Below are 56313 nucleotides of genomic sequence, written 5' to 3' on the forward strand. Positions count from 1 at the left end.
TCAAAACCCTGATCGGGCTGGCCCAGCGTGCGCGGAATATCGGCAGCCGTCATGGCGATGCGCAGCACGGTTTCGGCACTGGCGACGCGCGGCCACGCAGCCGCGCTACTGAGCGCCAGCAACGCGATCAGCGCCGCGCGGGTCTTGTTTTTGTTGATCAGCATTGCCTCAATCCTTTTCCGGCTTCGATGACTAATTTTGATGCAATCGTATGCAATGCCTATGCCAATGGGGAAACTTATTCTGCAAATTGCCCCTGCGACGACAAGTCCTTGTGATGACACGTCGGCGAAAGCACCTCGCTGCCTATTCTGGCATCAAGATTGCAGGTTTGGCTCCAATTCTCCCTTGAAGTCTTCCTTGGAGCTTTGGCCATGCGTATCCGACTATCGACCTGTTTCGCCGTGCTTGCGCTGGCGTTGTCCGCGATTCCGGCGGGCGCCGAAACGGTGCTGCGCTACGGCATTTCGATGGCGGACATCCCGCTGACCACCGGCCAGCCCGATCGCGGCGCCGGCGCCTATCAGTTCACGGCCTACACCATCTACGATCCGCTCGTGGCGTGGGAGATGGACGTCGCCGATCGACCCGGCAAACTGGTGCCGGGGCTCGCCACCGAATGGAAGATCGACGATACCGACAAGACCAAATGGCGCTTCACCTTGCGCAAGGGCGTGAAGTTTCACGACGGCAGCGAGTTCACCGCCGACGCCGTGATCTGGAATCTGGACAAGGTGCTCAACGACAAGGCGCCACAATTCGACAAGCGCCAGAGCGCCCAGGTCAAGACCCGCCTGCCCTCGGTCGCGAGCTACGCCAAGATCGACGACTCCACGGTGGAGATCACCACCAAGACGGTCGATTCCTTCTTTCCCTATCAGATGCTGTGGTTCCTGGTGTCGAGCCCGACGCAATACGAGAAGCTCGGCAAGGACTGGGACAAGTTCGCGAGCCAGCCTTCGGGGACCGGCCCGTTCAAATTGACCAAACTGGTGCCGCGCGAGCTCGCCGAGCTCACGAAGAATCCGGATTATTGGAACAAGAAGCGTATTCCCAAGGTCGACAAGATGGTGCTGCTGCCGATGCCGGAGGCGAACGCGCGCACCGCGGCGCTGCTTTCCGGGCAGGTTGATTGGGTCGAGGCGCCGGCGCCGGACGCTTTGCCTGAACTGAAGCAGCGCGGCTTCAAGCTCTACGCCAACGAGCAGCCGCATGTCTGGCCCTGGCAGTTCTCGCGCGTCGAGGGCTCGCCCTGGAACGACATCCGCGTCCGCAAGGCCGCGAACCTCTGCGTCGATCGCGAAGGCCTCAAGGACGGCCTGCTCGCGGGGCTGATGGTGCCCGCGACCGGCACCTTTGAGCCCGGCCATCCTTGGCGCGGCAAGCCGACCTTCGAGATCAAATACGACAAGGTGGCTGCGCAGAAGCTGATGCAGGAGGCCGGATTCGGCCCGAACAAGAAGCTGACGGTGAAGACCCAGACTTCGGCGTCCGGCTCGGGCCAGATGCAGCCGCTGCCGATGAACGAATATCTCCAGCAGGCGCTCGCCGAATGTTATTTCGACGTGCAGCTCGACGTCATCGAGTGGAATACGCTGTTCACCAATTGGCGCCGCGGCGCCAAGGATCCCAGCGCCAACGGCTCGAACGCGACCAACGTCACCTACGCGGCGATGGATCCGTTCTTCGCGCTGGTGCGCTTCCTGCAATCGGGCATGGCTCCGCCGGTCTCGAACAATTGGGGTTTCATCAACAATCCCAATTTCGACGAGCTGGTGAAGAAGGCGCGGCAAACCTTCGATCCCGCCGCGCGTGACGCGGCGCTCGCCGAACTGCACGCGGCCTCCGTCGATGACGCAGCCTTCCTCTACGTCGCCCACGACGTTGGCCCCCGTGCCATCAGCCCGAAGGTGACAGGCATCGTGCAGCCAAAGAGCTGGTTCATCGACTTCTCGCTGGTGTCGATGCAGTAATTCTCTCAGCTTGCTCAGTGCACCCTCTCCCCTTGTGGGAGAGGGTGGCTTCGCAAAGCGAAGCCGGGTGAGGGGTCTCTCTCCGCGAGTGACCATCTCTCATTAGGAATAGCTGTACTCGCGGAAACAACCCCTCATCCGGCGCTCCGCGCCACCTTCTCCCGCAAGGGGAGAAGGAAGAAAGAACTGCAGTGCTCGCCTATATCGCCAGACGCATCGTCTACGTCGTCCCGATCGTCATCAGCGTCGCGCTGGTGTGTTTTCTGCTCGTGCACATCACGCCGGGCGATCCGCTGGTGGCCGTGCTGCCGGCTGACGCCTCGCAGGAGCTCGCCGCGCAGCTCCGCACCGCCTATGGTTTCGACCGCCCGCTGCCGGTGCAGTTCGGGCTTTGGCTGCTCCGCGCACTTCATGGCGATCTCGGCAATTCCATCGCCACGGGCCGCCCGGTGCTGGCCGAGGTCATGCGCGCGGTCAGCAACACGGTCACGCTGGCGATTGCGGCGGCGATCATCGGCTTCACCATGGGCATCCTGCTCGGCCTGATCGCCGGCTATTTCCGCGAGACCTGGATCGACAAGCTGGCGACATCCTTTGCCATCGCCGGCGTTTCGGTGCCGCATTACTGGCTTGGCATGGTGCTCGTCATCATCTTCTCGGTTCAGCTGAACTGGCTGCCCGCCGTCGGCGCCGGACCCGGCGGCTCGGCCGCCTGGGCCTGGGACTGGGCGCATTTGCAATATCTCGTGCTGCCGGCGATCACGACCTCCGTGATCCCGATGGGCATCGTCACCCGCACGGTGCGCGCGCTGACCGGCGACATCCTCAGCCAGGACTTCGTCGAGGCGCTGCGTGCCAAAGGCCTGCATGAGCGCGGGGTGTTCCGCCACGTCATCAAGAACGCCGCGCCCACCGCGCTCGCCGTGATGGGACTTCAGCTCGGTTACATGCTCGGCGGCTCGATTCTGATCGAGACCGTGTTTTCCTGGCCGGGCTCCGGCTTCCTGCTCAACTCGGCGATCTTCCAGCGCGACCTACCGCTGCTCCAGGGCACGATCCTGATCCTGGCGCTGTTCTTCGTCTTCCTCAATCTGCTGGTCGACATCGCGCAAGCCGCGATCGACCCGCGCATCAAGCGGGGCTAGCGATGACCGAGCTTCCGCTCTCCGTCACCTCCGACGCCGCGCTTCAGTCCGCGCCCGCGACCAAGGCGCGCGGCTATTGGGCGACCGTCGGCCGTCGGATCCGGCGCGACAAGGTCAGCATGGTCTGCGCGCTGGTGCTGCTGCTGATCTTCCTGTCGGCGATCGTTGCGCCATGGCTCGGTCTGGAAGATCCGTACAAGGGCTCGATGATCCGGCGCCTTCGGCACATCGGCACAACAGGCTACCCGCTCGGCACCGACGAGCTCGGTCGCGACATGCTGGCGCGGCTGATCTATGGCGGGCGGCTGTCGCTTCTCATCGGCATTTTGCCGGTGATCCTCGCCTTCTGTATCGGCACCTCGCTCGGCCTCGTCGCCGGCTATGTCGGCGGCAAGCTCAATACCGCGATCATGCGCACGGTCGACGTGTTTTACGCGTTTCCGTCTGTGCTGCTGGCGATCGCAATCTCCGGCGCGCTGGGCGCGGGCATCCTCAATTCCATCGTGTCGTTGACCGTCGTGTTCGTCCCGCAAATCACCCGTGTCGCCGAAAGCGTCACCACCGGCGTGCGCAACATGGACTTCGTCGACGCCGCGCGCGCCTCCGGTGCCGGTCCCTTCACCATCATGCGCGTGCACATTCTCGGCAACGTGCTCGGTTCGATCTTCGTCTATGCCACCAGCCTGATCTCGGTTTCGATGATCCTCGCGGCAGGCCTGTCCTTCCTTGGACTCGGCACTAAGCCGCCGGAGCCGGAATGGGGCCTGATGCTGAACACCTTGCGGACCGCGATCTACGTCAACCCCTGGGTCGCTGCGCTCCCCGGTGCAATGATCTTCGCGGTCTCGATCTGCTTCAACCTGCTCTCGGACGGCCTGCGTAGCGCCATGGACATCAGGAACTAGCCATGAGCGAAACCAACCTCTCTGTCGCAATGCTGGAGCCGATCGAAGACCTCGGCGGCGTCGCCCAGCCGCTGCTCCAGGTCAACGGCCTGACCAAGCATTTTCCGGTGCGAGGCGGCCTGTTCGCCGCAAAGCGCACCGTGCGTGCCGTCGATAATGTCTCCTTCTCTGTCGCCAAGGGCGAGACCGTCGGCATCGTCGGCGAGTCCGGTTGCGGCAAGTCGACCACCGCGCGGCTGCTCATGCATCTGATGCCGCGCGACACCGGCGATATCATTTATGACGGCATGAGCGTCGGGCAGTCGCTCTCCCTGCGAGAGCTGCGTCGCGGCATGCAGATGGTGTTCCAGGATTCCTACGCCTCGCTCAATCCGCGCCTGACCATCGAAGAGTCGATCGCCTTCGGCCCGAAGGTGCACGGTATGGCCGACGGCGCCGCGCGCGCGCTGGCGCGCGAGCTGCTCGGCAAGGTGGGCCTGGTTCCCGCCAACTTCGCCAACCGCTACCCCCACGAGGTCTCCGGCGGCCAGCGCCAGCGCGTCAACATCGCACGCGCGCTGGCGCTCTCGCCGCGGCTGGTAATCCTCGACGAAGCGGTCTCCGCGCTCGACAAATCCATCGAGGCGCAGGTGCTCAATTTGCTTGCCGATCTCAAGAGCGAGTTCGGCCTGACCTATCTCTTCATCAGTCACGACCTCAACGTCGTGCGCTACATCAGCGATCGCGTGCTGGTGATGTATCTCGGCGAAGTGGTCGAACTCGGCCCGGTCGACCAAGTCTGGGACCAGCCGGCGCATCCCTATACGCGCGCACTTCTTGCCGCGATGCCGTCCTCGGATCCGGACCGTCGCACCGAGACGCCGCCGATCACGGGCGATCCGCCCAATCCGATCGATCCGCCCTCGGGCTGCCGCTTCCACACCCGTTGCCCGTTTGCGGAGCCGCTCTGCGCAAATGCGACACCAAAACTCACCGCGCTCGATAGAATGGGCCACGAGGCCGCGTGCTACATGGCGATCCCGGGTTCAGGCCATAGCCGCGCGCCGAAGGAGGAAACTGTATGACGAGACCGACGACAAAAGAGATCAAGGCGACGGCACAGGTCGCCGGTGTTCCCGTTGACGACGAGATCGCGACGCGCATCTCCAACTCCATCGGACCGGCCTTCGAGGGCTTTGCGGCCATTGCCGGCACGTTGCCGTTCGATCTCGAGCCCGCGCTCTATCCGATCGCGCAGGCTGCCAAGGTCTCGAAATGAGCATCGAGCCCGCATTGATGACGCTCACCGAGGTCGCGCGCGCGATCGCGATGAAGCAGGTGTCCTCGCATGAGGTGACGCGGGCGCTGCTGCATCGCATCGCGCAATGGCAGCCGCACCTCAACGCCTTCATGTCGATCGAGGCAGAGGCGGCGCTGAAGGCCGCCGATGCCACCGACGCCGAACTGGCCAAGGGGGAAGTCCGCGGGCCGTTGCATGGCGTGCCGCTCGCGCACAAGGATATGTATTACGACGCAGGCCACGTCGCGACCTGCGGCTCGCTGATCCGCCGCGATTTCGTTCCGACCGTGACCTCCACCGCCTTGCAGCGGCTGAAGGACGCCGGCCAGGTTCGGCTCGGCACGTTGCATCTCGCCGAATTTGCCTATGGCCCGACCGGCCATAACGCCCATTACGGCCCTGTTCGGAATCCCTGGAACGTGGCGCACATCACCGGCGGCTCGTCCTCGGGTTCGGGCTCGGCGGTCGCGGCGCGACTGACCTATGCCGCGCTCGGCTCCGACACCGGCGGCTCGATCCGCATGCCCGCGCATTTCTGCGGCGTCACGGGATTGAAGACCACCGTCGGCCGGGTCAGCCGCGCCGGTGCGATGCCGCTGTCGCAGTCGCTCGACACGGTCGGCCCGCTCGCCCGCACCGCCGAGGATTGCGCGCTGTTGCTGGCGCTGATGGCCGGCCCTGATCCCGAGGATTCGACTGCGAGCCACGAGCCGCTGTCTGACTATGTCGGCGCGACCAGGGGCTCGCTGAAGGGCCTCAAGGTCGGCGTCCCCTCGTCCTTCTATGTCGACGATCTCGACGGCGAGGTCGCGCGCGTGCTGGACGAAACCATCGCGGTGCTCAAGCGTGAGGGCGCCGACATCGTCACGGTCGAGCTGCCCGATCAGCGGCAATTGTCCGCGGCAAGCCAGCTCGTGCTTGCGGCCGAAGCCGCCGCCTTCCACAAGCGCTGGATGATCGAGCGGCCGCAGGATTACGGCCCGCAGGTGTTGATGCGGCTCCAGAACGGCCTTGCGGTCCCCGCCATCACCTACCTCGAGGCGATGCGCTGGCGCGGGCCGGCACTGGCCGCGCACAACGCTGCGACATCAGGTGTCGACGCGATCATCGCGCCGGCGTCTCCGGTGCCGGCGCCGACGATCGAGGAGAGCGACGTCGGCGGCGGGCCGAACGCGCCGGCGCTGTTGCAGCGGCTGACGCTGTTCACCCGTCCGGTGAATTACCTTGGCCTGCCGTCGCTCACGGTGCCCTCGGGCTTCACCAAAAATGGTCTTCCGATCGGCATGCAGCTGATCGGCCGCTCGTTCGATGAGGCGACGCTGCTCACCATCGGCGCCGCGTTCCAGCGCGCCACCGACTACCACGACAGGCTGCCGAAACTTCCGTCATGACAAAGCTCGTCGAGATCTCAGGCCTGAACATCCGCTTCACCGGCGAGCGCACGGTCTATGCCGTGAACGATCTCAGCCTCTCGCTCGGCGACGGCGAGGTGCTGGGCCTGCTCGGAGAGTCCGGCTCGGGCAAGAGCGTGACCTTGCGTGCACTGATGCGGCTGTTGCCGAAGAAGCGCACGCAGATCACGGGCAAGGTCAACGTCATGGGCCGCGACGTGCTCGCGATGAACGAGGAGCAGCTGTCGTCGTTCCGCGGCCAGACCGTGTCGATGATCTTTCAGGAGCCGGCGCTCGCGCTCGATCCGGTCTACACCATCGGCGCGCAGATCGCCGAAAGCGTGGTGCGTCACGAAGGCAAGTCCTATGCGGAGGGCAGGGCGCGCGCACTCGAAATGCTCGATGTCGTGCGCATTCCTTCCGCAAAACGCCGGCTCGATGCCTATCCGCACGAGATGTCCGGCGGCATGCGTCAGCGCGCGATGATCGCGCTGGCGCTCGCCTGCCGGCCGAAGATCCTGCTCGCGGACGAGCCGACCACGGCGCTCGATGCCACCGTGCAAATCCAGATCCTGCTGCTGCTGCGCGAGCTGCAGCGCGAGTTCGGCATGTCCGTCATCTTCGTCACCCACGACATCGGCGTCGCCATCGAGATCTGCGACCGGGTCGCTGTGATGTATGCCGGCCAGATCGTGGAGCAGGGCACGCTTCGCGACATCGTCCGCTCACCGGTGCATCCCTACGCCAAAGGCCTGCTCGCCTCGACCGTCCACGGGGCCAAGCGGGGACAGCGGCTCGAGACCATCCCCGGCACCCCGCCGTCGCTTGGCGAGAGGCCGCACAACTGCTCCTTTGCGCCCCGCTGCGCCGCTGCCCAGCCGCGCTGCCTGGAGCAATTGCCTGGGAATGTCGACGTCGGGCCGGGCCGGGCAGCACGGTGCGTGCTGGCAGAGCCGGTCACCGCGCTGTCATGATCTTTGGACCGCCAGCGGGGAACGGGGGAACAGCATTCAGACCTCGTTCATCCCGGTTCCGCTTCCATGGAACCGTTCACGGAGAGGGACCTCACTTATGTACATTTCCAATGAAGGCCTGCTTGTTATCCTGTTCGTCGGCCTCGTGGCTGGCTGGTTGGCCGGCAAGGTGGTGCGCGGAACCGGGTTCGGCATCATCGGCGACATCGTGGTCGGCATCGCCGGCGCGCTGGTGGCAAGCTTCCTGTTTCCGAAGCTCGGCATTCACATCGGCACCGGACTGATATCGGAGATCGTCTATTCCGCGATCGGCGCGGTCATCCTGCTGCTAGTGGTGCGGCTGGTCCGCGGCGGCGGCCGATTCTAATGGCGCCCGAGTTCAATTGATCGAACTTTTGACCTCTCCCCGCCTGGGGAGAGGTGACATGTCTGCAAGAAAAAGCCGCAAGATCGTGAGATTCCGGACTTGCGTGCAAGGTCGGTCGAGGGTGATGTGGGCTATAGGGGTCCCGGGTGTTCGACTGCGTTGGGCGATGAGCGCAAACGCGATGTTAATCCGGGTCAATTACTCCTGAATTTGCCTTTGAAATCAGGGGCTTTGGCCCCTACCCGAAAGAGATCAGACTGATGGCAGCCGTTCCCGGCGTCCGCCGCTCAGAGCTCGGTGATGCGCTGCGCGCCTGTCGCACGGCGTTTGTCGGCGTCGGCTTGATGAGCTGCATGATCAACCTGCTCTATCTGACCGGGTCGATCTTCATGCTGGAGGTCTACGACCGGGTGCTGCCGAGCCGCAGCATTCCGACCCTGGTCGGCCTGATCGTCCTCGCCAGTTTCCTCTACATGGCGCAGGGCGTGCTGGACATGATCCGCAACCGGATCCTGGGCCGGGTCGGCACCGCGCTGGACGAAGCCCTGAACAAGCGGGTGTTCGACACCATCGTCCGCCTGCCGCTGCTGGTCGGCAGCCGCAACGAGGGGCTTCAGCCGCTGCGCGATCTCGACAATGTCCGCTCCTTTCTTGGCGGCATGGGCCCGAGCGCGTTCTTCGATCTGCCCTGGCTGCCGCTCTATCTCGCCATCTGCTTCGCCTTCCACGTCATGATCGGCGTCACCGCGCTGGTCGGCGCCGTCATCCTGGTCGGATTGACGCTGGTCACCGAGTTCATGTCCCGCCAGCCGGCGAAAGACGCGATGGGGCTTGCCGCCCAGCGCAACGATCTCGCCCAGGCCAGCCGCCGCAATGCCGAAGTCATGGTGTCGATGGGCATGGCCGGCCGGATGAACGCGCGCTGGAGCGAGGCCAACGAAAAATATCTCGACGGCAACCAGCGTGCGAGCGATGTCGCCGGCGGTCTCGGCGCGGTCGCAAAAGTGCTGCGCATGATGCTGCAATCGGCCGTGCTCGCGGTCGGCGCCTATCTCGTCATCCACCAGGAAGCGACCGCCGGCATCATCATCGCCGGCTCGATCCTGTCGGCCCGTGCGCTCGCGCCGGTCGATCTTGCCATCGCGCACTGGAAATCCTTTGTCGCGGCACGCCAGAGCTGGCACCGCTTGACCCGCCTTCTGGAGCAGATGCCGGCGCAGACGATGCCGACCCAGTTGCAGGCGCCCACCAGCCGCCTCTCGGTCGAAGGCATCGCCATGGTGCCGCCGGGCGACCAGCGCCTCATCGTGCAGGACGTCACCTTTGCGCTCGAAGCCGGCAACGGCCTCGGCGTGATCGGACCGAGCGGCTCCGGCAAGTCGTCGCTGATCCGCGCGCTGGTCGGCGTCTGGCAACCGGTTCGCGGCAAGGTGCGGCTCGACGGCGCGGCGCTCGACCAATGGGCGTCCGACATGCTCGGCCGCCATATCGGCTACCTGCCGCAGGACGTCGAATTGTTCGGCGGCACCATCGCGCAGAACATCAGCCGGTTCGATCCCGAGGCCACCTCCGACGGCATCATCGCCGCCGCCAAGGAGGCCGGCGTGCACGAGATGATCATCAAGATGCGCGAGGGCTACAACACCCAGGTCGGCGAGCAGGGCACGGCGCTCTCCGCGGGCCAGGCGCAGCGCGTGGCGCTGGCGCGCGCTCTCTATGGCAACCCGTTCCTGATCGTGCTCGACGAGCCCAATTCCAATCTCGACACCGAAGGCGACGAAGCGCTGACCCGCGCCATCCGTGCGGCACGCGAGCGCGGCGCCATCGTCATCGTGGTGGCGCACCGTCCGATCGGCGTGGAAGCGGTCGACCAGATCCTGGTGCTGCGCGACGGCCGCATGCAGGCCTTCGGGCCGAAGGAGCAGGTGCTCGCCCAGGTGCTCCAGCCGCGCGTGACACCGCCGGCGCCGATCAAGATCGTCAGCGAAGGCGGAGCCAAGGCATGAGCACGATGGCGCTCGGCGGCGCGAAGCCCGCCGCGAAGCGGACCGTACGGCAGTCGATCCGGTTCCACCTGATGCTCGGGCTTGGGATCGTGCTGGTCCTCCTGGTCGGCCTCGGCGGCTGGGCTTCGACGGTGCAGATTTCCGGCGCGCTGATCGCGCCGGGTCAGATCGTGGTCGAATCCAACGTCAAGAAGGTCCAGCATCCGACCGGCGGCGTCGTCGGCGAGCTGCGCGCGCGCGATGGCGACGTGGTCAAGGCCGGCGACATCGTGGTGCGGCTCGACGACACCGTCACCAAGGCCAACCTCGCCATCGTCACCAAGAATCTCGATGCGGCGCAGGCGCGTGCGGCGCGGCTCCAGGCCGAGCAGCGCGGGATCGACAGGATCGACTACCCGCAAGCGCTGCTCGATCGCAGCAACGATCCCGACGTCAAGGCGCTGCTCTCCGCCGAAACCAAGCTGTTCGACGTCCGCGTCAACGGACGCGCCGGCCAGAAGGCGCAGCTGCGCGAGCGCATCCAGCAGCTCAACGAGGAGATCGAGGGCCTCTCCGCGCAGGAGCGGGCCAAGGACAGGGAAATCTCACTGGTGCAGCAGGAGCTCGTGGGTGTCCGCGATCTCTATGACAAGCATCTGGTGCAGATCTCCCGCCTGACCACGCTCGAACGCGATAGCGCCCGTCTCAACGGCGAGCGTGCGCAATACATCGCCTCGCGCGCGCAGGCCAAGGGCAAGATCACTGAGACCGAGCTGCAGATCATCCAGGTCGACAAGGACATGGTCAGCGAGGTCTCCAAGGATCTGCGCGAGACCAACGACAAGATCGGCGAAATGATCGAGCGCAAGGTCGCCGCCGAGGACCAGCTTCGCCGCGTCGACATCCGCGCGCCGCAGGACGGCATGGTGCTGCAATCGACGGTGCATACCGTTGGTGGCGTCATCACCGCCGGCGACGCCCTCATGCTGATCGTGCCGCAGGCCGACGATCTCCAGGTCGAAGCCAAGGTCAATCCGGTCGATATCGATAAGCTCCAGATCGGCCAGAAGACGCTGCTGCGCCTGTCCGCCTTCAACCAGCGCACCACGCCGGAGCTCAACGGCGTCGTCAGCCGCGTCTCGCCCGACGTCACCACCGACCAGCGCACCGGCCAGAGCTACTACACCATCCGCGTTTCGCTGTCCGCAGAAGAGGTCGCCAAGCTCGGTGACTCCAGGCTGATCCCCGGCATGCCGGCGGAAGCCTTCGTCCAGACCGGCGACCGCACCATGCTGTCCTATCTGATGAAGCCGCTGCACGACCAGTTCATGCGGGCGTTCCGCGAGAAGTGACGCGGGGAAGCGTCGCCTCCTTTCGTCATCGGTAGCGTAGCGAAGCAATCCAGGTTGCCTCCGCGGCGAGATTTCTGGATTGCTTCGCTACGCTCGCAATGACGGGGGGGCTTCTTTCTTGCTTTAGTTTTCTTGCTATAGTTCGATTCAGCCCCAGCAACCCGGCATCGAACAATGCAATCCGTCCAATCCCCACCCTCCGTCGCCACCGAATCCTTTTCCGACGCCGGCCTCGCCGTCGCCCGCCTCGAAGAGATCTACGAGCGCAACACGAAGTTCCTGCGTGATCGGTTCGAAGCTTACGTCAACGGCGAGGCAATCACGACGCGGGTGCGGGCCTTCTATCCCTTCGTCCGTGTCACCACCGCGACGCATGCGCGGCTGGATTCGCGTCTCGCCTACGGCTTCGTCGCCCGGCCCGGTGTGCACGAGACCAGCGTCACGCGTCCGGATCTGTTCCGGACTTATCTGACCGAGCAGATCGGGCTGTTGATCCAGAACCACGGCGTCCCGGTCGAAATCGGCGAGTCCAGCGAACCGATCCCCGTTCACTTCGCCTATCGCCGCGACATCAACATCGAAGCCGCCATCACCACCAGCGAGAACTCGCCCGTGACGCGATCGCTGCGCGATGCCTTCGACGTACCTGATCTGGCCACCATGGACGATGCCATCGCCGACGGCACTTTCGAGCTCCAGCCCGGCGCGCCCGAGCCGCTGTCCTTGTTTCGGGCGGCCCGCGTCGACTACTCGCTGCGCCGGCTCTACCACTACACGGGCACAGATCCAGAGCATTTCCAGAACTTCGTGATCTTCACCAACTACCAGTTCTACGTCGACGCCTTCGCGCAGCTCTGCCAGCAGCGGCTTCAGGCTGGCGAGGCCGGCCTCGATGCCTTCGTCGCTCCCGGCAACGTGATCACGCGCAGCGGCGGCGCGTCGACGGGCGTTGCGCCCGCGCGCGCGCCGCAGATGCCGGCCTTCCATTTGGTCACCCCCGGTTATCGCGGCATCACGCTGATCAACATCGGCACCGGTCCGTCCAACGCGCGTAATGTCACCGACCATGTTGCCGTGCTGCGGCCCCATGCCTGGCTGATGCTCGGCCATTGCGCGGGCCTGCGCAACACGCAGCGGCTCGGCGACTATGTGCTCGCCCACGGCTATGTGCGCGAGGACCATGTGCTTGATCGTGAGTTGCCGCTGTGGGTGCCGATCCCGGCGCTCGCGGAGATGCAGGTCGCGCTCGAGGAGGCGGTCGAGGACGTCACCGGGCTCGAGGGGTTCGAGCTCAAGCGCCTGATGCGTACCGGCACCGTCGCGAGCGTTGACAACCGCAATTGGGAGATCAGCGGTCCCGATGTCATTCGCCGCTTGTCGCAATCGCGCGCGGTTGCGCTCGACATGGAATCGGCCGCGATTGCCGCCAACGGCTACCGCTTTCGCGTCCCCTACGGCACGCTGCTGTGCGTCTCCGACAAGCCTCTGCACGGCGAGATCAAGCTCGCAGGCATGGCCAGCGAATTCTACCGCCGCCGCGTCGGCCAGCATCTCGAGATCGGCTTGAAGGCGCTGGAACGGCTTAAACAGCAGGAATCCGAGCGGTTGCATTCGCGAAAGCTCCGCAGTTTCGCTGAAGTCGCATTTCAGTAGGCCATGGATTGCCTTTGCTGCTGACAAGCAGCGGGATTTTCGGCATTTTCGGCGCGGGGTCGACCGGGACGACTTGATGCCACTCATGCGCGACAGGATCATTGGCCATGATCTCGAACGGCTCGCCTTTCGCTTCACCATGCTGAACGACGGCGAGGTCGTACACTGCCAGATCAGCGACGCCGCGATGGACGAGCTTGCGGGCATGCAGGGCACCGAAAGCAGCGCGCGGCAGGCCCAGTTCCTGTCGCTGCGCGAGACCATCGAGCGCCTCGCCTCAGACCTCTACGACGAGGCGCCGCGGGTCAGGGGTCATGTGGTGCGGATCTTTACGCGACATTTGCAGCGGTAGTGCCGCTCCGGGCTCTGCCGTCATGCTCCGGGGCAGTTCATCGGTTGGTCAAGATCTGGTCTTGCCGGGCTTACCTTCCCGCAACGTGCCCGGCGGGCTGAGGACCGCGTCTCTTGCATCAGCTGTCAAACATGATCACGCTGCGCAGCGTCTTGCCGGCCTTCATGTTGGCAAAGCCTTCGTTGATCTCGGAGAGCTTCAGCTTGGCCGAGATCCAGTCCTCCAGGTGCAGCCGGCCGCGCAGGTAGAAATCCACCAGCCGCGGCATGTCGACGCGAAAATGGTTCGAGCCCATCGATGAGCCCTGGATCCTGCGCTCGCGCAGGAAGTCGAAGCCATGCAGCTCGATCTTCTGGCCGAACGGAATCATGCCGACGATGGTGGCCGTGCCGCCGGAGGCAAGCATGCCGAAGGCCTGCTCCGCGGTCTCCTTGCGGCCGAGCACCTCGAACGAATGATGCACGCCGCCATTGGTGAGATCGCGCACCTGCTTCACGACGTCGCCGTCTGCCGGATTGATGATGTCGGTGGCGCCCAGCTTGGTCGCGAGCTCGAGCTTGGCCGGATTGGTGTCGATGGCAATGATGCGGCCGGCGCCGGCGATCTGCGCGCCGTTGATCGCAGCCATGCCGACACCGCCGCACCCGATTACGGCTACGGTCTCGCCGGCCGTCACCTTCGCCGTGTTCACGACCGCGCCGTAGCCGGTAATGACGCCGCAGCCGATCAGCGCCGCAAGATCGAGCGGCATCTCCTTGCGGATTTTGACGATCGCGTTCTCGTGCACCAGCATCTGCTCGGCGAAGGACGACAGGTTGAGAAACTGATGCAGCTTCTCCGAGCGTGCCCATTGCATTCGATTGGATGCCCCCGGCAGCAATTTCACCGTAGTGTCGGTGCAGAGCACCGTGCGGCCCGTGGTGCAATTGTCACAGGTGCCGCAGAACACCGAAAGACAGGTGACGACATGATCACCGGGCTTCACATAAGTCACGTCGGAGCCGACCTGCTCGACGACACCGGCCGACTCGTGCCCGAGCACCGCAGGCAGCGGATGCGGATACAGGCCTTCCATGAAGTGCAAATCGGAGTGGCAGAGACCAGCGACCGACGTCCGGATCAGGACCTCGCGCGGGCCGGGCTTCGGCAGGCTGACATCCTCGATGACCAGGGGTTTGTTGACTTCATGGAGGACGGCGGCCTTCATCGAGCACTCCCTATCGCTTTTTTGCTTTGAACGCGGGTGGCAGCCTACGCTGCCAGGACCAGTTCGCCAACCTCGCTCATGCTACCGGCGCGATCGCCGAGGAGAAGCGCCGCGATCTTCTGCTGCACGGGATTTTCCGTCAACCGGAACGGATCGCTCGGCGACACCCGGTGATCGATCACCAGCCGCGACAACAACAGCCTTCGCGCATCGCCACGCATGTCGTGAATACGATGTGCCTCCCAGGCGAGCGCGACGGCACTGGCGACATGATAGAGCAGGCTTGTGGCGCGGCGCGCATCGGCCTCGTTGTCGGCCGCGCTGGCGACCTCGCGCGCGAAGCCGACCGCGCGATCGGTGAGAGTGTGCAGCCGGTCGCGCCAGGCCTGCGGCACCGAGGGGCTGTCATCGAGGCGGGCGTGCAGATCGGCTGCGAGCGCGGATTCGGCGCCGTGGCGGCCGACCGCGCGCCTCAGCGCATCGATCGCGACGATGTTGCCGGTGCCTTCCCAAACCGAACCGAGATGCGCGTCCCGCAGCAGCCGAGCGGTCGCGAATTCCTCGATATAGCCGATGCCGCCGCGCATCTCGAGCGCATCGCCACAAACCTTTCGCGCGTCCCGGGTGGCGCGGAATTTCAAGGTCGGCGTCAGGATGCGCAGCAGTGCGGCTGCATCCTGGCTGCCGGCCTCGGCACGGTCGAGCGCGTCCGCGGTGAGAAAGCTCATCGACAACGCTTGCTCGACCGGCAGCATGATCTTCAGTATCTGGCGCCGGCCCAGCGGCAGGTCGATGATGCGGTTGCCGAACACCACACGGTTTTTTGCCACCGTCATCGCGTCATGGTAGGCCCGCCGCATCAGCGCGGTGGATTTGACGCCATTTGACAGCCGCGACGAGTTCACCATCTCGGCCATCTGCACGAAGCCGCGGTCGAGCTTGCCGACCGCGTAGGCGATCGCGCCTTCGAGCTTGATCTCACCCGAGGCCATCGAGCGCGTGCCGAGCTTGTCCTTCAGACGCACGATCCGGTAGTGGTTCTGCGAACCGTCGTCGAGGAAGCGCGGCATCAGGAACAGGCCGACACCGCGCGTGCCGAGGCCGGCGCCTTCGGGGCGCGCCAGCAGCATCACGATTTTTGCGTCGGCGTTCGAGCAGAACCATTTTTCCCCGGTAAGGCGCCAATGGTCGCCTTCCTGCACGGCCGTCGTGGTCAGCGTGCCGACGTCGGAGCCGCCTTCCTTTTCGGTCATGAACTGGCCGCCTTGCGTCAGCTTGCTCATATCGGTCTGGGTCAGGCCATCGAGATATTTCGCCTTCAGCGCCTCGGTGCCGAAATTCGCCAACAGCTTGGCGCAGCCGTCGGTGACGTTGATCGGGCAGCCCATGCCGAATTCGGTCTGGTTGAACAGGAAGGTGAAGGCGTGCTTGGCGACGACGGGATACTTGTCCGGCCAGCCCATGATGCCCTTGCGGATCGAGAGCGCGTGGATGCCGAACTCGCCGAACGCTGCCTTCTCCAGCTCGCGATAGGCCGGGTGGTATTCGATCCACTGCAAATCGCGGCCGAACTTGTCGCGCTGGTGCAGCACCGGCGTGTGCCGGTCGGCGAGCCGCGCGCAATCGTCGAGATGTCCGCCGGCGAGTTCACCAAGGCGATCGAGATGCGGCTCGACGTGGCGGAATAGCGTCTCCGGCAGATGGATGCGCAGGAGATCGGTGAGGGCTTGGTCGGCGCGGTAGAAATTCATGCCGGTAGTGTCGGGAGCCAGCAGTCCGGATGGTGCGGCCGCGACCTGTTTTGCCTGCGCAGGGGCCGGCTTGTGCATGATCGTCCTCTTCGTTTCCGCCTTGCGGTCATTTTGCGCTGATTTGGCGCTTGCCGCTTGAGATGATGTCGATCATGCTCCAGTCGCGAAAGCGGATAAAGCCGCAAATTGTCAGGGAGGCATGATCGCCGCGTCGGAGCAATTCGCTCTGCGGAATTGTGATCCTCCCCGGGTGGTTGTCCGCGCGGACCGTGCATAGATCAGCGGCTTCCCGTCTTCGAGAGATCACGTCATGGAACACCCGAAATACAAGATCGCCCTCATCGTCGGCGCCGGCGAAGGCCTGAGCGCCTCGCTGGCGCGGCTGTTGTCCGCCCAGGGCATCCGCGTCGCACTGGCCGCGCGAAAAATCGAGAAGCTCGGCGCACTCTGCAGCGAGACCGGCGCCAAGGCCTATGCCTGCAACGCCACCGACCCTGATGAGGTCGAACGCCTGTTCGGCCTGGTCGAACGCGAGATCGGTACGCCCGATTTGGTCGTCTACAACGCGAGCGGCCGGGCGCGCGGGCCGTTCGTCGATCTCGTTCCGGCCGACGTGGCGCACGCCATTGCGGTCAGCGCCTATGGCGGCTTCCTGGTGGCGCAGCAGGCGGCCAGGCGCATGCTGCCGAACCAGCACGGCGCGATCCTGTTCACCGGCGCTTCGGCAAGCGTCAAGGGCTATGCGCAGTCCGCGCCATTCGCGATGGGCAAGTTCGCACTGCGCGGGCTGGCGCAGAGCATGGCGCGCGAATTGTCGCCGCAAGGCATCCATGTCGCACATTTCGTGATCGATGGCGGCATCAGAAGCGCAGCGCGCACGGAAGCGCCGGAGAAGCCGGATTCGATGCTTGATCCCGATGCCATCGCGGAGAGCTACTGGAACGTGTTGCAGCAGCCGCGCAGCGCCTGGAGCTGGGAGCTGGAGCTGCGGCCCTGGGTCGAGAAGTTTTGAGGCAAGCTGCCGTAGGGTGGGCAAAGGCGCATAGCGCCGTGCCCACCATCAACCACGAAACAGCAAATGGTGGGCACGCTTCGCTTTGCCCACCCTACAAGGGCGGGAATCATGAGCACGGAAATCACCATCGATACCGGCACCAACGAACTCCTCTGCGCGATCCGCGATCGCGTCGCATTGATCACGCTGAACCGGCCGGAGGCGCGCAACTCGCTGTCGGACGCGCTGACCCCGGCGCTACGCACCATGATCCGCTCCTGCGGCGAGAACCCCGATGTCGGCGCGCTGCTGATCACCGGCGCGGGCGAAGCGTTCTGCGCGGGCGGCAACGTCAAGGGCATGGGCGCGCATCGCGACCCGAAGAAGCTGGAAATGTCCTTTGACGACAAGGTCGCCGATCTCCAGGAGCGGCAGCGCCTGCTCACCGGCGCGCTGGTGTCGGTGCGCAAGCCGACCATCGCCGCGCTGCCGGGGCCGGCGGTCGGCGCGGGGCTCGCCATCGCCATGGCCTGCGACATCCGCATTGCCGCGCAATCGGCCTTCGTGGCTACCGGCTATGCGCGCATTGCGCTCAGCGGCGATTATGGCATCGCGTGGCTGTTGACGCGCCTCGTCGGCACCGCGCGGGCACGCGAGCTGCTGTTCACCGGCGATCGGGTCGATGCTGCCAGATGCGAGGCCATCGGCCTCGTCAACCGCGTGGTGCCCGACGACAAATTGCAGGCAGAGGCCTTTGCGCTGGCAAAATCCCTCGCTGAAGGTCCGCGCCTCGCGCTGCGCTACATGAAGGACAATCTCGACGAGGCCCTGCTGTTCGACTTCGAGACCGCGCGCGACCACGAAGCCGAACGTCTGGTCCGCCTGACCGCGACCGCCGATCACAAGGAGGCGGTGCAGGCCTTCATCGAGAAGCGCAAGGCGGTGTTCACGGGGAAGTAGGGAGCCGTAGCCCGGATGGAGCGAAGCGCAATCCGGGTTTCGGGCTTCAGCTGAAGCGTCCCGGATTTCGCTTCGCTCCATCCGGGCTACGAAGAATAAAAAAAAGCCCGGCGCTGTTTGACCAGAGCCGGGCTCGAGTGGTGTCAGACCGAGGCTGAGGGGCTATCGGCCTGACGGGAAAGGGCAACGAGACGCCAACTCGCGCAGGGAATGTCCTTCGGTGCGACGGAAATCTCCTTGTCGAAGCGCACCAGCTTCCAGTCGTCAGGATGATTGACGAAGGCGAAGTCCGATTTGCGCGCGAGCGAGATCATGGCCGCGTTGGAGCGCAGCGTGTCGCCGAACATGTGGTCGGCGCCAAGCGCGGCCGCGCGGCATTCGAGATTCTTCATCAGCGCGGTGGCGATGCCGTGGCCCTGCCAGCGGTCGGCAACCGACAGACCGAATTCAAGCGTCGCGGTTTCGGCATGCAGTGCGTAGCGCGCTTCGGCGACGATGGTCTCGAAGCCGTCGACCATCATGGTCGCCACCACGGTAAAACGCTCGCGCTCGCCGACCTGGAGGAATTCGTGCAGCAGGCCCTGCGGCAGTTCGCTGATCGCGCCGAAGAAGCGGTTGTAACGGGACCGCGTCGAGAGCGAGCGAAAATAGTGCTGGAGCTCCTCGGTGTCGCGCGGTTCGACGAAGCGAACGCGCAGCGCCTCGCCGTATCGCGTGCGCAGCGTGTCAGAATATTGCTTCAGATCTTCCAGGCGAAGGATGCTCATGACACGCGCACTCAAGGGGACCAAAGGCAAAAGGGACCGCCGGCGCCCCACAGTCAGGCGGCGCCGGCCTGGCGGCCAATCAGGCCCGCCAGAAGGGTTTGTCGGCCTCATAGGCCACATCGCTCCAGGACAGCCCGACGTCCTGAAGGTCACGCGCGGACCAGTTGGTGAGCTCACGCCTTGTCCGGTAGCGCTCGTGCCAGACGTGAAGGGTCTCGCCGATCTGGTGGATCAGCCCGGGCGCATGATGATTTGTCATCGAATTCTGGGTCAAAGTAGACATTGTCAGCTCCTAGAGCTAAGTTGACCGCTAATATCTGCTTGCTGGTGCACTGCGACAAACGACAATTTGTACTCCTTCGCATGAAATAACGTCATGTATCCTGCTGCCAGATGACTGCCAGATTGCCCTCCCTCAACGGATTGCGGGCCTTTGAGGCCGCCGCGCGCCATCTCAGCTTCACACTGGCTGCGTCCGAGCTGAACGTGACCCAGACCGCGATCAGCCATCAGATCCGCAGGCTCGAGGAGGAGCTCGGCATCCGCCTGTTCGTCCGGCAGAACCGCGCACTGGCGCTGACGCCGGAGGCGCGCGACTATTTGCCGGGCGTCCGTGCCGCCTTCAACGACCTTCGGCTGGCCACCGACCGGCTGCTGCGCAAGGACGACGACAAGGTGCTGACGGTCTCGACGCTGGCATCGCTGGCCGCAAAATGGCTGTTGCCGCGGCTGACCGATTTCCAGGAGCACCATCCCGGCATCGACGTCCGTATCACCACCTCGACCAGCCTCGTCGACTTCCAGCGCGACAATGTCGATGCCGCGATCCGCTACGGCCGCGGCCAGTGGCCGGGTCTGCGCGCCGACTGGCTGATGGCGGACGAGCTGTTTCCGGTGTGCAGCCCGTCTCTCTTGCGCGGTGACAAGCCGTTGCGCTGTCCCGAGGACCTCAAGAGCCACATGCTGCTGCACACCTCCAACGCCAACAGCGACGACTGGCGGCTGTGGTTGACGGCGGCGGGTCTGCCGGCCGACATCGCCAGGCAGCCCGGCATCACCTTCGACATGATCTTCATGACGATCCAGGCCGCCATCGACGGCATCGGCGTGGCGATGGGGCGGACCTCCTACGTTCAGGACGACATTGCCAAGGGCCGGCTCGTCGTTCCCTTCAAGATCGCGCTGCCGGCCGATGCCGGCTTTTACCTGGTCGCGCCGGAGGGCCGCCGCGAAGCGCCGAAGCTCGCCGCATTCCGTGAGTGGATGATCGCCGCAACGCGGAATAAAGCCTGAAAAATCATCAGCTTCCGCGGCAAAATCGATTGACTCGCACCCCCCCGCGCGGGAAGGGGTAAGACAGATTGTCGCAGCAATAATCCGTCGCCTGCCGTGAAGTGAGTTCCGGTCCGGCCGCGTCTTCAGGGGAGTAACGCCATGGCTGGACCAGCAGCATCGACCAATCCGCCCGAGATCAAGTCGCGCATCGGCGCGATCCTGCGCGCAACGAGCGGCAATTTCCTCGAGCAGTTCGACTTCTTCCTGTTCGGCTTCTACGCCGCCGCCATCGGCAAGGCATTCTTCCCGTCCAGCAACGAGACCGCCTCGCTGCTCAACACCTTCGGCGTGTTCTGGCTCGGCGCATTGATGCGTCCCGTCGGCGCGATTGTGCTCGGCGCCTATATCGACCGCATCGGCCGCCGCAAGGGCCTGATCGTCACGCTCGGCATCATGGCCGTCGGCACCGTCGTCATCGCGTTCTGCCCGAGCTACGCGACCATCGGCATCGCCGCGCCTGTCATCGTGCTGATCGGCCGTCTGCTGCAGGGCTTCTCCGCCGGCGTCGAGCTCGGTGGCGTGTCGGTTTATCTGTCGGAGATTTCGACGCCCGGCAATCGCGGCTTCTACACCTCGTTCCAGTCGTCGAGCCAGCAGGTCGCGATCTTCGTCGCCTCGATCCTGGGCTACCTTCTATCCGAGGTAATGCCGGCCGACACGGTGGCCGCATGGGGCTGGCGCATTCCGTTCTTCGTCGGCTGCCTGATCATTCCCCTGATCTTCTTCCTGCGGCGGACGCTCGAGGAGACGCCGGCCTTCCTCGCCATGAAGAAGCATCCGACGGCGAACGAAGTGTTCGCCTCCGCACTCGCCAATTGGCGCATCGTCCTTCTCGGCATGATGATCGCGGTCCTGACCACGACGACGTTCTACTTCGTCACGGTGTACACGCCGACCTTCGGCAAGACCGTGCTCAAGCTGTCGAGCCAGGATGCGCTGTTGGTGACGCTGCTGGTCGCCGTGACCAACTTCTTCTGGAATCCGGTCGGCGGCGCCTTGTCGGACCGCATCGGCCGCAAGCCGGTGCTGATCACCATCGCCTGCCTGTCGCTGGTCACGGCCTATCCGGCGCTGCACTGGCTGGTGGCAGCGCCGAGTTTCGGCAAGCTGCTCGCCGTCGAGATGATGTTCTCGTTCTATTTCGGCGTCTACAGCGGCACCATGCTCGGCGCGCTGGTCGAGATCGTGCCGGCGCATGTCCGCACCACCTGCTTCTCGCTCGCCTTCGCGCTCGCGGCCGCCCTGTTCGGCACCTTCACGCCGTTCGCCTCGACCCTGCTGATCGAGCACACCGGCGACAAGGCCTCGCCCGGCTTCTGGCTGATGTTTGCGGCGCTGCTTGGCGTCATCGCGGCCTCGGTCGTGTATCGGGGCGGCGGCAAGGCGGTGCCGACATATGATGCGGTGGTCGAGCCGGTGGCGGGACACTAGGACGGTGTCATTTCTCCTGGTACTCCCGTGGCACGATGGACTCCGGGCTCGCCCTTCGGGCGCCCCGGAATGACCGCGGGAGCTTACAACTCCACCACCACGTAGTCGCTCTCCACGCTGACCGGAATCGTCTCGGCGACATACGGCCCCTTCACCACGCTCGCACCCGGCTCGACATGAGCCGGGTAGGCCTTCACGCGGAAGCGGCGGGGGTCGCAGTAGGACTGGCCGGTACGGATGTCGAACTCCCAGCCATGCCAGGGGCAGCGAATGATCTCGCCGAGCTTGGTATATTCGATCTCGCCCGGATCCTTCGATTGCGCGAGCCCGATCAAGGGTCCCTCGCACAGCGCCGCGCCCTGATGCGGGCAGCGGTTCATCAGGCCGAAATATTCACCCTTGATGTTGAAGATTGCGATCGGCCGTCCGTCGATCTCCAGAAATTTTCGCGTGCCGGGCGGAAGCTCATCGACCGCGGCAATCACATGCCGCGCCATCAAGCGATCCCGTACAGCTTCTTCGCATTGCCGAGATAGAACGCCTCGCGGTTGTCGTCACTGACGCCCGCGGGCAACACGCGCGACGGCTCGTCGTAATCCCAGTGCGGATAGTCGGTGGCGAACAGGAGCCGGTCCCAGCCGATCCACTTGATGACGTCGAACAGGTCCTCGCGCCGCTCCGGATCCTCCATCGGCTGCGTCGTCCACCACACCTGCTCGCGGATATATTCCGACGGCGGCCGTTTGACATGCGGCACCTCGCTCCGCAGCCGCTGCCAGACTTTGTCGAGCCGCCACGCCAGCGACGGCGCCCAGCCGAAGCCGGCCTCGATCATCACCATCTTCAATTTCGGGAAGCGCTCGAACACGCCCTCCAGTACCAGGCTCGCAAGCGCCGATTGCTGGCACTGCGAGTGGCCGACCATCTCCTCGATGTAATAGGAAGGCCAGCCCGACGGCGTGATCGGGTTGCCGCCGAAGCCGAAGGCGTGGACGCCGACGGGAAGGCCGGCCTCTTCCGCGGCCTGATAGATCGGCCAGTAGCGGCGCTGGCCGAGCGGCTCGACATTGCGGCTGAGCAGCAGCACCTGGACGAAATTCTTGTCGCCGGCGCGCTCGCGGATTTCCGCGGCGGCCGACAGGCCGTCCTCATTGCCGACGACGATGGACGCCTTCAGCCGCTTGTCCTTGCTGGTCCATTTGTCGATCTGCCAGTCGTTGATCGCCGAGCACAAGGCGGCCGAGAGCTCGTGGTTGCGGATGCCCTGCCCGGTGTTGAGCGGATTGAGCACGCCGAGCTGCACGTTGTGGGGATCGAGCAGCTGCTTCTGCATGAAGGACAGCGAGGAGCCCTGCGGCCCGCCTTCCGGCGGATAGGCGTCGCGGCGCGAGGCGTTGGGTTGGGCCTTCGGATAGGGCGGACCTTCCATCATGCCCTGATAGGCATGGACGCCGTAGACTTCGAGATGATGCTGCCAGCGTTTGGCGAGGTAAGGATAGAGTTCGGCGCGGGTCGCGCGTGCCGGATGGATGTCGCAGTCCGCGATTGCGGTTTTGACGGTCAGTGGGGAAGCGGCTTCGGAGCTTTCGCGGAACTGAATATTCATCGCCTTGCCTCCTTTGGCAGCGGCTAAGTCAGGCGGGGATAGGTCGCATGCGGATTATCGATCATGATCTTGCGCACGAGATCGGGGGTGAGACCTGCGGGCAGCGCCTCCTGGCCGTCGAACTGCCAGTGCGGATAGTCGGTGGAGAATACGACCAATTCGTCCGACTGCATATGATCAAACAGGCGAATTAATGTCGTCTCGTCCGGCGGCGCATCGAATGGCTGTAACGAGAAGCGGATGTTGCTGCGCACAATGTCCAGCGGCGCGCGATCGACCCATGGCGTCTCCATCCGCACCCCACGCCAGAACTTGTGCAGGCGCCACAGAAATGGGGAGATCCAGGACACGCCAGATTCCAGCATCACCATCTTCAGTCGCGGATATTTGGCGAACACGCCCTCGACGATCAGGCTGGTGAGCTGGGTCTGGAACGCCTGGGCCTGACCGGCATAATCCTCGATGTGGTAGGAACCCCAGCCCACGGCGGTCGGCGGATTGTGATAGGCGGAACCGGCATGAATGCCGATCGGTAATTCCAGCCGTTCTGCCGCCTCATAGATCGGCCAGAGCGCGCGCTTTCCGAGCGGCGTATCGCCCATCACCAGCATCAGCACCTGCACGAAGCGGCGATCCGCCGCACAGCGCTCGATCTCGGCGACGGCCTTCTCGACGCTTTGGGTGGGGATCACGATCGAGCCGCGCAGCCGCGGGTCGCGATCGAGCCATTCCTTCACGAGCCAGTCGTTCAGTGCGCGGCAGAAGGCGGCCTGCAGATCCTCGGAAAACACCATCTGCACGCCATAGAGCGGATTGCAGATGGCATGCGAGAGCTGAAAGGGATCGAGCACATGGCGCTGCATGTCCGCAAGGCTCTCGCCCGGCTTGCCGCTTTCGGGGCGCCAGTCGGGCCGCGCCGTGATCGGCGAGTTCTGCGGGTAGGATTGCGAGATGAGATCGACCATGCCGCGCGTCGTCACCTGATCGCGCCAATAGTCGTTCAGGTACGGCAGCAGGCTGGTCAGATGCGGCACGGCCGGATGCACATCGCAATCCACCCCGCCGGCGATCAGGGACGCCATGACGTGTCCTTCACGTTTCCTCGTCGCGTCTTCTCGCGGGCGGCGCTTGGCCGCTCCGCCTCTTGACTGCCATTCAAGCAGGCCTGCCCGTTGGCTGCAACTCGGCCAAGGCCGCTGTCATATGCTAGAAAGGCCGAGCTCGGTTGCGAAGGCATAAGGGGTCAAGGAATGAAAGAGCTCGTCGGCGTTGCGGAACAGGTCGCAGCGAAACTGATAGCGCGCAAACAGACAATTGCCGTGGCGGAATCCTCGACCGGCGGCCTGATCTCGGCCAGCCTGCTCGCGGTGCCCGGCGCGTCCGCCTATTTCCTCGGCGGCGCCGTGGTCTACACCCGCGATGCCAGGCGCGTGCTGATGGATATTTCGGACGAAGGAATGAAGGGCTTTCGTTCCTCGTCGGAGCCCTACGCGCAGCTGCTGGCCGAGCGGATGCGCAGCCGCTTAAACTGCGACTGGGGCCTGTCCGAGACCGGCGCGTCCGGTCCCACCGGCAATCGCTACGGCGATGCGGCGGGCCACAGCTGCATGGCGGTCGCCGGGCCCGCGATCGAGGTGATGACGCTGGAGACGGGCAGCAACGACCGCTTGGCCAATATGCAGATGTTTGCGGCGACAGCGCTGAAATTGCTGCTGAAGAATCTGGAGCAGTGACCTGGCGCGCCGTCGCAACGACGAACGCATCAATCGTCGAACATCTTCGGCGGCACGAACCCGCCGAACTCGAGTTCGATCAGCTCGGCGAGCTTGAGCGGCGTCCGGTCCTCGAGGAAGGGCCCGATGATCCGCACGCCGACCGGCAGCCCGTCCTTCGACAGGCCGAGTGGAACAGCCGTTGCCGGCAGGCCCGTCAGCGTGGCAATGCCGGGCCACGCAAGCTGGTCCGGATAGGCGTGGTCCTTGCCGTCGATATTGATCCGGCGCTTTTCCTGCTCCGGCGAATGATCATGCGGATAGGCCGGCGTGGGCATGATCGGACAGATCACCGCATCGAATGTCCTGAACAGGTGTCGCCATTGCGCGCGTAGGCCGGCGCGGGCGCCTTCGTCGAATACCCAGGCCTGATGCGTGCTGGTGATACCACGCAGCCGTTCGGCAGCGAGGCTCTTGTCGTCGGGCGAGAGCTGCGCTGCACCGGCACGCGCGCCCGCGAGATCGTCCGGCGGAAGGAAGGCGCCGAGGAAGCTCATCAGCATGCGCATGTAGAGGCGAGAGGCATCGGTGAAGTCGGGAAACAGAGGGCTTTCCCGCGTGATGCTTGCACCTGCGCCCGCCAATTGTTTCGCCAGCTTCTCGATCGTGCTGCGAATATCGGCATTCGCAGGCAGCAGCGGATGGCTGTCGATCACCAGCACGCGGAAATCCTTCAGCGCGCGGTGTCGCGCCTCCGGCAGCGCGAGCTTGTATCCGATGCCCAGGTCCAACGGATCGGGGCCTGCCATCACGTCCAGGAGCAGGGGCAGGTCGACTGCGCTCCGCGCCATCGGACCGATCACCGCCATGTCGCGCTCCATCGGGATGGCCGGAAAGGGCGGCGGCGTGTGGCCGCGCGTTGGACAGAGATTGTAGGTCGGCTTGTGCGCATAGACCCCGCTGTGGAAGGCGGGCACGCGCAGCGAGCCGCCGATGTCGGACCCGAGCGAGAGTGGTCCGTAGCCTGCCGCCAGCGCCGCAGACGAGCCGCCCGACGAGCCACCCGGCGTGCGGCCGAGATCGAATGGATTGTTCGTCGTGCCGTAGATCTCGTTGTAGCTCTGCCAATCAGCTAACCCCACGGGCACGTTGGTTTTGCCGAGGATAACGCCACCGGCCTCCTTCACCCGGGCGATCGACAGCGCGTCGTCCGCCGGCTTGAAATCTTTCTGCGGCGTCCAGCCCCAGCTCGTGGGCAGGCCGGCGATGTTGAAGGATTCCTTGATCGTCATCGGCAGGCCGAGCAGCGGCTTGCGCTCGCCGCGCGCCAATGCGGCGTCCGCCTCGCGTGCGGCGTCCAGCGCGCGATCAAAATCCCGCACGCAGATCGCATTGACCTTGCCGTCGTGCCGTTCGATGCGATCGATCGCATCGCGGGTGAGCTCGACCGCGGAAACCTTCTTGGCGGTCAACGCGGCCGACAGTTCGACCGCGCTCTTGAAGCTCCATTCGGATTTGGCCATGGCGCATCTCCTGTTCTTCTTGTCGAACGATGATGCGCAGTTTGGCCCAGCACCGCAACCGCCGTTTGATCGCGATTGACATGTGAGCAAGACGGAACGCGGTGAGCCAAGCACCCACTCGCAGTCATCGCCCGGCTTGACCGGGCGATCCAGTATTCCACCGGCGCCGATCGGACGCGGAGAGGTCGCGGCGTACTGGATGCCCCGGTCAAGCCGGGGCATGACAACGTCCTACGCGGCGCCGATCAAGATCCCCACCGCCAGCACGATCGCGCCGCCGAGCACGATCTGGAACACGGCCTGGAGGAACGGCGTGTCCATGTAGCGCGCGCGGATGAAGGCGATCGCCCACAATTCGAAGAACACGACAATTCCGGCAATTCCGGTCGCGATCCAGAATGCGTTGGCCCAGCTATCGGGCACGAGATAGGGCAGGGTGTGCCCAAGGCCGCCGAGCGTCGTCATCAAGCCGCAGGTGAGACCGCGCAGCCAGGGCGAACCACGTCCGGTTAGCGAGCCGTCGTCGGACAGCGCTTCCGCAAAACCCATGCTGATGCCGGCACCGATCGAGGCGGCGAGGCCGACCAGAAATGTTTGCCAATTCTGATGCGTGGCGAAGGCAGCCGCAAACAGCGGCGCCAGCGTCGAAACCGAGCCGTCCATCAGGCCGGCGAGACCTGGCTGCACATATTGCAGCACGAACATGCGCCGGTTGGTGCGGTCTTCCTCGGCGCGCACGTCTGAACTCAGGATCTGGTCCGTTAGCTTCGCCGCCACCTCTTCGTGGCCTTTCTCGGCTTCGGCCAGATCGCCGAGCAGGCGGCGCACGCCGACATCTTGCGCCTGTTCAGCGGCCTTCACGTAAAAGCGCTCGGCCTGCAATTCCATTGTCTCGACTTCCCTGCGGATGGTGTCGAGCGGCAGGTTTTTGGTGAGCCAGACCGGACGGCGGCGCAGGAAGCCTTTGACATCCTCGCGGCGGATCGGGGGCAAATGCGGACCGAAGCGCTGCTCGTACATTTCCAGCAGCATGTGGCGATGGCCGCGCTCTTCCTCGGCCATCTGCTCGAAGATCTTGGCGGAGTCCGGATAGCGCTCCTTCAGGTCTTCGGCGAAGCTCATGTAGATGCGGCTGTCCTCCTCCTCGGAGGAGATCGCGACCGCAAGCACCTCGCGTTCGGTCAGATCGGCAAAATTCTTCACGGCGGCCCTGTCTGATTAGTTTAGAACAATTCTAAACTATATAGGGCGCTTGGGTTCCCGGGTCAAACCACGCCGCGGCTCTTTGCTAGGAAATCGAGTAGCAGTCGGCTTACCTCGGCCGGCTGCTCCTGCTGCACCCAGTGACCGGCGCCGTCGACGAGGTGGCAGCCGAGCAGCTTCGTGCAGGCCCGCGCCTGCATGGCCTCGAACACGCCGGGACGCTGGTAGGTGCCCCAATCCTGCTTGCCCGAGATGAAGCAGGAGGGGACGTCGATGGTGCGGCCGGCTAGCAACTGGAGCTGGTTGTTGAACGCACCCGATGTGCCGCAGCGATACCATTGCAGGCCGCCCTGGAATCCAGTGCGGCCATATTCGGCGCTGTAGTAGCCGAGCTCGCGGTCGGGCAGCCATTGATTGGCGGCGATCGCGGACGGCGATGGCATCTCCTTTGCGACCGTCTCGGCCATGGTCTCGTTCAGGTCCATCACATAATAGGTCGGCAGCTTCGCAAGCTCATTCGCCGACCAGGACTTCAGCGGATATGGCTTGTTGTCGGTCCAGTCCGCGCTCTTATGGTGATAGTAGGCCCGCAGGAAATCATGCACGCCCTGCGCCGCGCGGTGCATGTCGGCATTGGCCGGGCGTGTCGCATAGTACCACTGATAATGCTTGCGTGGACGCGGCAAGGCGGCGAGCTCGCGATGCACGGGGTCTTCGGACGGTGGCTTTGCCGGCGCGTCGATCGTGTTGAACGGCAGCGGCGGCGCTCCGCCGAACGGCGCGCTCATCATCGTCACCGAACGGAACACGTCGGGCCGCATCAGCGCGCACCAGGCCGCGACTGGGCTGCCGAAATCATGTCCGACCACATCGACTTGCCTGTACCCGAACGCCGACACCAGCCCGAGCGCATCCCGCACCAGGTTGAAGAGCGAAAACGGCGCGAGGTCGCCGTCATACTCCGCACTCCATCCCGTCGTCCGGCCATAGCCGCGCTGGTCCGGGGCGATCACGTGATAGCCGGCCGCGCTGAGCGCCGGCATCACCTTGCGCCAGGAGAAGGCGAGCTCGGGAAAGCCGTGCAGCAGCAGGATGCAGGGCCGCCCCTTGGTCTCGAAGCCTGCCTCCAGCACATGCAGGCGCAAGCCGTTGATATCGTCGACATAGCGTGAGCGGATGCCGGCGGGGAGAGGGATCTCGGGGAGGTTGGTCATTGCTTTCTCCACACGGGTGGAATCGTAGGGTGGGCAAAGGCGCGCTTCGCGCGCCGTGCCCACCATCATTCTATAACGCGTTTGGCATGGTGGGCACGCTTCGCCTTGCCCACCCTACGGGATCTCGGCTAGATCACACCGCCGCGCAGACGAAGCCGCTGCCCTTGCGCCGGATCTTTCCTACCGACGGCGAGGGGAAATGCGCGGTGCAGCACAGCGTGTCGGTGTCGCAATAGCGTTCCAGGAAGCTGCGGCGCGTCGTTGCCGCCTTGGCCTGATCGAGGTCGAATTTCACCGACATCTCCGGATAGAGCGTCTGGATCGGCGAGTGCATGAGGTCGCCGGAGAACACGGCGTCGTCCTTGCCGTGTCCCATCGTGATGGCGATATGGCCCGGCGTGTGGCCCGGCGTCGGCAGAATACGAACGTGATCGCCGATCTGGTGATCGTTGCCGACAAGCTCGTGGCGTTTGGCCTCGACCACCGGCAGCACGCTGTCCACGAACGGCGGCACCTCCGCCTTCGCATTCTGCTCGGTCCAATGATCGAATTCCTGCTTGGCGAAGACGTAGCGCGCTTTCGGGAAGGTCGGCACCCAGCGGCCGTTCTCCAGCCGCGTGTTCCAGCCGACGTGATCGACATGCAGATGCGTGCACATCACGAAGTCGATGTCGTCAGGCGAGAATCCGGCAGCGTTGAGTCCGCGCAGATAGGTGTCGTCGGTCTTCATGTTCCATTTCGGACGCTGCGGCCGCGGCTTGTCGTTGCCGATGCAGCTGTCGACCAGAATGGTGTGGTGCGGCGTCTTGATCACATAGGACTGGAAGCACAGCATCAACGTGTCGCTGTCATCCAGGGCTTTCGCCTGCCTCATCCACGCCCGGTTCTCAGCCAGCAGCTCCGGTGTCAGCCCCGGCAACATCTCCAGCGCCGGCACGAACGAGGTTTCCTGCTCGACGACGCGATGGATGGTGAGGTCGCCAACCGCGTATTTCAGGCTCATGCTCGCTTCCTTGCACTCAGCGTGCGTCACGCACGGATGGAATGACGATGTTGGAGAGGACGTCGATCGCGGCCAGCCCTTCCTTCGGCTGGCCGTATTGGGCAGCGGTGGTCATCATGACGAGATCAAGCTCGGGCACGATGAAAATGCGTTGTCCGCCCCAGCCGAAGGCGCCAACCCATTTGATTTCCCTCCCGCCGGCCAGCGAGCGGCCCATCCACCATTGATAGCCGTAGAACAGCGTGCCGCCGAAATAGCCGATCGCCTGGAAGCGCGGTGCGATCGATTGTGCAATCCAATCGGCCGAGACGATTTGTTGGCCGTTCCACTGGCCGCGATCGAGCACGAGCTGGCCGAGCTTGGCGGCATCTCGCGGACGCAAGCGCAGGCCGGCGGCCGCCGCGATCTTGCCGTTCTTCGGGTAGGCCTTCCACGCGAAATCGGCGATCCCGAGCCGCTGGAACAGCGCCTCGCGCGCAAACGTCTCCAGCGGCTTGCCCGAGACGCGTTCAAGGATATTGCCGAGCAGTTCAGTCCCGCCGCCATTATAGGTCCAGAGCACATCCGGCGGCGCGGCGACCGGCCTTCCGAGCACATAATCAATCGGATCGGCTTCAAAGGTGAGATGCGGCTCGTCGTTGTTCGGATCGGTCCATGCCCGCGCCTCGTCCCATTTCATTCCCGAGGACATCGTCAGCAGATGGCGCAGCGTGATGGCCTCCCAGCCCGCCTGCTTCACCGCCTGATGGTCGGGGAAGAATTTGAGCACAGGTTCGTCGACGCCTTCGATCAGCTTGCGATCGATCGCGATACCGATGAGCAGCGAAACGACACTCTTCGATGCCGAACGCATGTCGTGCTTCGTCGTCGCGGTGAATTCGTGCTGGCCTTCCGGCTGTCCCCAGGGTTGATCGTAGCCGGCGAAGTATTGCTCGAAGACGAGCTTGCCGTGGCGCGCGACGACAACCGAATGAACCGAAGTCGCGCGTTGTTCGAGTCGTGCGGCGATCCCGCAAAGTTTTGCGCCGTCCATGCCGACGCTGTCGGGCGACGCAGTCGTCCAGCCGTCGTCGGTTGACGATGGCGGCTCGCAGGCGAGGTTTCGCTGTCCAGGCACCATGCCGTCGGCTTGCACGGAAGTGGTTGAGACGGTCAACGCGAGCATGAGGCTCGCGCCGAGAATGCTGAGGCGGGGGAAGCGATCGCGCATCATCCTTCTCCCGCAGTCGCGATACTACGCCGCCGGCGGCACCGAGATCTTCACGGAGGGCCGCTCCAGCATCTTCTGGTGGAACGCGTCGAGCTTCGGATAGGCCTTGCGCCAGCCGCAATCGGCAAAGCGGAAGTCGGCATAGCCGAGCACGCAGACGAGGCCGATCTGCGAGATGTCGAAGGGGCCGTTCAGCACCTCGGGCATGTTCTCGAAGCGCGCCATTCCGGTCCAGGCCCGGTTCCAATGGTCGTCCGACCACGCCTGCCATTGCAGGCCCTGCGGCCGCACCATCTTCTCGTAGCGGCACAGCAGCATGGAATCGAGCATGCCGTTGATCAGGGCATGATTGGTCTTGGCCTTCCAGCGGCGCGGACCGTAGTCCGGGATCAGGCTGCCGCCGGCCATCTCGTTGAGATATTCGACGATGACGTACGAGTCCAAAATAACGTCGCCGTCATTGGTGATCAGGACCGGTAGCTTCTTCAGCGGCGTGATCTTCGAATAGTCCTCGTTGGCCGTGCCGGGCGCGACGGCTGCCGGCGTGAACTCGATCTTGTCGATCAGCCCGAGCTCGATCGCGGCGATGCGCACCTTGCGGGCGAAGGGCGAGGCGGGGGAGAAGGTGAGCTTCATGGCGAGTATCCAAAAAATGAAAGTTTTAGTTCGTCATTGCGAGGAGCGAAGCGACGAAGCAATCCAGGCTGTCTCCGCCGGACGATCTCTGGATTGCTTCGCTTCGCTCGCAATGACGGCGTGGCGACAGTGATGATCGCGGCTTACGCCGCGACGATCTCCTGGCGCTGCTCGCCGAGGCCCTCGATGCCGAGCGTGATGACGTCGCCGACATTGAGGAAGGTCGGCGGCTTCATGCCGAGGCCGACGCCGGGCGGGGTGCCCGTCGTGATGATGTCGCCCGGCAGCAGCGTCATGAACTGCGAGACATAGGAGATGCACTTGGCCATCGAGAAGATCATGGTCTTGGTCGAGCCGGTCTGGCGGCGCTGGCCGTTGACGTCGAGCCACATCGGCAGGTTCTGCACGTCCTTGATCTCGTCCTTGGTGGCGAGCCAGGGGCCGAGCGGGCCGAACGTGTCGTGCGACTTGCCCTTGGTCCACTGACCCAGGCGCTCGATCTGGAAGGCGCGCTCGGAGACGTCGTTGCAGACGCAGTAACCGGCGACGTGGTTGAGCGCGTCGGCTTCAGAGACGTATTTTGCGCGCGTGCCGATGATCGCGGCGATCTCGACCTCCCAGTCGAGCTTGGTCGAGCCGCGCGGCTTCTCGACGGCGTCGTTCGGGCCGGACAGCGAGGTGTTGGCCTTCATGAAAATGATCGGCTCGCTCGGGATCTCCGCGCCGGTCTCCTTGGCGTGGTCGCTGTAGTTGAGGCCGATCGCGACGAATTTCGACATGCCGGTGACGGGGGCGCCGAACCGCGGCTTGCCGGAGACGGCGGGCAGCGAGGCCGGATCGAGCGCCGCCAGCTTCTTCAGGCTCTCGGGCGAATAGGCCTCGCCGGTCAGGTCCTTCACATGCGCCGAAAGGTCGCGCAACTGGCCGGATTTGTCGATCAGGCCGGGCTTTTCCGCACCCTTCTCGCCATAACGAACAAGCTTCATTCTCGTTTCTCCCTGGACTGGACCGATCGGTTGAACAGCTTCATGGAACAGGGCGGCGGGAAATTCAACCGCTCAAAGAGGGGCGCATTGCAGCCCTCTCAATTCGGGAGGTTCGTCCGGGGCACGAGACTAGGCCAGCGCCTCGAACCTGAATGCGTCCCCGTCCCGCTTGATGTGCCCGGCCGAAAAATGCCCGCCGATCACCAGCGTCGGGGTGTCGGCAAACCGGCCGAACAATTCGCGCCGCGTCGCGGCAGATTGGCTTTGGTCGGAATCCGCGGTCGAGGACCAGCCGAGATGCGCCATCTGACAGGGATGATGGGCAACGTCGCCCGTCAGCAGTCCCTGCTCGCCGTCCGACTGGATCAGAATGCTCATATGCCCGGGGCTGTGGCCGGGGGTCGGGATCATGCTGATCTCCTCGCTGAGCCGGTGGTCGCTCGCGACCAACTCGGCCCGGCCGGCATCGACGATCGGCTTCACGGAATCGCCAAACACGGCCTGCTTGTCCGGCTCGGTGGAATGGTCGCGCCAATGCTCGTACTCGGTCTTGCCGAAGACATAGCGCGCGTTGGGGAAGGTCGGCACCCACTTGCCGTCAACCCATTTCGTGTTCCAGCCGACATGATCGACATGAAGATGCGTGCACAGCACGGTATCGATACTCTCCGGCGGAAAGCCCGCCGCAATCATCGTCTCCAGGAACGGCGTGGTGCGATTGTTCCAGGTCGGGACGTTGCGGCCCTGCTTGTCGTTGCCAAGCCCGGTATCGACCACGATGCGGTGCGAAGGCGTCTCCACCACCAGCGAATGGATCGACATTTTCAGCCGGCCTTCTTCCGTGGCGAAATGCGGGATCAGCCAAGGCAGCTTCTGGATTTCTGCATTGCTCGCCAAGGGCAGAATGAAGCGGGTCGAGCCGACCGTCTCCAATTCCACGATCTTGCTGATTTTGACCCTGCCGACCTTCCACTGCATCCGGCGCATCCTCATGTTCTTGCTTTGGCGGGGAACATGCGCAGTTTCGCCGTCAGGCGCAATGGATCATCTGACGCGGTGCGGCGTTATCGCGGGAACCCAGGGAAAGACAAAGGGCCAGCCATGCCAGAGCTTGCGATTTCCGCGGAGAAGGTCGCCTTCATCATCGAAAAGGCGCGTGAATTCGACGTCAAGCAGGCGGATTCCGATCCAGATTCAGGCTCGAACGCGACTGATGACGACGCGGTCGACGTCCTCGAGGATGACGGCTCCGATCCGGTCGTCAACGAGCTCGGAAGTTTCATCGTGGCCTTGAACGAGGACGAGCAGATCGATCTCGTCACACTGACCTGGCTCGGCCGCGGCGACGGCACGATCGACGATTGGGACGATTTGCGCGCACGCGCGGTGGAGGCGCGCGCGGAGTATCGCAGTCCCCGGCGCGAAACGGCGCATTATCTGCTGGGTGAGCCGATGCTGGGCGATCTGCTCGCCGACGGGCTCGACGAATTCGGCGTCGACTGGACCGACGGAAACCCAGTCGCCGATTCATCCAGTCCGAGCCAGCGGGACGAAGACGAGCCCACCAAGCAACAGCGGTGATTCCGGCCGATATCAGCGCGCGCAGTCGACGACCACGGTGCCGAGCTTGTCGCCTTTCTCGACGGCGATATGGGCCTGCGCCGTCTCCGACAGCGCAAACTGCGCCGCGACATTGTGGATTCGCGGCCCCGCCGCCAGCCAGTTCGAGATGTCGGCCTGCGCCGCCGCGAGCAACGCCGGCGGCAGCGCGAACAAGACGAGCGAGCGGAGCGTGATGCACTTCTCCATCAGCTCGCGCATCGGCACGGTCGGCGTGCGGTTGCCATTCGTGGCGTAGACCGCGATGGTCGAATTCATGGCCATCAACTTCAGCGTCGTCGCAATGTTGCCGCCGAAATCGACATCGACCAAGTGGTCGACCCCGCGTCCGCCGGTGAAGGCCATCGCCTTGGCAACGACATCTTCGTCCCTGTAATTGACCACGAGATCGGCACCGGCTTGTCGCGCCTGCTCGCCTTTCATCGCCGAGCTGACGGTCGCGATCACCTGCGCGCCGCCCCATTTCGCGAGTTGCACGGCGTAATGCCCGACGGCACCCGCGCCGCCGGTGACCAGCACTGTCTTGCCGACGATCGGCCCGTCCGCAAACAGGGAGCACCACGCCGTCATTGCGGGAATGCCCAGCGTCGCGCCTTCCGCAAAAGAGAGATTGTCCGGCAGCGGCGTCACCAGGTGCTCGGCAAGCGCGATATGTTCGGCCGCGGTGCCAAAGGCGCGGCCGTTGCGCTGGCCGTTGAACAGCCAGACCCTGTCGCCGATCTTGAACCGTGTCGCGCCATCGCCGATCTGGTCGATAAAGCCGGCGCCATCGCTGTTCGGAATGACACGCGAAAATTCCTTCGCGCGATAGCTGCCCCCGCGCCGGCCGACATCGGCCGGATTGACGCCGGAGGCTTCCAGGCGAACACGAACTTCGCCTGGACCTGCGACCGGCGTCGCCATCTCACCATAGGTGAGGACGTCCGCCGCCGGTCCTGTCTCCTCGTACCAGACTGCTCTCACAGCGTTCCTGGGAATGCACCGCCATCGAGCAGAAGGTTCTGCCCGGTGATGAAGCCCGCCTTGGCGCCGCACAGGAAGGCGCAGGCGTAGCCGAACTCGTCGGGGTCGCCGAAGCGGCCCGCGGGATTGAGCTTGGCGCGCTCGGCCAGAACCTGGTCCGGCGTGATGCCGCGCTTCTCGGATTCGCCTTTCGCGGTGCTGCGCAGGCGGTCGGTCTCGAACGGGCCCGGCAGCAGGCCGTTGATGGTGACGTTGTTGATCACGGTCTTGCGCGACAGGCCGGCAATGAAGCCGGTGAGGCCGGCGCGCGCGCCGTTGGAGAGACCGAGAATGTCGATCGGCGCCTTCACCGCGGCCGAGGTGATGTTGACGATGCGGCCGAATTTGCGCGTCATCATGCCGTCCACGGTCGATTTGATCAGCTCGATCGGGGTCAGCATGTTGGCGTCGATCGCCTTGATCCAGTCGTCGCGGGTCCAGTTGCGGAAATCGCCGGGCGGCGGTCCGCCGGCATTGTTGATCAGGATATCCGGCTCGGGGCAGGCCTTCAGCACGGCCTCGCGGGCCGCCGGCGTCGTGATGTCGCCGACGATCTCGGTGACGGTCACATCAGGATAGGCCTTGCGGATGTCGTCGGCCGTCTTCTTCAGGGCCTCGGCGCCGCGCGCGGTCAGCGTGACGTGAACGCCGGCCTCGGCCAGCGAGATGGCGCAGGCGCGTCCGAGGCCTTTGCTGGATGCGCAGACGATGGCGCGGCGACCTTTGATCCCAAGATCCACTGTTTCACTCCCGTAATGTCAGCTAGGTTTTTAGAGCCGCTATTCTAGCCAACCTTGGCGCCGCTGATAAGGGATTGGCTCGCATCAAAATGCATGCACGCTCGCGCGGCGATGCAAATGTGCGGGCATCATCAGATGTGCCGCTCCTGCTTGAGACGGTCGATCGCGGAGGCCGCCTCCGGCGGCAGCGACTTGAAGCCCATCCGGCCGACCGTCGAGAACAGCGGCCGCAGGTGCGAACCGGCGAGAAACGGCGGCTCGCGGTTAGCCGGCACGATCTGGTCGAACACCAGCACCAGGGTGGTGGCGACGAGGCCGACCCTGATGGCGCCGAGCGCTGCGCCGCCAAGCCGGTCGCCGATGCCGGCCTGCCGTATCGTGTCGCTCAGCGCCAGCCGGCCGAGATGTCCAAACAGCATGCCGACTACCACGAAGATGCTGAAGAACCAGAGCCAGTTCTGCAACAGCGGCGCATTCGGATTGCCCGCGACCTGAGGGACGATCAGCGGCATCAACGCGACGGCGATGGGGGCGGCGAGGAGATAGGCCAGGATCGTCATGGCGCTGCCGAGCAGGCCGGTCCTGAAACCGAAGCCGATCGCGATGACGAACGCCGCATAGACGGCGAGATCGAAACTGTTCATGCGCGGGAGCCTGCCATGGAACGAGTGAACGCAGAACCAATCATTCCGGTTTCAGATCGTTAAAATCGTCTGTACTTTTCCTGGCTCCGACAGCTCAGGAGACACTACCGCATCTCCGCCCTGATCATATCCGCCGCCTTCTCCCCGATCATGATGGTCGGCGCATTGGTGTTGCCGCCGATCAGTGTCGGCATGATCGAAGCGTCGACGACGCGCAGACCCTCGACGCCGTGCACCTTCAGCGCCGGATCGACCACGGCCATCGCGTCGGTGCCCATCTTGCAGGTGCCGACGGGATGATAGACGGTGTCGACACGCGCGCGCAGGATGGCGCGGATGTCGTCGTCCGTTCTCACATCGGACGTGAACATGTCCTTCTTCTGCAACGCGCGCATCGCGGGCGTCTCCATCAGCCGCCGCGTGGTCTTGAAGCCGGCGACCATCGTCTCGAGATCCTCCGCCTCGCCCAAGAAATTCGGATCGATCATCGGCGCCGCCAGCGGATCGGCGCTTTTCAGCCAGACGCTGCCACGGCTCTTCGGCCGCAACAGGCAGACGTGGCACGAGAAGCCCGCCTCCTTGTGCTTCTTGCGGCCGTGATCGTCGAGCATCGCGATGATGAAGTGCAGCTGGATGTCGGGCACATCGAGGTCGGCTCGGGTCTTCAGGAAGCCGCCACACTCGGCGAAATTGGTGGTCATCAGTCCGCGCCGGTCCCGGCGATATCGCTGGATGGCGCGGAGCAGGGATGGCAGCCGGCCGAGCGATGAGTGGACGAAGTGCGGATAGTCGGAGGCGTAGACGAACACGAAATCCGGATGATCCTGCAGATTGCGTCCGACGCCCGGCAAATGATGCACGACGCCGATGCCGTGCGCGGCGAGCGCCTCGCCGTCGCCGATGCCCGACAGCATCAGCAATTGCGGTGACTGGAAGGCGCCGGAGGCGAGGATCACCTCGCGCCGCGCGCGCAGCTGCTTTGTCTGCTTGCCCTGGATGTATTCGATGCCGACCGCGCGCCCACCTTCGAACAGGATGCGCGTGGCATGCGCCTGCGTCTCGACACGCAGATTGGCGCGCTTGTCCATGTGGGGATGCAGATAGGCGCGTGCCGCACTCCAGCGCTCGCCATTGTGCTGCGTCACCTGGTAGCTGCCGAGCCCTTCGTGGTCGTCTTCGTTGAAGTCCTCGCGGATGCGAAACTGCGCCTCGCGGGCGGCCTGATGGAAGACGTCGTGGATCGGATTGTCCGAGCGCAGCCGGTTGACATGCAGCGGGCCGCCCTTGCCATGATAGGCGCCGTCGAAATCGGCGTTGTTCTCGGAAGCCTTGAAATAGGGCAGCACGTCCGCGTACGACCAACCGGCATTGCCGAGCGAGGCCCAGTGGTCGTAGTCCCATTTGTTGCCGCGGATGTAGACCATGGCATTGATCGCCGAGGACCCGCCGAGCCCCTTGCCGCGCGGTTGATAGCCGATACGGCCGTTCAATCCCTTCTGCGGCACGGTATCGAAGCCCCAGTTCGCGACCTTATATGGCAAAGCGAGTCCGAACGGCGTGGTGATCCGCCAATTGTCGTTCCGTCCGCCGGCATCGAGCAGCGTCACGGATGTCCCCGCATCCTCCGACAGCCGCCCCGCCACCGCGCAGCCGCCGGAGCCCGCGCCCACGACGACGAAATCGAATGTGTCCGTCACTGATGTTTCCCCCTCTTGCATTTTTCTTCTCGTCATTGCGAGCAAAGCGAAGCAATCCAGAATCCCACCGCGGAGACAGTCTGGATTGCTTCGCTGCGCTCGCAATGACGGGCAATTACGACATGAACCGCATCATCTTCTCCAGCCGCGCGATCTTGCCGCCGTAGGGCGGATAGAGGTCGGCGAGCCGGTTGAATTTCGAACGATAGAACACCGGCTTCAGCTTGCTGAAGGTGCGAAAGCCCCATTCGCCGTGATAGGCGCCGGTGCCGGATGCGCCGACGCCGCCCATCGGCTGGTTGATCTGCGCGAAGTGGAACAGGCAGTCGTTGATGGTGACGCCGCCGGAGACGGTACGCGCCAGCACCTCGTCGCGCGCATTGCGGTCCTTGCCGAACCAGTACAGCGCCAGCGGCCGGTCGCGGGCGTTGACGAAGGCGATGGCGTCGGCCGGTTCGCGATAGCCGAGCAGCGGCAGCACCGGTCCAAAAATCTCCTCCTGCATCACCGCCATGTCTGCGGTCGCGCCCGCGATCAGCGTCGGCGGGAATTTGCGGTGCGCCTTCCAGTTGGGATCGTCCGGCTTCGCCGGCTGCAGGATCTTGGCGCCGCGACGTGCCGCGTCCGCGACGAGATTTTCCAGCCGCGCATAATGTCGGTCGGAGATCACGGAGGTGTAGTCCTTGTTGGCGGGGTCGGTGCCGAACATGCGCCGCATCTGCGCGCGCAGTTTTTCGGCGAAGGCCTGCAGCGAGCGCTCGGGCACCAGCACATAGTCGGGCGCGATGCAGGTCTGCCCGGCGTTGAGCAGCTTGCCGTAGGCGATGCGCTCGGCGGCCTCTTCGAGGTCGGCCGAGGCGTCGATGATAACAGGCGACTTGCCGCCGAGCTCGAGCGTGACGGGCGTGAGATTGCGCCCCGCGGCCTCCGCCACCAGCCGTCCCACCCGGGTCGAGCCGGTGAACACCAGATGATCGAACGGCAGGTGTGCGAAGGCCTTCGCGACCTCGTCCTCGATGCCGGTGACGAACAGCTCCGCAGCGTCGAACCGCGCGGCGATCGCCTCCTTCAGCAGGCTTGCGAAATGGGCAACGTGTTCGCTCGGCTTGATGATGACACGGTTGCCGGCGGCGAGCGCGCCGATGGCGGGCGCGAGCGTCAGCTGCAGCGGATAATTCCACGGCGCGATGATGCCGACGACGCCGAGCGGCTGCGGCATCAGCCGGTTGCGCGCGGGCAGGAATTGCAGCGCCGTCGAAACGCGCTGCGGCGCCATCCAGCTGTTGAGGTGTTTCGTCGCATGACGGATCTCGGAGAACACCATCATGGTCTCGGCGATATTGGTCTCGACCGCGCAGCGGTGGCCGAAATCGGCCGAGATCGCCTGCCGGAAGCGCTCCTCGTTGTCGGCGACGACAGTGCGCAGCCGTGCCAGCCGGTCGAGCCGCTCGGCGAGGCCGGGCGCCGGCTCGGCCCGCGACCGCGCGACCATGGCATGGAAGGCGTCTTCGAGGGCTCGCAACGGGGCGCTCAGCGGGGATCGGTCCAAGGGGCGATCCGAGGGGCCGTCCAGGGCGTGGTCCATGGCGTTCTCCCCTTTTAAGTGGCGTTTCCGCGCGGTTTTGTTGCCAGCAAGCTGGCCCCTTGTGGAACTTCTGGCAAGGGCGGGCCAAACAGGCCGCAAATTCGTCCACCGCGCTGTCATAAAGTCGAAAAAAACGTCCCCGCAGCCCTTTCCAAAGGCACGTCGGGTTGGTACATACCGCCCGCACCCAACGGGCTTTGCCCGGGGTTGCCTTCCAAGGAAGCCTTCGGGACGGACGAAGCAAGCCACGCGAACAGCGCCGGCCCTTCATTCACCGTCCCCGGCACTTTCACGAAGGCAAAGCAACGGTTAACGCGGGGTGGAGCAGCCCGGTAGCTCGTCAGGCTCATAACCTGAAGGTCATAGGTTCAAATCCTATCCCCGCAACCAAGTTCGGACCTTACCGGTCCCGATCCGAAAATGGCCCGCGCTGAGCGGGCCATTTTTGTTTTGGCCGCGCTCCGGTGAAAACGTCGGCCGCAGCTTACGCAAGAGTGGGGGACGCCTCACTCCGGATAGCTAAGGATCATCTTCAGTAGCTTCGGAAACCGCGCATTGATGTCCTCTTCGCGCAGGACATTGCGGTGCTGGACGCCTTGCTTGGACGTCCGGATCAGGCCGGCCTCGCGCAGGATGCGAAAATGGTTCGACAGGGTCGACTTCGCCATGTCAGGGCAGGGCGCCGCCTCGGTGCACGACATGCAATCGTTCTGTGCGGCCAGGCTTTTGACGATCCGCAGCCGCATAGGGTCCGCGAGCGCTCCCAGCACCCCAGCCAATGAAATCTCGCTCCGCGGTGGGTGAACGAACTGCACCATGCACAAAATATAGCACCTCCCTTGAACTCATTCAATAGTTCATTAGTATTGAACTATTGAATATCGGCGTCGTGCCGGATGATGGAGAAGGTGATGACCAAGAGACTCGAAGGAAAAGTTGCGCTCGTGACCGGCGCATCCAAAGGCATCGGTGCCGAAATCGCCGCCCGGCTCGCGGCCGAGGGCGCGGCGGTCGCCGTCAATTACAGCTCCAGTAAGCAGGCCGCCGACCGCGTGGTCGCCGCCATCGTCGCCAAGGGTGGCAAAGCCGTCGCGGTCCACGGCAATCTGGCCGACGCCAAGGACGTGACAAGCGTGGTCGCAGAGACCGTAAAGGCGTTCGGCGCGATCGATATCCTCGTCAACAACGCGGGCATTTACGAATTCGCCCCGCTGGAGGCCATCACGCCTGAGCATTTCCATAGGCAATTCGACCTCAATGTGCTTGGCCTGCTGCTGGTCTCGGGCGAAGCGTCGAAGCACTTCAACGCCAATGGCGGAAGCATCATCAACATCAGCTCCGGCGTATCGACCATCGCGCCGGCGAACACAGCCGTCTACACCGCGACCAAGGCGTCGGTGGATGCAATCTCCGCCGTCCTGGCGAAGGAGCTGGCGCCGCGCAAGATCCGCGTCAACGCCGTCAACCCGGGCATGATCGCCACCGAAGGCGTCGTCTCGGCCGGCCTGCACGAAGGTGACATGCGCAATTGGATCGAATCCACCACCCCGCTTGGCCGCATCGGCAAGGTCGAGGAGATCGCTGCCGCGGTGGCCTTCTTCGCTTCGGACGACGCATCGTACGTCACGGGCGAGACGCTTCACGTCACCGGCGGCCTTCGCTGAACTTGTCGGCTTAAGGAGGAAATGGCGCGCCTTGCGCGCGCCATTTTTGCTCGGAGCGCAAAGGCAGCTCAGAACTGCGCAATAGCCTTCCCGTCCGCCGCCGACCAGGATCGACAGCGCCTCGGCGTGCGGGGAGATCCGGGAGTCATTGCCTCCCCCGTGCCTGTCGGCGAGCGCGGGAGGTGCGGCAGCCATTCTGACGCGTCGAATGCATCCGAAGTTCAGGGTCTGTGCGGACAGACCATCGTCAGATAGAGCAGCGTCGGCGCCTTGTCCTCGCCATCGCAATACTCCCACTCCAGCCGAATCTCATGCCGTGCGCATAGGCGTCGCTCGCCTTGTGCGTGACGATCTTCGTCTTCATCGGGATCGGCGGCTCGGAGTTGAAGCACTTCCGGACGCAAGCATCAAGCAGATCGCATCGCGTCAAGGGGATGACGCCCGGCTCGTCTTTGGACAACGGGATCGTGTTGGGCTGGGTGCTGAGGTCGACGCGAGCCCGGCCCTTTTCCTTGTGCCAGTACGCCCCGCTCCCGGCGGGCCATTTGTCCGCCGGCGTCAGGATCAGGTGATACTGCCCGTATTCCAGGGTCGGCAAGTGGATGTCCGGGGACGCCTTGAGGATGTCCACGCTCCGCTGCATGTTTTCCAGCGGAAAATAATTGTCGTTCATCAAATCTTTGAATGGCTCTTCGCTATATACTCTCGCGCCCATTGTCTTTCCTCCAAATCTGGCGTCGCCGGGCGCAATATTTGGCTGTCCGGCAACACCGACCCACCCAATAGCCCGCCTTGCGCGGAATGAAGTTACCACCCAGCAGCGTACCCCGTCCATCCAAGGACCCTTCGTCAAGTGCGGTCTGTCGATTGTGTGCCGGTGTGCTGATTGCTTGGCAGCCGTCATCGAGTAGTCTTACATTCGTTGCTCGCGGCCTCTTGCACGAGCCAGGCCGCAACCGCTCGAAGGCGCTGGAATGCACTGCTTCACATGCCAGTCTACAATCACCCCAGGCGACAGCTGGTGCGCCAAATGCGGGGCGGCCGTGCGTCACCGCGTCGAACCGGATAGCGAGCGGCGGTTTGTGACGATCCTTCGTGCGGATGTCATCGATTCCACCGGTCTTGTTGCCGAATTGGAGCCGGAGGAAGCGGTCTCTCGCTTGGAGCCCGCACTGGCTGCCATGAGGGGCGCGGTGCGTCAGTTCGGAGGCATCGTCAGCAAGGAGCTTGGCGACGGAGTGGCAGCGGTGTTTGGTGCCCCGATCGCCGATGACAACCATGCCCCGCTGGCGTGCCATGCGGCCATCGAGCTCGTCCGGCGGGTTGCAGGCCTGGGGGATGCCGGGCTTCAGGTCAGGATCGGCCTGCATTCCGGACACGTCGTCGCCTATATGGTCGCCAGCGAATTCTCCAAAGTCTACGAGATCGGCGGCGCCGCCCAACATCTGGCCGCGCGGCTGGAAGCGGCGGCAGAAGCCAACCAGATCTACGTGTCGGAAGCTTGCCAGCAACTCGCGGACGGGCACGTCCGCTTCGATTTTCTGGGCCGCAAGGCATTGCGTGGCTTCGCGGAGCCCCTGCCGGTCTACCGGGTCATGGGCGCGAGCGACCTTTCGAGCTGGAGAGTGCGGCGGGCACGCAGTATTTCTCGGTTCGTCGATCGAACTGTCGAGCGCGCCTTGTTGAGACGCACGGCGGATAATGCCGGCTCGAGCCGACAGACCGTTCTTCTGCTGGGGGACGCTGGCATAGGAAAGTCACGACTGGCGCACGAATTTGCCCAGGACCTGAAGGCCGCGGGTTGGCGCCTGATCGATGCGGAGTGCAGCCCGAATTTGCAGGGAGCGCCATTCAGCACGCTCAAACGCGTGCTGCTTTCGATTTTTGAGACGACAGCAAGGGAAATGGGCAGCGCACGCGACCCTCGGTCCGATTTGCCGGTGATCGAACAATGCGCCGTCGAGGCTGTGCTGGACCTTCCGATCTCGCATCCGCAGTGGGATGAACTGGAGCCTCACGCGCGAGGACGTGCAATTTCCGACGCGAGCTGCGCCATTGTCGGGAGTGTAGCGCGTCACCAGCGCACAGTGCTCCTGATCGAGGACCTGCATTGGATCGATCGGGCCAGCGATACTGTGGTGGCTGCTCTGTCGTCACTACAGGCCGCCGGTCTTCTTGTGCTCCTTACAAGCAGGCCGGACGGCATGCCATTCTGGGTCGCGCGCTGCCAGGCTGAAGTCGTTGCGATGCGCCCATTGGACAATGATTCCAGTCGGGACATGCTGGGCGACATGCTCGGGTCATCGGACAATGCCGATCTGAAAGACCGGATCATTTCTCATACGGCCAACGTCCCACTCTTTATCGAGGAGGTCTGCCGTGGCCTCAAGGACAACGGCACGCTTCGGGGCCAGTGGGGCGACCTCGCTTTGGTCCGTCCGATCGACGAGCTTGGAATTCCCACGAGTATCCAGGGGGTCATTGCTGCGCGGCTCGATCGCTTGGCGAGGCCGGAACGCCAAATCTTGCAGATCGCGGCTACTCTGGGGCGACGATCCAGCGAAGCCATATTACGGAGCGTCGCGGCGCTCCCCGAAGACGTCTTTCAGACCTCCTTGGCGGCGCTTGATCGAGTCGATCTGCTGGTCAGGATCGATAGCGAATTGGAGAGCGTTCTTGAGTTTCGGCACGACATGGTCCGCCAAGTGACCTACGAATCGATGGTCGAAAAAGTGCGTGAAAGCATTCATTCGCGCATTCTATCGGCGCTAGAGTCCGACGGACGAAAATCCAGCGATTCTGACGAGCTTTGTTATCATGCGACTCGTGCAAAGGATTGGGACAGGTCCTTTGTCCACGGCCGGGCGGCAGCGCAAAAGTGTCTGGCTCGTTCTGCGTTTTCAGATGCTGCCACCTACTTCCAAACCGCGATGAAGTCGCTGGATATGATGCCGACGGGGCCTTCGCGTGAAGCTCGCGCGATAGATGTTCGTATCGAAGCACGCTCGGCCTTCATGGCGTCTGGATTGGTGGCCGAATGGTTTGAGCTTGGAAGAGAAGCGGAACGGCGGGCTAATGTCATAGATGATACTGCAAGAAAGATCGCCGCCATGACCGTCAGAGCGGCCGCCCAGAACTTTTACGGTACGCCGATCGAGGCGGTTGCAACCGGTGAACAGATCGTCAGCCTTGCGGAGCACGGGGGAGATCTCGGATGGCTCAACGTTGCGCTGTATGGCTTAGGGCAGGCCTATTTCCTCGCCGGACGCTACCGGGAAGCAGAGCGGACGGTCGCAAGAGCCTGCTATCGACTGGAGGGGCCAAATGCCGACGCCCCCAAGAGCACCATGCCTAAATATGTGCTCCTGCTCTGCTGCATGATGAAAAGCTTCACCCACACGGTGATGGGCGAGTTCGATCTCGCCGAGCAGCTTCAGCAACAGGCCGCCGCGATCGCGGAGGAAACCGGCCGCCCCTACGACCGTGTCGCCGCGGCCTATAGCGGCGGCTGGCTGATGCTCGGCCGCGGCGAGCCGGCGGCGGCCGCGGCCATTCTCGAGGACGGTTTTGTCCTGGCGCAGAAGCACGGCATCCGGCTGTTCGTGCCGGTGCTCGCCTGCCATCTCGGCATGGCCTATCTGGAGCAGGGGCTGTTCGACCGCGCGCGCGGCATGCTGACAGAGGCGCGGGAGGAGGCCAAGGCGGTCGGCTATACCTCGGCGGTGCTGCGCAGCTCGATCTACCTGGCGCTCGCCACCCACCGTCTCGGCGACGTCCAGGCCGCGCAGAACATGCTGCGCGAGGCGCGCAACACCGCGCGGCAACAGGGGTTCTCCGGGCTGGAGGCGGAGGCCCTGTTCGGCGAGGCCGTGGTGACGCCGCCGTTGGATGCGGAGGCCAAGGCGGCGATCCTTGGCGCCCTGCGCGCGACCATCGCGATCGCCGCCGAGAGCGGCGCGCTGCCGCTGCGGCACAAAGCCGAGGCGATGCTCAACGAAATGCAGGCGACCGATGACGAGCTCAGCTGACGGCAGCGGTGGCCGGGCCGCCATCGCGGGCCAAATCTGCCCGACGCGTCAAATAAATTCAGTAATCTTCGCAAGGACTTAGCTACTGTGCATGGGGTTGTTTTCGCTCTTTTATTTTGAAGGGCCCCCCATGGTGCAGCGCGGAGGACGGCACGCTGGTGCGGCCCGCTCCGATGACTATGCCCTTGCACGCGCAGCAAGGTCGGCTACCGTCGGCCCTGGCCACACGGCCAGGCGACTTTTGATTTCAATTTTTTAGCATCCGATTTTCCGGCGCCGCGACGGCGCGACGCCCACCGAACGAGGCGGGGCCATGATCACACGGGACCAGTCAGCGCTGCTCGCGCCGGTCGAGCGCGACCTGCGGCTCGATCTCTTCCGCGGCATCGGTCTGTGGATGATCTTCCTCGACCACATCCCGCACGACGTCGTGGCCTGGCTGACCTTGCGCAATTACGGCTTCAGCGACGCCGCCGAATTCTTCGTCTTCATCTCCGGTTATCTGGTCGGCTGGATCTACGGCCCGATCGTCGCGGGCGGCTGGTTTGCCGCCGCGCTGAAGCGGCTGTGGCGGCGCGCGGTCGAGATGTATGTCGCCCACATCATGCTGTTCCTGCTGTTCACGGCACAGATCGCCCGCACCGCGCGCCGCTTCGACAATCCGATGTACGAGCACGAGTTCAATGTCTTCAATTTCCTGTCGCATCCGGACGAGCTGATCGGGCAGGCGATCCTCCTGAAGTACAAGCCGGTCAATCTCGACGTGCTGCCGCTCTACATCACGCTGGTGTTCGCCTCGCCTTTCATCGTGTGGTGCCTGGTGCGGCGGCCGAACCTGACGCTCGCCGCGTCCGTGGTGCTCTACGTGCTGGCGCGCTGGTTCGACTGGAACGTCGCCTCCTATCCGCCCGGCACGCACTGGTACTTCAATCCGTTCTGCTGGCAGCTGATGTTCGTGTTCGCGGCCTGGTGCGGCATCGGCCAGATCGACAAGATCGCGAGATGGGTGTGGTCCAAGGCGGCAATGACGTTGGCCGCGGCCTGGCTGGCGTTCGCGCTGCTGATCGTGATGACCTGGCACGTCCCCTCGCTCGATGCCCTGATCCCGAAATGGATGATCAAGGCGATCTACCCGATCGACAAGACCGACCTCGACATGCTGCGCTTCACGCATTTCCTGGCGCTGGCAATCTGGGTGACGCACCTCATCTCGCGCAAATGGCGGACCCTGCACGGGGCCTGGCTGCGCCCCGTGATCCTCTGCGGTCAGCATTCGCTGCCGATCTTCTGCCTCGGCGTCTTCCTGTCGTTCTCGGCGCACTGGATCCTGACGCAATACACCAAGGGCGTATGGGAACAGCTCGCGGTCTCCGTCGTCGGCATCGTCATCATGATCGCCGCCGCCTGGCTGCTCGACCGGGCCGAACGGGTGCCGAACCTGTTCGTGAAGGTGACGGAGATCGAGGAGGCCGACACCGTCCTGGAAAGCGCGCCCGCGGACAGGTCTGCCGTGGCGCCCGCGGGTCATTGAGGATCGCCGGCCTGCATTTTCGTGGAGAGATCCAACGGAGAAGTTTATGTCCAGACTTGTGTTGACGATCGCCGGCACCCTCCTGCTTCTGATCTCGGGTGCATCGGCGCAAGCACCCTCGCCGGAGGCGATGAGCGCGGCGCGCAAGCTCGTGGTCACCCTGAAGATCGCGGATCAGTATCGCGCGCTGTTGCCGCAGCTCCTGCTCAAGCTGAGGCCCGTGGTCGCGCAGGACAGGCCGGAGATCGAACGCGACTATGACGCAGTGACGGCACCCGGCTCCGAGATCTACACTCCGGCCCTCACCTCGATGATCGACCAGGTCGCCGCTCTCTACGCCCAGAGCTTCAGCATCGACGAGCTGCGCCAGATCGAGGCCTTCTATGTCCAGCCGGCCGGGAAGAAGCTTCTGGAGAAGTCGGATGCGCTGGCGCAGGCAAGCGCGCAGATCGGCCAGGACGTCGGCCAGAAGACGGCCGACGAATTGAAGCAGCGTCTCATCGAGGCGCTGCGCCAGAAGGGGCACAAGCTCTGAGCTTGCCGCGCTCGCTGGCTGATTGACGCGGCCAGCGCCCGCGCGGCTCGACGTGTTCTTGGGGCCGCAAATCTATCTCGGCGCCTCCGGCGTGATCACGGGCAAGCCTGCGGCCGACAACATCCTCTCATTGATCCAGGCGCACAAGGTCACGTCGTTCTTCGCGCCGCCGACGATCTGGATCGCGGGCAAGCGCGAGCTGCGCCAGCGCTTCGTCGGCGGTGAACGCTCGACAAGGCGATCCAGAAGAATTTTGGGACTTGACGCATTCCTCTTCTCGCTCTCCCGCAAGAACAGGGAGAGCGAAAAAGGACGCCTCAATACTTCTTCACGTGGGCACCGAACGCGAACCACAGCGCCATCGACGCGAGGCCAAAACCGCCGAGCAGCAGGAACGTCGGGCCGTAGCCGATCCATTGCGCGATCCAGCCGCCAAGCGCGGGACTGAGGCTCGCGCCGATGCCCTGCACGGTGATCACGGCACCCTGGCCGAGATTGATGCGGCCGGTGCCGTTGAGCGCGCGCGCGACCATGCCGGGGACGGCAACCGTCTGGAGTCCCGTGCCGATGCCGTCGAGCACCTGCATCGGTACGACGCCCCACCAGCCCGTGACGAAGAAGGCGAGCACGCCGCGGATGGGCAGGAACATGAAGGAGACGAGGATGACAGGCCAGTAGTTGCGCTTGCTCGCCGCTTTCATGGCGATCAGCGACGTGATGATCATGACGCCTTGCGCGATCACCACGGTGGTCGCGACGAAGCTCGGGCCATTGGCTTGGCCTTCCGCGACCGCCGCCAGGCCATAGAGCGGAACGATGGCGGCATTGCCGAGATGAAACAGCGCGAGCGCCAATGCCAGCACCAGCAGCGCGCGGTGCTTGAGCAGCATCGTGAACGCGTCCGGCGCGCTGTCGGGATCGTCCTCCTTGCTGCCGCGCGCAGCGCGATCGTCGATCGCCTTGGCCGGGATCATCATCACGCAGGCGATCGCGATGGCGCCGAACACAGCCGCCAACACGAACACCGAGACGTAGCCGAACTTGTAACCCAGATAGCCCGACAGCGCGGCGCCGACCATGTTGCCGGCGTGGTTGAAGGCCTGGTTGCGGCCGTTGAGCGCGTTGAAGCCCTTCTGCTTGGCAATGCCGAGCGTGATGCCTGTGACAGCCGGCACGATCGCGGCGCTCGCAAGGGATTGTGCGACTTGCGAGAACGTCACTGCCCAGAAATTCTGCGAGATCAGGATGATCGCGGACGCGAGCACCACGCAGATGCCGGGAATCACGACCCACATCCGCTTGTTGCGGCTCGCGTCGATGAAGCCGCCGATCGGCGTGGTGATCAGCATGCCCGCGACATTGCCGATCGTCATCGCGGTGCCGATCAAGCCGCTCGCCCAGCCGCGCTCCTGGAGGAAGACGCCGACGAAAGGGCCGATGCCCGACTGCATGTCGGCCATGAAGAAGTTGAGAGCGAACAGGGGCCAGATACGAGACGAGGAGGGGGACCGCGATGTCATCGATACCAAAACGTGGTCTCAGCCGGGATACGGCGGGTGGGACATGATCCTTTCAGCCAATCGTTCTGGCGCGGACGAGAGTTTAACGGGCGCTGATCGGGTTGGTTCCAGGTTTCGCCCGGTCGGCGGGGCTTGCGATCACGGCCAGCAATTCCCTATTGACGTTGGATCGTCTTTGTCGGGAGTACGGCATGCCCCTCTGGACCTGCGAAACCTGCGGCGCGCAATTTCCGGGCGAAAATCCGCCAACGTCCTGTGAAATTTGCGAGGACGAACGGCAATACGTCGGCTGGAACGGACAGACTTTCCTCACGCGCGAGGCGCTCTCGGAACGTCACCGCATGGTCTGGCGCGACGACCTCGGCCTGACCGGCATCGCGCTCGAGCCAAGCTTTGCCATCGGTCAGCGCGCGCTGCTGGTGCCGCTCGCGGACGGCTGGCTGATGTGGGACTGCATCCCGCTGGCGACGCCGGAGGCGATCGCGCATGTGCGGTCGCTCGGCGGGTTGAAGGCGATTGCGATCTCGCATCCGCATTATTATGGCGCGCTCGCCGACTGGAGCGAGGCGTTCGGGGGCGTGCCGGTCTATTTGCACGCCGATGATCGCCAATGGGTGACGCGTCCGCATTCCTCGATCGTGCACTGGACCGGCGAAAGCCATCGCCTCTCCGACGATGTGCTGCTGCTGCGCACCGGCGGTCATTTCGCCGGCGCCACCATGCTGCACCATGCGAGTGGTGCGGACGGCAGGGGTGCGCTGCTCACCGGCGATATCGCGCAGGTGACGATGGATCGCCGCTTCGTCAGCTTCATGTACTCCTATCCGAACTACATGCCGCTCAACGCCGCCGCGGTGCGACGGATTGCGGCTGCCGTCGAGCCGCTGGCCTTCGACCGTGTCTACGGCGCCTGGTGGGATCGCAATATCGCCGCAGGCGCCAAGGCCGCATTCGCGGCCTCTGTCGCGCGCTATCTGGCCGCCATCGCATGAGCCGGCGCGAGACCGCATTTATCTTGCTGGTCCACAATAAATGGACTATAAGTACAGTTATTAAGCGTGACGCGACGATGCGTCTGCGGGACCGGCATGATCGATGCATCGCTGTTTCCGCGGCGCGCTTGCCGCGTGAGCGGGAGTTCGGTCCATGACGGCAGGGCGCGACTACGAGATCTTCGAGGCCGGCGACGTCGCGCTCCGGTCCGGGGTCGTCGTCCCTTCGCTCAAGCTCGCCTACAAGACCTACGGCACGCTCAGTCCGGACAAGGACAACGTGATTCTCTATCCGACCTCGTTCAGCGCGCAGCACGCCGACACCGAGTGGCTGATTGGCCCCGACGGGATGCTCGACCCTACGCGGTACTTCATCATCATCCCGAATCTGGTCGGTAACGGGCTGTCGTCCTCGCCGTCGAATACCGCCGCGCCGTTCCCGATCCTGACCTATCACGATGCCATCGCGGTCCAGCACCGGCTGCTCACCGAGCGGTTCGGCATCTCGAAGCTTGCCCTGGTCTATGGCTGGTCGATGGGCGGCATGCAGGCCTATCACTGGGCGGCGCTGCATCCCGATATGGTCGAGCGGGCGGCCGTCGTCTGCGGCAGTGCCCGCTGCGCGGCCTATAATTACGTCTTCCTGGAAAGCGTGAAGGCCGCGCTGACCGCCGACCCCGCCTTCCGCGACGGCCGCTTCGCCGAGAAGCCCGTCGCAGGCTATCGCGCCATGGGGCGCGTCTACGCGGGTTGGGCGATGTCGCACGGTTTCTATCGCGACGAGATCTGGCGCGAAGCGGGCTTCACCTCGCTGGACGACTATCTCGCCCGCAGCTGGGACGCGGCGTTTGCCCGGCGCGATGCCAACGATCTCCTGGCGCAGATTGGGATCTGGCAGAACGGCGATATCAGTCGCTGCGCCACATTCGACGGCGATCTCGATCGCGCGCTCGGTGCGATCACGGCCCACATGCTGCTGATGCCCGCTGCGACCGACCGCTATTTCGACGTGCGCGACAACGAGGACGAACTCGGCCGGCTGGTCAATGCGCGCTCTGCGGTGCTGCATCCGATCCCGTCGCTGCACGGCCATCGCGCCGGCAACCCCGTCAACAATCCGCGCGATCAGGCCTTCATCAAGGCCGAGATCGCGGAGCTCCTCAGCAAGTAGGACAGGCATCCGATCATGAGCGACGCAACGATTTCAGAGTCCGGCCATCGCTTGAAGCCGCTGGCGCCGACGATGCTGCGGGAATTGTCGGTGCGCTCCAATCTCAGAGGTGCCGCGCAAAGCCTCAGCCATTACGGCCTCGTCGTACTAGTCGGCGCGCTGATCTGGAGGGTCTCTTCGACCTGGGGTGTCTTTTGGGCGCTGCCGCTGATAGCGGTGCAGGGCTATCTCGTCGCCTTCCTGTTCATGGCCGTGCACGAGACCGCGCACAAGACGGCGTTCAAGAGCCGCGGTCTCAACCTCGTGGTCGGCTACCTCTCGGGTTTCATCATCGGATTGCCTTACGAATATTATTGCCTGTTTCACTGGGACCATCACCGCTACACCCAGGATCCGGACAAGGACCCTGAACTGGTCGTCGGCGTGAAACCGAAATCCGACACGCAGCTCGCGCTCGCCTATAGCGGCGTGCTTCAGGTCGCCGGACGCCTGCGGCTGATGCTCGGCCATGCCGTCACCGGCAAGGTCGTCGTGCCCTGGATTCCCGAGAACAGGCGCGCCATCATCGTCACCGAGGCGCGCGTCTATGCCGCGCTCTATGCGTTGCTGCTCGTTCTGTCCTTGTGGTTCTCGTCGGCGCTGCTGCTCTGGGTCTGGATCGTCCCGCTGATCATTGGGCAGTTCTTCCTGCGGCCCTATCTCTACGCCGAGCACACCGGCTGCGAGCGTACCCGCAGCGCATTCCAGAACACGCGCACCACCTACACCGGCGCGATCGTCAAATGGATCGCGTGGAACATGCCCTATCATGTCGAGCACCACGCTTATCCCTCGATCCCGTTCCACGCGCTGCCGAAGCTGAACGGGATCGTCGACGGCGAGATCGTCCATCGTGGCCGCGGCTACATCAGGACGACGCGCGAGACGTGGGCCTGGTTTCGGCGACATAGACAGGCCGGCTAGCCGAAGAAAGTTGACGCGCAAAGGCCCCGATCGCGGTGCGATCGGGGCTTTGTCGTGAATACGAGATATCAGTAGATCCCGTACGCGCACACGTTGACGACGCGGACGCGCAGGCCGTGGCGGGTCTGGACGACGCGCTCCTGATAGCAATTGTTGACGCCGCTGTTGACGTAGACGCCGCCAAAGCCCCAGCTGGGACCCCAGTGATGGTGAAAGCCGTGGGCCGACGCGGCGGTGGGGGCGAGAGCGGCAACGCCGAGCGAGCCGGCGGCGATCAGACCAAGTGCAAGCTTACGAAACATCTTCATTCTCCAGTGTGGCGCAAGGGCCGTTGTTGTGTCCCTGCATCTCGGTCGAGCCGAAACGCGGATGCGTTCATGCAGGCAGGGGAGAATCGTGTTTCAGGAGTGTTTCGTCGGTCGCGGCGCGTTGCGCCGCCGTCCTGTTTTCCGCGCCGCGCGATAGCGCACAGCCATCGCCTCTGTCAGCTCCGCCATCTTCTCGCGCAGATCGGCCGGTTCCAGCACTTCGGCCTCGGGCCCGAGCCGCAACAATTCGGCGGCGGCATGCCATGACGTCTTGCCGGTCGGCACTCTGGCAATGCGCCAGCCATCTGCATCTGCGGTGTCTTCGAGCTGCGTACGCGCCCTGACGTAAGGTTGGCTCAGTGCGTCGAGCAGTTTCACGCCGAAGGGCGACAGCCGGACGATCGCGACATTGGGATGCATCTCGGCCTCGAGACGCAGCGTTGCGTCCCGCCAATAGCCGGCGAGATCGAAACCGGCGGGCCGCTCACAGCGATCGTCGAGCGCCGTGCAATCGAGCACGCGCGCGACGCGATAGGTCCGCACGCTGCCGTCGACCAGACCTGCGAGATACCAGCTGCCGCCTTTCAGCACGAGACCGAGCGGCGCGACGCGGCGGTGCTTCTCGGCGCGCCAGCTCTGGTAACGGATTTTGATCAGTGTCCCGCGCAGGGTCGCGGCAGCGATGGTGCGCAGATGCTTTGGCTCTTCCGCCTCGCCGAACCAGCCCGGCGCGTCGAGGTGAAAACGCTCCTGCATCCGGCTGGCATCTTCGCGCAAATTGGCGGGCAGGGCGGCCATCAGCTTGTTCTGTGCGGCGATCATCGCCGCATCCAGCCCGAGCGCCGCCGCCGGGCCTGGCAATCCCGCCAGGAACAGCGCTTCCGCCTCGCTTTGCGACAGACCGTTCAGTCGTACGCGATAACCGTCGAGCAGGCGATAGCCGCCCTCCGCACCGCGGTCGGCATAGACAGGGACGCCGGACGCCGCGAGCGCATCGATGTCGCGGTAGATCGTGCGCACCGAGACTTCGCAGGCCTCCGCGAGCTCGGGCGCGGTGACCTGCCTCTTGGCCTGGAGGGTGGTGAGGATCGACAGCATCCGGCTCGCGCGCATGATCCTTTAAACCATACCTGACACAGGATGTCAGGTATGGTCCGCTACAACGCCATCGCCAGCCGGCCAGATGGAGACCGCTATGACCGATCCGAACCGCATCACGTTATATTATTCGCCGCAAACCCGGGCCACCGGCACGCGGGTGCTGCTGGAGGAGCTGGGGGCGCCTTATGATCTTCATGTCCTCAACATGAAGGCCGGCGAGCAGCGCCAGCCGGCCTATCTCGCCATCAACCCGCTCGGCAAGGTGCCAGCGATCCGCCACCACGGGCAGCTTGTGACCGAGCAGGTCGCGATCACCATCTACCTCGCCGATCTTTTTCCGGAGGCGGGGCTGACGCCTGCGCTGAACGATCCGCTGCGCGGCCCCTATCTGCGCTGGATCGCCTATTACGGCTCATCCTTCGAGCCGGCCCTGATCGACAAGTTCATGCAGCGCGAGCCGGCACCGATCACGCAATCGCCGTATGCCGACTATGACGTCATGCTCGGCGCGCTCGAGGCGCAGCTGTCGAAGGGGCCGTATCTGCTCGGCGAACGCATGACGGCCGCGGATGTTCTCTGGGGTGTTGCGTTTAGCTGGACCATGATGTTCGGTATCGTGCCGAAGAAGGATGTATTCGTCCGCTATGCCGAACGGATGACGGCGCGGCCGGCGTTCCAGCGTATCACTGCGGCCGATGCCGAGATGGCTGCGCAGCATGCTGCGGCTGCCGGTGGGTAAGGCGCACTAGGCCGGGACGACACTGAGGGTGTGGCGCGCTGTTGCGAAATAATGTCCATCTCACTCAAAACCGAGGCAGTCGTTTTTCCGCGAACGCCTTGATGCCTTCCTTGATCTCGTCGCCGCGCATGCTGTCGCGGTGGCGCTGGTCGGCGGCTTGCTGGTCGAGTTCGCCGCGGGCGAATTCGTTGATCGCCCGCTTCATGCCGCGCATCGCCTGCGGAGCGTTGCCGGCGAGGATGTTGGCGAGCTTGTCGACCTCCTCGTCCAGAAACTCGACCGCCACCATATCGGTGAGGTAGCCGATCCGCAGCATCTCCGGCGCGCTGATCTTTTGCGCGGTCAGGAACAGTTTTTTTGCATTGTCGACGCCGAGCCGCGTCACGTAGCGTTTGATGCCGCTGCTGTAATAGTGCAGCCCGAGCCGGGCCGCGGGCATGAACATCTCCGCGGTATCGACGCCGATGCGGAAATCGCAGGCGAGCGCGAGATCGGTCGAGCCGCCATAGACGCCGCCATTGAGCCGGCAGATCGTGGGTACGCCCAGATCCTCCAGCCGGTTGACGACGACCTCGAACGCCGAGCCCGCGCTCTGCTGCTCGTTGGCACTGACGGCACGCTCGGCAACGGAATTGAGATCGTAGCCCGCGGAGAAGGCCCGTCCCGTGCCGGTCAGCACCAGCACGCGGATGGCGGGATCGGCCTCGACCCGGTCGAACAGTCTGACCAGCTCGCCGAGATCCTCGGCCTGGAGCCGGTTGAGATGTTGGGGCCTGTTGAGGCGAATGGTGGCGCGTGCGCCGGTGATTTCGAGCACGGGGCCAGAGGCCGCGTCGGTGATATCCGACATTCTTGTCTCCATTTATTTGTTTTCGAGCGTGCGCCGCTTCGCCTCTGCATCGATGGTCTCGGCGAGATCGGGATGCCGTGCCATCAGCACGCGGAAGTCGACGAGGTCGAGCACAAGGAGCCGCGACACCTTGGTGGTCGAGACATTGGCGCCGCGCAAATTGTTGCCGAGCAAGGCCATCTCGCCGAAGAAGGCGCCGTCGCCGAGCTGCACCTTCTTGCCGGGCAGGTCGACCTCGACCTCGCCGGCGGCGATGAAATACATGCAGTCGCCCTGCGTACCCTTGCGGATGATCATGGTGCGCGCCGGCAGCTCCATGGTGCGCAGCATGTGGGTGACGTCGGCGATGGCGGCCGGCCCAAGCGCCGCGAAGAACGGCACCTTGCTGACGGATTCCCAGGTCTTGAGGAAGTTGTCACGCCGGGTCTCGGCGGCAAAGCCGGTCGCCAGGATGCCGGTCCAGAGGCCGAACACACCGAGGCCGGAGATCATCACCAGCGCGGCCACCATGCGGCCCAGCGGCGTCACCGGCACGACGTCGCCATAGCCCGTCGTCGTCAGGGTTGCGACGGCCCACCACAGTGCGGCGGGGACGCTGCCGAACGTCTGGGGCTGCACGTCCCGCTCCAGGAAATATTCCGCGACCGAGGCCAGGAAGACCACCATCAGGAAGATCACGAGCACGCTGACCAGCGGTCCCGATTCCAGC

Annotated in this window: 52 protein-coding genes, 1 tRNA gene and 1 pseudogene (1 of these 54 only partly in view); 27 read left to right on the plus strand and 27 right to left on the minus strand. The window is 64.3% G+C overall.

Annotation, left to right across the window (positions count from 1 at the left end; translation table 11 throughout):
* The first annotated feature begins 374 nt into the window (after positions 1 to 374).
* From AC0L3A_RS26940 to AC0L3A_RS26995, 12 genes are all read left to right on the plus strand, one after another.
* A complete protein-coding gene (locus AC0L3A_RS26940) occupies positions 375 to 1973 on the plus strand; it encodes an ABC transporter substrate-binding protein (RefSeq protein ID WP_473255459.1) in 1599 nt (532 codons plus the stop codon).
* Positions 1974 to 2164: 191 nt separating this feature from the next.
* Positions 2165 to 3118 (plus strand): ABC transporter permease, encoded by a 954-nt coding sequence (locus AC0L3A_RS26945; protein WP_007599552.1) that lies wholly within the window; start codon positions 2165 to 2167, stop codon positions 3116 to 3118.
* A gap of 2 nt (positions 3119 to 3120) precedes the next feature.
* A complete protein-coding gene (locus tag AC0L3A_RS26950) occupies positions 3121 to 4023 on the plus strand; it encodes an ABC transporter permease (protein WP_007599554.1) in 903 nt (300 codons plus the stop codon).
* A gap of 2 nt (positions 4024 to 4025) precedes the next feature.
* Entirely contained in the window at positions 4026 to 5087 is a 1062-nt protein-coding gene (locus AC0L3A_RS26955) for an ABC transporter ATP-binding protein (RefSeq protein WP_473255460.1), read from the plus strand.
* A complete protein-coding gene (locus tag AC0L3A_RS26960; RefSeq protein WP_007599557.1) occupies positions 5084 to 5281 on the plus strand; it encodes a hypothetical protein in 198 nt (65 codons plus the stop codon). The genes AC0L3A_RS26955 and AC0L3A_RS26960 overlap by 4 nt, the downstream gene beginning before the upstream one ends.
* Positions 5278 to 6693, plus strand: coding sequence for an amidase (locus AC0L3A_RS26965; protein WP_473255461.1), 1416 nt, complete (start codon positions 5278 to 5280; stop codon positions 6691 to 6693). Before AC0L3A_RS26960 ends, AC0L3A_RS26965 begins: the two co-directional genes overlap by 4 nt.
* On the plus strand, positions 6690 to 7667 hold the full coding sequence (locus AC0L3A_RS26970) for an ABC transporter ATP-binding protein (RefSeq protein ID WP_219682973.1): 978 nt from the start codon (positions 6690 to 6692) through the stop codon (positions 7665 to 7667). The genes AC0L3A_RS26965 and AC0L3A_RS26970 overlap by 4 nt, the downstream gene beginning before the upstream one ends.
* Positions 7668 to 7764: 97 nt before the next feature.
* Entirely contained in the window at positions 7765 to 8034 is a 270-nt protein-coding gene (locus tag AC0L3A_RS26975; RefSeq protein WP_148738875.1) for a GlsB/YeaQ/YmgE family stress response membrane protein, read from the plus strand.
* Positions 8035 to 8294: 260 nt separating this feature from the next.
* Entirely contained in the window at positions 8295 to 10040 is a 1746-nt protein-coding gene (locus AC0L3A_RS26980; protein ID WP_354159616.1) for a type I secretion system permease/ATPase, read from the plus strand.
* Complete coding sequence (locus AC0L3A_RS26985) at positions 10037 to 11371, plus strand: HlyD family type I secretion periplasmic adaptor subunit (protein ID WP_007599563.1); 1335 nt, start codon at positions 10037 to 10039, stop codon at positions 11369 to 11371. Before AC0L3A_RS26980 ends, AC0L3A_RS26985 begins: the two co-directional genes overlap by 4 nt.
* A 174-nt stretch (positions 11372 to 11545) precedes the next feature.
* Positions 11546 to 13024 carry an AMP nucleosidase gene (locus AC0L3A_RS26990; protein WP_219682969.1) on the plus strand — a complete coding sequence of 493 codons (1479 nt, stop codon included), beginning with the start codon at positions 11546 to 11548 and terminating at the stop codon, positions 13022 to 13024.
* An 85-nt stretch (positions 13025 to 13109) separates the two neighbouring features.
* Positions 13110 to 13376 (plus strand): DUF1488 family protein, encoded by a 267-nt coding sequence (locus AC0L3A_RS26995; protein ID WP_354127141.1) that lies wholly within the window; start codon positions 13110 to 13112, stop codon positions 13374 to 13376.
* Positions 13377 to 13494: 118 nt separating this feature from the next.
* On the opposite strand, the gene AC0L3A_RS27000 is transcribed toward AC0L3A_RS26995, so the two are convergent.
* Complete coding sequence (locus tag AC0L3A_RS27000) at positions 13495 to 14583, minus strand: Zn-dependent alcohol dehydrogenase (RefSeq protein ID WP_007599569.1); 1089 nt, start codon at positions 14581 to 14583, stop codon at positions 13495 to 13497.
* Between the two features lie 44 nt (positions 14584 to 14627).
* Positions 14628 to 16412 carry an acyl-CoA dehydrogenase family protein gene (locus AC0L3A_RS27005; RefSeq protein ID WP_007599571.1) on the minus strand — a complete coding sequence of 595 codons (1785 nt, stop codon included), beginning with the start codon at positions 16410 to 16412 and terminating at the stop codon, positions 14628 to 14630.
* A 232-nt stretch (positions 16413 to 16644) separates the two neighbouring features.
* Between AC0L3A_RS27005 and AC0L3A_RS27010 the strand changes: the two genes are divergently transcribed.
* Both AC0L3A_RS27010 and AC0L3A_RS27015 read left to right on the plus strand, forming a co-directional pair.
* On the plus strand, positions 16645 to 17346 hold the full coding sequence (locus AC0L3A_RS27010) for an SDR family NAD(P)-dependent oxidoreductase (RefSeq protein WP_007599572.1): 702 nt from the start codon (positions 16645 to 16647) through the stop codon (positions 17344 to 17346).
* Positions 17347 to 17457: 111 nt separating this feature from the next.
* Positions 17458 to 18288, plus strand: coding sequence for an enoyl-CoA hydratase (locus AC0L3A_RS27015; protein WP_007599573.1), 831 nt, complete (start codon positions 17458 to 17460; stop codon positions 18286 to 18288).
* A gap of 143 nt (positions 18289 to 18431) precedes the next feature.
* Here the strand turns inward: AC0L3A_RS27015 and AC0L3A_RS27020 are convergent, their stop codons facing one another.
* On the minus strand, positions 18432 to 19055 hold the full coding sequence (locus AC0L3A_RS27020; RefSeq protein ID WP_007599574.1) for a GNAT family N-acetyltransferase: 624 nt from the start codon (positions 19053 to 19055) through the stop codon (positions 18432 to 18434).
* Between the two features lie 79 nt (positions 19056 to 19134).
* Entirely contained in the window at positions 19135 to 19338 is a 204-nt protein-coding gene (locus AC0L3A_RS27025) for a DUF1127 domain-containing protein (RefSeq protein WP_007599575.1), read from the minus strand.
* Positions 19339 to 19448: 110 nt separating this feature from the next.
* Here AC0L3A_RS27025 and AC0L3A_RS27030 point away from each other — a divergent pair, with 110 nt between their 5' ends.
* Both AC0L3A_RS27030 and tcuC read left to right on the plus strand, forming a co-directional pair.
* The gene (locus AC0L3A_RS27030) at positions 19449 to 20348 is read left to right on the plus strand and encodes a transcriptional regulator GcvA (protein ID WP_007599576.1); all 900 of its coding nucleotides are present in this window, start codon (positions 19449 to 19451) and stop codon (positions 20346 to 20348) included.
* 141 nt (positions 20349 to 20489) lie between these two features.
* On the plus strand, positions 20490 to 21821 hold the full coding sequence (gene tcuC, locus AC0L3A_RS27035) for an MFS transporter (RefSeq protein ID WP_007599577.1): 1332 nt from the start codon (positions 20490 to 20492) through the stop codon (positions 21819 to 21821).
* Between the two features lie 83 nt (positions 21822 to 21904).
* Here the strand turns inward: tcuC and AC0L3A_RS27040 are convergent, their stop codons facing one another.
* The 3 genes from AC0L3A_RS27040 to AC0L3A_RS27050 are packed head-to-tail and all read right to left on the minus strand — an operon-like array spanning position 21905 to position 24509.
* Positions 21905 to 22318, minus strand: coding sequence for a Rieske (2Fe-2S) protein (locus tag AC0L3A_RS27040; RefSeq protein ID WP_007599578.1), 414 nt, complete (start codon positions 22316 to 22318; stop codon positions 21905 to 21907).
* Positions 22318 to 23427 (minus strand): amidohydrolase family protein, encoded by a 1110-nt coding sequence (locus AC0L3A_RS27045; RefSeq protein WP_219682963.1) that lies wholly within the window; start codon positions 23425 to 23427, stop codon positions 22318 to 22320. Before AC0L3A_RS27045 ends, AC0L3A_RS27040 begins: the two co-directional genes overlap by 1 nt.
* A gap of 23 nt (positions 23428 to 23450) precedes the next feature.
* The gene (locus AC0L3A_RS27050; RefSeq protein ID WP_007599583.1) at positions 23451 to 24509 is read right to left on the minus strand and encodes an amidohydrolase family protein; all 1059 of its coding nucleotides are present in this window, start codon (positions 24507 to 24509) and stop codon (positions 23451 to 23453) included.
* Positions 24510 to 24677: 168 nt separating this feature from the next.
* Here AC0L3A_RS27050 and AC0L3A_RS27055 point away from each other — a divergent pair, with 168 nt between their 5' ends.
* Positions 24678 to 25160, plus strand: coding sequence for a CinA family protein (locus AC0L3A_RS27055; protein ID WP_007599585.1), 483 nt, complete (start codon positions 24678 to 24680; stop codon positions 25158 to 25160).
* Positions 25161 to 25189: 29 nt separating this feature from the next.
* Here the strand turns inward: AC0L3A_RS27055 and AC0L3A_RS27060 are convergent, their stop codons facing one another.
* The 8 genes from AC0L3A_RS27060 to AC0L3A_RS27095 all read right to left on the minus strand — a co-directional run bounded on the left by AC0L3A_RS27060 (position 25190) and on the right by AC0L3A_RS27095 (position 33892).
* On the minus strand, positions 25190 to 26662 hold the full coding sequence (locus AC0L3A_RS27060) for an amidase (RefSeq protein WP_473255462.1): 1473 nt from the start codon (positions 26660 to 26662) through the stop codon (positions 25190 to 25192).
* Between the two features lie 231 nt (positions 26663 to 26893).
* On the minus strand, positions 26894 to 27865 hold the full coding sequence (gene mbfA, locus AC0L3A_RS27065) for an iron exporter MbfA (RefSeq protein WP_219682962.1): 972 nt from the start codon (positions 27863 to 27865) through the stop codon (positions 26894 to 26896).
* A gap of 62 nt (positions 27866 to 27927) precedes the next feature.
* On the minus strand, positions 27928 to 29079 hold the full coding sequence (locus tag AC0L3A_RS27070) for an alpha/beta hydrolase (RefSeq protein WP_007599588.1): 1152 nt from the start codon (positions 29077 to 29079) through the stop codon (positions 27928 to 27930).
* Positions 29080 to 29212: 133 nt separating this feature from the next.
* Positions 29213 to 30082, minus strand: coding sequence for an MBL fold metallo-hydrolase (locus AC0L3A_RS27075; RefSeq protein ID WP_007599589.1), 870 nt, complete (start codon positions 30080 to 30082; stop codon positions 29213 to 29215).
* Positions 30083 to 30098: 16 nt separating this feature from the next.
* The gene (locus AC0L3A_RS27080; RefSeq protein ID WP_354127142.1) at positions 30099 to 31295 is read right to left on the minus strand and encodes a serine hydrolase domain-containing protein; all 1197 of its coding nucleotides are present in this window, start codon (positions 31293 to 31295) and stop codon (positions 30099 to 30101) included.
* 21 nt (positions 31296 to 31316) lie between these two features.
* On the minus strand, positions 31317 to 31928 hold the full coding sequence (locus AC0L3A_RS27085) for a glutathione S-transferase family protein (RefSeq protein ID WP_007599593.1): 612 nt from the start codon (positions 31926 to 31928) through the stop codon (positions 31317 to 31319).
* Positions 31929 to 32071: 143 nt separating this feature from the next.
* A complete protein-coding gene (locus AC0L3A_RS27090; protein ID WP_007599594.1) occupies positions 32072 to 32914 on the minus strand; it encodes a fumarylacetoacetate hydrolase family protein in 843 nt (280 codons plus the stop codon).
* 129 nt (positions 32915 to 33043) lie between these two features.
* Positions 33044 to 33892, minus strand: a complete 849-nt coding sequence (locus AC0L3A_RS27095; protein WP_354127143.1) for an MBL fold metallo-hydrolase — start codon at positions 33890 to 33892, stop codon at positions 33044 to 33046.
* 123 nt (positions 33893 to 34015) lie between these two features.
* On the opposite strand from AC0L3A_RS27095, the gene AC0L3A_RS27100 reads away from it, so the two are divergent.
* On the plus strand, positions 34016 to 34495 hold the full coding sequence (locus AC0L3A_RS27100; RefSeq protein ID WP_007599599.1) for a DUF3775 domain-containing protein: 480 nt from the start codon (positions 34016 to 34018) through the stop codon (positions 34493 to 34495).
* 12 nt (positions 34496 to 34507) lie between these two features.
* Here the strand turns inward: AC0L3A_RS27100 and AC0L3A_RS27105 are convergent, their stop codons facing one another.
* The 5 genes from AC0L3A_RS27105 to AC0L3A_RS27125 form a co-directional block, all read right to left on the minus strand.
* Positions 34508 to 35497, minus strand: a complete 990-nt coding sequence (locus AC0L3A_RS27105; protein ID WP_354127144.1) for an NADPH:quinone reductase — start codon at positions 35495 to 35497, stop codon at positions 34508 to 34510.
* Entirely contained in the window at positions 35494 to 36276 is a 783-nt protein-coding gene (locus AC0L3A_RS27110) for an SDR family oxidoreductase (protein WP_354127145.1), read from the minus strand. Before AC0L3A_RS27110 ends, AC0L3A_RS27105 begins: the two co-directional genes overlap by 4 nt.
* A gap of 131 nt (positions 36277 to 36407) precedes the next feature.
* Complete coding sequence (locus AC0L3A_RS27115; protein ID WP_219682958.1) at positions 36408 to 36920, minus strand: CvpA family protein; 513 nt, start codon at positions 36918 to 36920, stop codon at positions 36408 to 36410.
* Between the two features lie 104 nt (positions 36921 to 37024).
* The gene (locus AC0L3A_RS27120; RefSeq protein ID WP_354127146.1) at positions 37025 to 38617 is read right to left on the minus strand and encodes a GMC family oxidoreductase; all 1593 of its coding nucleotides are present in this window, start codon (positions 38615 to 38617) and stop codon (positions 37025 to 37027) included.
* 115 nt (positions 38618 to 38732) lie between these two features.
* The gene (locus AC0L3A_RS27125; RefSeq protein WP_354127147.1) at positions 38733 to 40202 is read right to left on the minus strand and encodes a coniferyl aldehyde dehydrogenase; all 1470 of its coding nucleotides are present in this window, start codon (positions 40200 to 40202) and stop codon (positions 38733 to 38735) included.
* A gap of 313 nt (positions 40203 to 40515) precedes the next feature.
* Between AC0L3A_RS27125 and AC0L3A_RS27130 the strand changes: the two genes are divergently transcribed.
* A tRNA-Met gene (locus AC0L3A_RS27130) sits at positions 40516 to 40592 on the plus strand.
* 116 nt (positions 40593 to 40708) lie between these two features.
* Here AC0L3A_RS27130 and AC0L3A_RS27135 read toward each other — a convergent pair.
* Entirely contained in the window at positions 40709 to 41020 is a 312-nt protein-coding gene (locus AC0L3A_RS27135) for an ArsR/SmtB family transcription factor (protein ID WP_035973552.1), read from the minus strand.
* 93 nt (positions 41021 to 41113) lie between these two features.
* Between AC0L3A_RS27135 and AC0L3A_RS27140 the strand changes: the two genes are divergently transcribed.
* Positions 41114 to 41866, plus strand: coding sequence for an SDR family NAD(P)-dependent oxidoreductase (locus tag AC0L3A_RS27140; protein ID WP_106942175.1), 753 nt, complete (start codon positions 41114 to 41116; stop codon positions 41864 to 41866).
* Between the two features lie 221 nt (positions 41867 to 42087).
* Here the strand turns inward: AC0L3A_RS27140 and AC0L3A_RS27145 are convergent.
* Positions 42088 to 42581, minus strand: a pseudogene (locus tag AC0L3A_RS27145) (hypothetical protein).
* A 259-nt stretch (positions 42582 to 42840) separates the two neighbouring features.
* Between AC0L3A_RS27145 and AC0L3A_RS27150 the strand changes: the two are divergent.
* From AC0L3A_RS27150 to AC0L3A_RS27160, 3 genes are all read left to right on the plus strand, one after another.
* Entirely contained in the window at positions 42841 to 45894 is a 3054-nt protein-coding gene (locus AC0L3A_RS27150) for an ATP-binding protein (RefSeq protein ID WP_354127149.1), read from the plus strand.
* A 313-nt stretch (positions 45895 to 46207) separates the two neighbouring features.
* A complete protein-coding gene (locus tag AC0L3A_RS27155; protein ID WP_007599617.1) occupies positions 46208 to 47425 on the plus strand; it encodes an OpgC domain-containing protein in 1218 nt (405 codons plus the stop codon).
* Positions 47426 to 47471: 46 nt separating this feature from the next.
* Positions 47472 to 47960, plus strand: coding sequence for a DUF2059 domain-containing protein (locus AC0L3A_RS27160; protein ID WP_219682953.1), 489 nt, complete (start codon positions 47472 to 47474; stop codon positions 47958 to 47960).
* Between the two features lie 317 nt (positions 47961 to 48277).
* On the opposite strand, the gene AC0L3A_RS27165 is transcribed toward AC0L3A_RS27160, so the two are convergent.
* A complete protein-coding gene (locus AC0L3A_RS27165) occupies positions 48278 to 49480 on the minus strand; it encodes an MFS transporter (RefSeq protein ID WP_007599621.1) in 1203 nt (400 codons plus the stop codon).
* Positions 49481 to 49671: 191 nt separating this feature from the next.
* Between AC0L3A_RS27165 and AC0L3A_RS27170 the strand changes: the two genes are divergently transcribed.
* The 3 genes from AC0L3A_RS27170 to AC0L3A_RS27180 all read left to right on the plus strand — a co-directional run bounded on the left by AC0L3A_RS27170 (position 49672) and on the right by AC0L3A_RS27180 (position 52606).
* Positions 49672 to 50472 carry an MBL fold metallo-hydrolase gene (locus tag AC0L3A_RS27170; RefSeq protein ID WP_354159556.1) on the plus strand — a complete coding sequence of 267 codons (801 nt, stop codon included), beginning with the start codon at positions 49672 to 49674 and terminating at the stop codon, positions 50470 to 50472.
* 154 nt (positions 50473 to 50626) lie between these two features.
* Positions 50627 to 51643 carry an alpha/beta fold hydrolase gene (locus tag AC0L3A_RS27175; protein ID WP_473255463.1) on the plus strand — a complete coding sequence of 339 codons (1017 nt, stop codon included), beginning with the start codon at positions 50627 to 50629 and terminating at the stop codon, positions 51641 to 51643.
* Between the two features lie 15 nt (positions 51644 to 51658).
* On the plus strand, positions 51659 to 52606 hold the full coding sequence (locus AC0L3A_RS27180) for a fatty acid desaturase (RefSeq protein WP_219682951.1): 948 nt from the start codon (positions 51659 to 51661) through the stop codon (positions 52604 to 52606).
* A gap of 68 nt (positions 52607 to 52674) precedes the next feature.
* On the opposite strand, the gene AC0L3A_RS27185 is transcribed toward AC0L3A_RS27180, so the two are convergent.
* Both AC0L3A_RS27185 and AC0L3A_RS27190 read right to left on the minus strand, forming a co-directional pair.
* Entirely contained in the window at positions 52675 to 52908 is a 234-nt protein-coding gene (locus AC0L3A_RS27185; RefSeq protein WP_007599629.1) for a hypothetical protein, read from the minus strand.
* 99 nt (positions 52909 to 53007) lie between these two features.
* Positions 53008 to 54027, minus strand: coding sequence for a helix-turn-helix transcriptional regulator (locus tag AC0L3A_RS27190; protein ID WP_473255464.1), 1020 nt, complete (start codon positions 54025 to 54027; stop codon positions 53008 to 53010).
* A gap of 82 nt (positions 54028 to 54109) precedes the next feature.
* Here AC0L3A_RS27190 and AC0L3A_RS27195 point away from each other — a divergent pair, with 82 nt between their 5' ends.
* Positions 54110 to 54754 carry a glutathione S-transferase family protein gene (locus AC0L3A_RS27195; protein ID WP_219682949.1) on the plus strand — a complete coding sequence of 215 codons (645 nt, stop codon included), beginning with the start codon at positions 54110 to 54112 and terminating at the stop codon, positions 54752 to 54754.
* 64 nt (positions 54755 to 54818) lie between these two features.
* Here AC0L3A_RS27195 and AC0L3A_RS27200 read toward each other — a convergent pair whose 3' ends face one another.
* Together AC0L3A_RS27200 and AC0L3A_RS27205 are read right to left on the minus strand one after the other, a co-directional pair.
* Complete coding sequence (locus tag AC0L3A_RS27200) at positions 54819 to 55604, minus strand: enoyl-CoA hydratase/isomerase family protein (protein ID WP_473255465.1); 786 nt, start codon at positions 55602 to 55604, stop codon at positions 54819 to 54821.
* A gap of 12 nt (positions 55605 to 55616) precedes the next feature.
* Positions 55617 to 56313 carry the 3' portion of a cyclic nucleotide-gated ion channel gene (locus AC0L3A_RS27205; RefSeq protein ID WP_007599633.1) on the minus strand. Its footprint extends 413 nt past the window's final position, so 697 of the gene's 1110 nt are visible here — the last part of the coding sequence; the start codon falls outside the window, past its right edge; the stop codon is at positions 55617 to 55619.

It is taken from the genome of Bradyrhizobium sp. MI1.3, assembly GCF_055811695.1.

Bases quoted from the DNA above. Each gene is read 5' to 3' on its own strand.
- AC0L3A_RS26940 (WP_473255459.1), top strand. From the start codon at position 375: ATGCGTATCCGACTATCGACCTGTTTCGCCGTGCTTGCGCTGGCGTTG.
- AC0L3A_RS26950 (WP_007599554.1), top strand. From the start codon at position 3,121: ATGACCGAGCTTCCGCTCTCCGTCACCTCCGACGCCGCGCTTCAGTCC.
- AC0L3A_RS26955 (WP_473255460.1), top strand. From the start codon at position 4,026: ATGAGCGAAACCAACCTCTCTGTCGCAATGCTGGAGCCGATCGAAGAC.
- AC0L3A_RS26960 (WP_007599557.1), top strand. From the start codon at position 5,084: ATGACGAGACCGACGACAAAAGAGATCAAGGCGACGGCACAGGTCGCC.
- AC0L3A_RS26965 (WP_473255461.1), top strand. From the start codon at position 5,278: ATGAGCATCGAGCCCGCATTGATGACGCTCACCGAGGTCGCGCGCGCG.
- AC0L3A_RS26970 (WP_219682973.1), top strand. From the start codon at position 6,690: ATGACAAAGCTCGTCGAGATCTCAGGCCTGAACATCCGCTTCACCGGC.
- AC0L3A_RS26975 (WP_148738875.1), top strand. From the start codon at position 7,765: ATGTACATTTCCAATGAAGGCCTGCTTGTTATCCTGTTCGTCGGCCTC.
- AC0L3A_RS26980 (WP_354159616.1), top strand. From the start codon at position 8,295: ATGGCAGCCGTTCCCGGCGTCCGCCGCTCAGAGCTCGGTGATGCGCTG.
- AC0L3A_RS26985 (WP_007599563.1), top strand. From the start codon at position 10,037: ATGAGCACGATGGCGCTCGGCGGCGCGAAGCCCGCCGCGAAGCGGACC.
- AC0L3A_RS26990 (WP_219682969.1), top strand. From the start codon at position 11,546: ATGCAATCCGTCCAATCCCCACCCTCCGTCGCCACCGAATCCTTTTCC.
- AC0L3A_RS26995 (WP_354127141.1), top strand. From the start codon at position 13,110: ATGCGCGACAGGATCATTGGCCATGATCTCGAACGGCTCGCCTTTCGC.
- AC0L3A_RS27000 (WP_007599569.1), bottom strand. From the start codon at position 14,583: ATGAAGGCCGCCGTCCTCCATGAAGTCAACAAACCCCTGGTCATCGAG.
- AC0L3A_RS27005 (WP_007599571.1), bottom strand. From the start codon at position 16,412: ATGCACAAGCCGGCCCCTGCGCAGGCAAAACAGGTCGCGGCCGCACCA.
- AC0L3A_RS27010 (WP_007599572.1), top strand. From the start codon at position 16,645: ATGGAACACCCGAAATACAAGATCGCCCTCATCGTCGGCGCCGGCGAA.
- AC0L3A_RS27015 (WP_007599573.1), top strand. From the start codon at position 17,458: ATGAGCACGGAAATCACCATCGATACCGGCACCAACGAACTCCTCTGC.
- AC0L3A_RS27020 (WP_007599574.1), bottom strand. From the start codon at position 19,055: ATGAGCATCCTTCGCCTGGAAGATCTGAAGCAATATTCTGACACGCTG.
- AC0L3A_RS27025 (WP_007599575.1), bottom strand. From the start codon at position 19,338: ATGTCTACTTTGACCCAGAATTCGATGACAAATCATCATGCGCCCGGG.
- AC0L3A_RS27030 (WP_007599576.1), top strand. From the start codon at position 19,449: ATGACTGCCAGATTGCCCTCCCTCAACGGATTGCGGGCCTTTGAGGCC.
- tcuC (WP_007599577.1), top strand. From the start codon at position 20,490: ATGGCTGGACCAGCAGCATCGACCAATCCGCCCGAGATCAAGTCGCGC.
- AC0L3A_RS27040 (WP_007599578.1), bottom strand. From the start codon at position 22,318: ATGGCGCGGCATGTGATTGCCGCGGTCGATGAGCTTCCGCCCGGCACG.
- AC0L3A_RS27045 (WP_219682963.1), bottom strand. From the start codon at position 23,427: ATGAATATTCAGTTCCGCGAAAGCTCCGAAGCCGCTTCCCCACTGACC.
- AC0L3A_RS27050 (WP_007599583.1), bottom strand. From the start codon at position 24,509: ATGGCGTCCCTGATCGCCGGCGGGGTGGATTGCGATGTGCATCCGGCC.
- AC0L3A_RS27055 (WP_007599585.1), top strand. From the start codon at position 24,678: ATGAAAGAGCTCGTCGGCGTTGCGGAACAGGTCGCAGCGAAACTGATA.
- AC0L3A_RS27060 (WP_473255462.1), bottom strand. From the start codon at position 26,662: ATGGCCAAATCCGAATGGAGCTTCAAGAGCGCGGTCGAACTGTCGGCC.
- AC0L3A_RS27070 (WP_007599588.1), bottom strand. From the start codon at position 29,079: ATGACCAACCTCCCCGAGATCCCTCTCCCCGCCGGCATCCGCTCACGC.
- AC0L3A_RS27075 (WP_007599589.1), bottom strand. From the start codon at position 30,082: ATGAGCCTGAAATACGCGGTTGGCGACCTCACCATCCATCGCGTCGTC.
- AC0L3A_RS27080 (WP_354127142.1), bottom strand. From the start codon at position 31,295: ATGATGCGCGATCGCTTCCCCCGCCTCAGCATTCTCGGCGCGAGCCTC.
- AC0L3A_RS27085 (WP_007599593.1), bottom strand. From the start codon at position 31,928: ATGAAGCTCACCTTCTCCCCCGCCTCGCCCTTCGCCCGCAAGGTGCGC.
- AC0L3A_RS27090 (WP_007599594.1), bottom strand. From the start codon at position 32,914: ATGAAGCTTGTTCGTTATGGCGAGAAGGGTGCGGAAAAGCCCGGCCTG.
- AC0L3A_RS27095 (WP_354127143.1), bottom strand. From the start codon at position 33,892: ATGCAGTGGAAGGTCGGCAGGGTCAAAATCAGCAAGATCGTGGAATTG.
- AC0L3A_RS27100 (WP_007599599.1), top strand. From the start codon at position 34,016: ATGCCAGAGCTTGCGATTTCCGCGGAGAAGGTCGCCTTCATCATCGAA.
- AC0L3A_RS27115 (WP_219682958.1), bottom strand. From the start codon at position 36,920: ATGAACAGTTTCGATCTCGCCGTCTATGCGGCGTTCGTCATCGCGATC.
- AC0L3A_RS27125 (WP_354127147.1), bottom strand. From the start codon at position 40,202: ATGGACCACGCCCTGGACGGCCCCTCGGATCGCCCCTTGGACCGATCC.
- AC0L3A_RS27135 (WP_035973552.1), bottom strand. From the start codon at position 41,020: ATGGTGCAGTTCGTTCACCCACCGCGGAGCGAGATTTCATTGGCTGGG.
- AC0L3A_RS27140 (WP_106942175.1), top strand. From the start codon at position 41,114: ATGACCAAGAGACTCGAAGGAAAAGTTGCGCTCGTGACCGGCGCATCC.
- AC0L3A_RS27150 (WP_354127149.1), top strand. From the start codon at position 42,841: ATGCACTGCTTCACATGCCAGTCTACAATCACCCCAGGCGACAGCTGG.
- AC0L3A_RS27155 (WP_007599617.1), top strand. From the start codon at position 46,208: ATGATCACACGGGACCAGTCAGCGCTGCTCGCGCCGGTCGAGCGCGAC.
- AC0L3A_RS27160 (WP_219682953.1), top strand. From the start codon at position 47,472: ATGTCCAGACTTGTGTTGACGATCGCCGGCACCCTCCTGCTTCTGATC.
- AC0L3A_RS27165 (WP_007599621.1), bottom strand. From the start codon at position 49,480: ATGACATCGCGGTCCCCCTCCTCGTCTCGTATCTGGCCCCTGTTCGCT.
- AC0L3A_RS27170 (WP_354159556.1), top strand. From the start codon at position 49,672: ATGCCCCTCTGGACCTGCGAAACCTGCGGCGCGCAATTTCCGGGCGAA.
- AC0L3A_RS27175 (WP_473255463.1), top strand. From the start codon at position 50,627: ATGACGGCAGGGCGCGACTACGAGATCTTCGAGGCCGGCGACGTCGCG.
- AC0L3A_RS27180 (WP_219682951.1), top strand. From the start codon at position 51,659: ATGAGCGACGCAACGATTTCAGAGTCCGGCCATCGCTTGAAGCCGCTG.
- AC0L3A_RS27185 (WP_007599629.1), bottom strand. From the start codon at position 52,908: ATGTTTCGTAAGCTTGCACTTGGTCTGATCGCCGCCGGCTCGCTCGGC.
- AC0L3A_RS27190 (WP_473255464.1), bottom strand. From the start codon at position 54,027: ATGCGCGCGAGCCGGATGCTGTCGATCCTCACCACCCTCCAGGCCAAG.
- AC0L3A_RS27195 (WP_219682949.1), top strand. From the start codon at position 54,110: ATGACCGATCCGAACCGCATCACGTTATATTATTCGCCGCAAACCCGG.
- AC0L3A_RS27200 (WP_473255465.1), bottom strand. From the start codon at position 55,604: ATGTCGGATATCACCGACGCGGCCTCTGGCCCCGTGCTCGAAATCACC.